We start from the raw sequence: 57,671 nt of genomic DNA on the forward strand, positions 1-57,671 counted from the left end.
GGCTCTGAACCCAATCCCAAATCCAAATCCCCAAAGTCCAAACCATCTGATTTGGTTTCAGTAGCAGGAGTAGAAACAGGAGCTTGTGGTTCAAGATTAAAATCTAAATCACTACCCAAATCTAGGCTTGGTGCTGGTTCTTGAACAATGGGTTTAGGCTCTGAACCCAATCCCAAATCCAAATCCCCAAAGTCCAAACCATCTGATTTGGTTTCAGTAGCAGGAGTAGAAACAGGAGCTTGTGGTTCAAGATTAAAATCTAAATCACTACCCAAATCTAGGCTTGGTGCTGGTTCTGCTACTGGGGTTGGAGCGGGTGTGCTTAGTCCCAGATCTAAGTCGCCAAAATCTAAACCATCATTTGACTTAGTTTCAACCACAGGAGTAATGGTGGGTTTTGCCACTGGTGCTGGCTCTGAACCCAATCCCAAATCCAAATCCCCAAAGTCCAAACCATCTGATTTGGTTTCAGTAGCAGGAGTAGAAACAGGAGCTTGTGGTTCAAGATTAAAATCTAAATCACTACCCAAATCTAGGCTTGGTGCTGGTTCTGTTGCCGCAATTAGAGTATTATCTTTTGGTTCATCGAACGACAAATCATCAAAATCCAGTGATGGTGCTGATGCAGGCGCTGCTGAGGGTGTACTTGGATTAAAGTTCAAATCGTTTAAATCAAGCATAGGCTCTGCTGGCACTGATGTCTTAGCTGCTGGCTCTGGTACATCAAGCGTTTCTAGATCAAATTCAAGTGATGACTCTGGAGTGGCATTAAGATTGGGCTCCAATCCAGCATCTGTTTGGGTTGGTGCCGCAGGATTTGGTGTTTGATTATTGGTTTGTGTTTTTGCAATCTCTTCAGCAAGCAATGACTTGCAAAAATCTGCCTCGCGAATGGTTTCGCTATCGGCAATTTCATGAATTTTTTGATGCAGTTGATTAAATGCAGAAAACTGCTTGGTAATACCATAAACTTGCAATAGTTTAAGCATCGCACCGTGATGATGTGGATTGGTCATCAAGATGCGTTTTAGTTCGGTAATTGCTTCATTATAATTTTGATTCTGAACATATGCCTCAGCTTTGGCCAGCTCGTTGGTACTGACAGGTGTAGGCATGGGTGTTGGTGCTTGTAAGGGATTGACCTGTGGCGTTGTTGGCAATCCTGTTTTTTGGGCTTGTAATTTTTGAAAAACAAAAAACGCCACAATACCAAATATAACAATAACACCGATGGCAAGAAGAATGGTACTCATAGTAACTCCTACGTATTAGATTTGTCTAATATGCAAATCTAACAGCATTTAGCTTTTTAATTATGTGCATAAAGCAAATTGTGGATCATGTCAAATAATACTCAGCGAAGCGGTTAGGGATGTCTATCCTAACCATCAAAATTATGCAAGTATTATTTTTGCTCCCTTAGGCTTTTGAGGCGATTTTCAAGTTCGGCAAGTTTTTGGTTTTGTAGCTGAACTTTTTTAGCAGCCGAAGACAGCTCTTGATTGAGTTCATTAACACGTTTGGCATGACCAGCGGTTTGCTGACGTGTATTTTGTAGAGTGCCAGCTAGGTTATTGTTACCGCCTGTTACCGCATTTGGCGTGGATTTATTGCTAGTGCCTGTTGCCTTGCCTTGCTGAGTTGGTGTTACTAAGGTCATTTGAGCCTTCGGTAGAGCTTTCTGAGCAGGTTTTGCAGTAACTTGACTGCTACGTTTTGGCGTATTGGTTTTTGCTACTTGCTTATTGGTAGATTGTTTGGTTGTGGCTTTGGCAGTTGTTGTTTTATTGTTGCTCTTAGCGTTCTCTTGTTTGGCATGGATTGCCTCAGCGATGGCTTTTTGAGACAAAACGACCTGATAGTTTGGTAGGTTTAGGCTAGCATTGGTTTTGAGTTGGTTGATGTTGCCCTTGTTAAAAGCATCTGGATTGGCTTGATGAATGGCGGTCATAACCTCGCCTACTTTCATGTCATTAGCCTTGGCGATAGCATTAGCGATGCTCCATAAGCTGTCTCCGTGCTGAACCACGTACACTGCTTCGCCAGTTGGGGTCTCACTAGAGGTACTTGGGGTGGTAGGCGTGGCATTTTGAGCAATGACAGGTTCTTCATGTAATGGTGGTAGCGATGGCTCAATGGGTTGTCCAGCAGAATACGTACGACGGACGATTTCTTCGGTTAGCACGTTAATTTGTTTATTTGCACCCTCTGGAGTTAGTTGAGCCAGTACTTTTTCTTCTTTGGAGATGATATTGCCTTCGGCATTGGCACTACCCACAGCAGTCGGCACAGGTTCTAATACGGGTACGTTTTGATTGATGATTTGTACATTGATTTGTTCATCACTTTCTTTGGCATCTGAGACATCTGGGGCGTGATGACTGTCAGGTAGTGGACTGACCTCAGGTAGATTTGGTTTGGTAGGGGCGGTCAGCACCTGTGTGGATTTATCATCAGGTAGGGTAAAAGCGGTGCCAGCTGGTAGTGGCATGAGTAACGTCTGCGGCTCAATGATTTGTTCGCCATTGTTATTTAGGTTGAGGACAACGTCTGCAAATGGTGTACTGATTGGCTTGCTAGATGTCAAGACAATTTGACCAGCGTTATTTGAGGTTGGAGTAAAATTAACCGAAATTTGAGCATCAGGACTTAATCCCATTTGACGATAGATGTCAGTACTGGCGATGGAGGCATGGAAATTGGCTGCATCAATATTGGTAACATTGATGGTGGCAGACAAAGGCTCGTGTTGTGCCGATTTGATATTGGCCTGACCTAGATTCATGGCGGAGGCATTTAGGCTTACCATGCCAACTAACGAGACAAGCACTGCTTGATAAATAGAAGTAGTGCGATGAGTTTTATGCCAAGACATAGCTATCCTTCTGGGAGGGTTGAAATATGATTAAAAACAAGCCGTCAAATAAAATAACGGCATTATGCGACATTTATAACAAAATATTGCAAAAAATGCTAGTTGATTTTGATAATCTGCGAGTATTATGGTATTGAAATGCACGCAAACGACTAAATTTTGGTAAAAATTTACAAAAATTAACGATTAAGACATTTTATAAAAACTTAATTTGCCAACACCCATGCCAAGACGAGTGTTGGCAAGGAATGATTTAAATCCGTCCTTGAATGATGGCAAGCATACGGCGAAGTGGCTCAGCAGCTCCCCATAGAAGTTGGTCGCCCACCGTAAAGGCGGTCAGATATTCGCCACCCATATTCATTTTGCGAAGACGACCCACAGCTACATTAAGCGTGCCAGTTACCGCAACAGGTGTGAGGCGTGCCATGCTTTCTGGTTTGTCGTTGGGCACAACATCAAGCCAAGCGTGATTGGTGTCTTTTAGGGCTTGTTCAATCTCAGCAAGGGGAATGTCTTTTTTGAGTTTGATGGTCAAGGCTTGGCTGTGGCAACGCATTGCCCCGATACGCACGCAAATGCCGTCAATGTTGATAAGTTCGCTGTCAGCTTTGCCCAAAATTTTGTTGGTTTCGGCTTGACCTTTCCACTCTTCACGAGATTGACCATTTTCAAGTTGGCTGTCGATGTAGGGAATCAAACTACCTGCCAACACCGCCCCAAAATGCTGTTTTGGGAAAGTGTCTGAACGCTGAGTGTCAGCGATGGTACGGTCAATTTCTAAGATGGCAGACGCAGGGTCGGCAAGTTTGTCCGCTACACTATCACGCAATACACCCATGCCTGTGATAAGCTCACGCATGTTGTTGGCACCTGCACCAGAGGCAGCTTGGTAAGTCATGGCAGAAACCCACTCTACCCAATCACGGCGGAATAGCTCGCCGATTGCCATTAGCATAAGGCTGACGGTGCAGTTACCACCAATGAAGTCTTTTTTGCCATTTGCCAAAGCATTGTCAATCACATCACGGTTGACAGGGTCTAGGATAATGATGGCGTCATCGTCCATGCGAAGTGAGCTGGCTGCATCAATCCAGTAGCCATTCCAACCGCTCTCACGCAGGGCAGGGTGGACGGCTTTGGTGTAGTCGCCCCCTTGACAAGTAATGATGGCATCGCACTTGGCAAGCTCGGCGATGTCGCTTGCGTCTTTTAGTGTACCAGCGTTGGTAACCACGCCACCAAAATCAGGGGCGTTGCCACCTGCGTTACTCGTTGAGAAAAAAACAGGCGTAAAGTGGGCAAAATCGCCTTCTTCAATCATGCGGTTCATCAGTACCGAACCGACCATACCACGCCAGCCTACCAAGCCTACGGTTAATTTTTCAGCCATATTTTGCCCCTTTGTGTGAATGAATGTAAGATGTGATGAGGTTGTAAATCATCAAATAGCTAAACCTTATAAATATGCACTTTTATTGGAAAAAAATCAAGCATTTTTTGTATTTTTTGTAAAAATTTTTAAAAAAGCTGGCTTTGTCGGTTTTGACTGACAAAGATTTGGGACTTTTGCCAATGGCGAACGGCTGTATAAATCAATAAAATGCATGACAAGGAGATTAAAACAACACATCAAGAATGATGTTTTTCTTACCCAAAGCCCAGTTGAGACAGCTGGGCATTTTTTATGACATTGCTAAGCGCCTATCTTGATGATGGGCGGGCTGACTGTCATGATGTTTTGATGCATACTAAGTTGTCTTTTTTGTCTTTTTCCACCAATTTACAATCAGGGATAAGTGATTGATATACCGCTAATGTCTCAGCCGTCATTTGGTCGATGGTGTATTCGTGAGTCATGGCAGGGCGAGTTTTGTTTTGGAGGTGGAATTTGATGTTTTTGCACAGGGCGATGGCGGTTTCTTCTTTTACCAGTCCTTGTGGGTAGGTAATGGATAAAATATCGGCAAATGCCCCCCTTGCCCAACCAACCACAGGTGTGCCTAAATGTATTGCTTGAATGGCGGTAATGCCAATGCTTTCAGGGTGTTCGGCAAGTGCAAGCACAACGTTGGCGGCGGCAAGCCACTCTCTCATGTCAGGAGGTCGCCTGCCGATGAAGGTTGTTTTGTTTTGTAGGTTTAGGGCGTGCAGACGCTGAACAAATTCCTCATGAGCAACATCTGCATTGTTGGATTGTTCATCGTCCATGATGATGGCGTGAATGTTTGGGAATTTTTCTTGGAGGTTACCCAAAATATCAATGAGCCAATCTTGACCGTATTCATGTCCAATGGGTGTGGGAAATACGAGCCATTTTTTGTGTTCAAGCTCTGGGTATTGTGCAAATACCCCATGCAACCAGTGTACCGATACATGATGGCGATAGGGGTATTTACGCACGTCCACACCACGTCTGACGCACACCACCTTAAAGGGAAATTCATCAATGGCGTATTCCTCTTTTTTAAGAGTGAGTTTTTCTTTAAGATAGCGGTCAATACTGCGAGAGGCACTAATAATCACATCAGCATAAAACAAAGCCTTGTCATAAGATGTCAGGGCATAAAAGCCATACACCATCGCCACAGTTTTTGGGCGTTTGTCTTTGGCGATGGGTCGTAATGCCCAATGTAGCACCCATGCAGGTGTACGAGAATGCACATGAATGATGTCAGGACGATGTTCGTAGATGAGCTGTCGTAATTTTAACACATAGACGAGCGACCACCATGATTTTTTGGTCATTGGCAGGCGGTAATATATAGTGTCATCTCTTAGTAGGCGTAGCACCAACTCATTATCAGGCATGACAGAACCAATCACGACCGATTCATGACCTGCTTTGGCTAGGGCGTGTGTGATGGCATAAATCCCTCGCTCGGCTTCATCGTGTTTGAGCGATGAGGATAGGTGCATGACTTTCATGGCAAATTATAATAAATCAAGCAAGGCTTGGGCGTGGTCTTTGGCTTTGATGTTGCGATAGCTTGCGGTCATTTGTCCGTTTTTATCAAAGACAAAAGTAGAACGCACTACACCCAGATGGGTTTTGCCGTACATCATTTTTTCTTTGATGACATCAAAATGTTGACACAGTCTTTCGTCTGTATCGCTAATTAGCCCAATGCCCAGCTCTTTTTTGCAAATGAAATTTTGGTGGGATTTGACGCCATCACGAGACACGCCAATTATGGTATAGCCTTTTTGGGTAAATTTATCCGTCAATGCCGTAAAATCGGTGGCTTGCACCGTGCAACCTGCCGTACTGTCTTTGGGATAAAAATACAAAATCAAGCCTTGCTCGCCACCAGTAAAATCGGTAAGGCGGATGGATTTTTGGGTAATTTCACTGTCAATTTGGCTTACTAATGAGCATTCAAAATCAGGCAGGGGGATGGTTTCGAAGGAATTTTTCATGGTTATTATAAGTATTACAAGATGTAGTGGATTATTTTACTGAAAATTTTGATAAATTGCTACCCAAATCCATGTCATTAATAAAATATCATCGGCACTCAGGTTGATGGTTTTTTGCAAAATTTATCGTTAAAAATTGTAAAAATAGCAATAATGCGGTAAAATTAGGGGTCTTATTTTGATGTATTTTAAGGCGTTTTATGTCTTTGCTTTCTTTTTTTAATATTGCTGAGCGTGGTTCAACCGTGCGTCAAGAAGTCATCGCAGGTTTAACCACCTTTTTGGCGATGGTCTATTCGGTGATTGTTGTACCGGGTATGCTAGCAGACGCAGGTTTTCCTGCCGAATCGGTGTATATTGCCACTTGTTTGGTGGCGGGGCTTGGCTCGATTTTGATTGGGGTATTTGCCAATATGCCAATGGCGATTGGCTGTGCCATCAGTTTGACGGCTTTTACCGCTTTTAGTTTGGTTATCGGTCAAAAAATCGCCATTCCTGTTGCTCTGGGGGCGATTTTTTTAATGGGGGCGGTGTTTACGCTCATCTCCATCACAGGTGTACGAGCGTGGATTTTAAAAAACTTACCAAGCTCGATTGCACACGGAGCGGGGATTGGCATTGGACTGTTTTTGCTACTCATCGCCACCAATGGCGTGGGCTTGGTTGTGAAAAATGACGCAGGCTTACCTGTTAAAATGGGTGAGTTCATGTCTTTTGGTGTCATCATGTCGCTGATTGGTTTGGCAAGCATCATCGGACTTGAAAAAAGAGGGGTTAAAGGCAGTATCTTGTGGGTTATCATTGCCATTACCATTTTGGGACTGATTTTTGACCCCAATGTTAAATTTGGCGGTTCGATTTTTAAATTGCCAAGCGTGTCTGGCGAATCCCTATTTTTTAACCTAGACATCATGGGGGCGTTAAATGCCACCGTGTTGCCTGTGGTATTTGCCCTTGTGATGACGGCGGTGTTTGATGCCACAGGGACGATTCGTGCGGTGGCAGGGCAGGCAGGTCTCATTGATAAAGACGGTCAAATCATAAACGGTGGCAAGGCACTCACGGCAGACTCGGTCTCATCGCTCATGTCTGGCGTGTTTGGGACTGCTCCTGCGGCGGTGTATATCGAATCGGCAGCAGGTACGGCAGTTGGCGGTAAAACAGGTCTGACGGCAGTGGTCGTGGGTGGACTCTTTTTGCTTATGCTGTTTTTTCAGCCATTGGCGTTTTTGGTGCCAAGCTATGCCACCGCTCCTGCTCTTATGTATGTGGGGCTACTCATGCTCTCCAACGTCTCAAAGCTTGATTTTGATGACTTTGTGGGGGCGATGAGTGGGCTAATTTGTGCGGTGTTTATCGTCTTGACTGCCAACATTGTTACAGGGATTATGCTTGGTTTTGGCTCACTCGTGCTAGGTCGCATCATCTCTGGCGAATTTAACAAGCTCAATGTTGGTACAGTCATCATCGCAGTGGTGCTGGTGGCGTTTTATGCACTGGGGTATGCGATTTAAATTGGGCTGATGATAAAAACCACTTATCGCTGATAAGTGGTTTTTTGAACCAATTTTGTGGCAATTTTGCAGTTCTTTGACTATACCAACTGAACGATAAATTTGATACGGTTTTAAAGTAGGGGCAAATCACATTTGCCTAACCAATAAAGGTTTTAAACAAAAGGGTGAATATCATTCGCCCCTACCATTCAATGGTGAATTTTATACCAGTTTTTAAATTTGGTTGGTATATTAATTGAGTAGCGTGCCAAAATTAGGGCAACTGGATAATTTTTGATTGACAACCACAATATCACGCCCAATTTTATCTTTAAAGACAAATTCAAAATTTACCCCATCTATTTGCAAAACTTGGGTAAATAATTTGGTGTTACTTTCACCAACTGCTTTTGACGCTATTTGATCAAGTTCTGGAATTTGGCGACACACTTCTTCGGTCATTTGTTTGTCAAATCCTTTGAGGCTATCTTTTGGAATTTCCTCTTTTAAAATTTCATTAAATTGAAAACTAAAAGTAATTTTGGGGTATTGGTTGTTGATGACTACTTTGCCACCCATAGGACCACTAATTTTGTTGAGGGTATCATCGTCCTTGTCATAATCATGCGATTTTAGACTTTGGCGGATTTTTTCCATTTTCTTTTCTGGACTGCTACATGCGGTTAAGGCAAACATCGGAGCAACAGCAAGGCAGGTGATGACAATAAATTTTTTCATTCATGCCCTCAATCAGTGAAGTTGACAATAAAAACAGCTATCGTTACAGTATTTTACACAAAAATTACATAATTGCAAGGTTTAAATGGCTACTCTCCAAAGTCTTTTTTAATATTTATCATCATTCTAATAAAATCTGCGTCAGGTGCGTATCACGCACCAAAAGGACTGATACTCCAAATGGTGCGTTGTACGCACCTTACAGATTACGGTGTTTTGAGATTGATTTATGATATGGTGATTTAACTTCAAAAACCACCAAAACCGTTCGCCCTGAGCTAGGTCGAAGGGTGAAACGGTTTTCCGTCATGGTTGGATAAGCTTACCACGAACAGAAAACTTAATGTGGTGTATTTTGAGTTTAATTTACCATAACATCTTGGGAGAATTGGCGTTGTGATATCTCATCAATCAGCCCAAGCAAATAATCCCTCATGACAGGCAAATCATCTGCCTTTGCCCCACCAAGCCACGCTCCGTCCACCGCATGACGTACAACGGTCAGGCGAATGTCGCTGTCGGTGCTGGCGTGGGTGGTGAGTTTGTGGTTAAGCCAGTTTGTCCATAGGGCGTGCATTTGGCTGTCTGCCGTCATCGCTCGTATCAGTCCTGACCAATTGCTTGTCAGTCCAATATCAGTATTATCAAAAAAGACCTTGACGTACGCTCGTGTGAATGCCCCAAATTCATCATCAATCTGACTCATGATGGCGGTATTGACCTGTGCGATAAACAGCTCAAACACGCTTGCCACCAATTCATCTTTATTTTTAAAATGATGGAAAAGTCCCCCTTTGCTTGTACCTGCCTTGTCGGCGACTTTTTGGAGGGATAAGTTGGCGATGCCTTCGTCAAGCATGATGTCTTTGGCGCAAATAATCAGGGCATGACGTAACAGTTCTGGGTTGTTTTTGCGTTTTTGTTTGGGAGCTGGGGTTATGGTATTCATAATAAAACCGACTGGTTGGTATGTATTTGGTTTGATGGAATGATTACTGGTAACGAGTGGGGTCAGGCATGCCTGCTTCGCTAAACCCTTGTTTGCGTAACGCACAACTATCGCACACGCCACAAGCTCGCCCATCATCGTCAGCTTGATAGCAAGACACGGTTTGAGCATAATCCACGCCAAGCGATGTGCCTAGTTTTAGGGTTTCGGCTTTGGAGAGGTGTTGTAATGGGGCGACGATGGATAGGCGGTTGCCTTGTCTGCCTGCCACCGTTGCCAGATTTGCCATGACCTCAAAGGCGTGGATAAAATCCGCTCGGCAGTCAGGATAGCCTGAAAAATCCACCGAGCTTACCCCAATGACAATATGACTTGCCCCTGTAACTTCTGCCACTGCAAGGGCGTAGGATAAAAAAATGGTGTTGCGAGCAGGCACATAGGTAACAGGCACGCTGTCTGTATCGCCTTGATAATCTGGTACATTAATGTTGGTATCTGTCAGGGCTGAACCACCAAGTTGGGCGATGTCAATATCAATGATGCGGTGCGACACGCCAAGCGATTTGGCGATACGCTCGGCAAATTTAAGCTCGCTACTATGACGCTGACCATAGCGAAAACTGATGGCGGTTACCGAAGCAAAATTTGCCCTCGCCCAGTATAGACAAGTGGTGGAATCTAGCCCCCCAGAAAATAAGACAACAGCCTTTTGGTGTTTTGTATTGGACATAATATTCGTGATTGCCATCATTAAAAACGCTAAATTTTATCACAAAATATGGCGGATTGAGTATGGATTTTTGTAATGATGATTTCGATGGCAAAGTACTATGCATTGACGAGGTTAAACTCTTTTTATCTAAAAATTTTTCAGAAATCATGTTAAAATACCAAACCCAAAAAATCATCGAAGACACATCATGGATACTGAACTTGTTAAAATCATTTTGGCGTTTGTGGTACTCATTAACCCCTTTGGGGCTTTGGGGTTATTTTTGAATTTAACAAAGGGTTATAGTGCCAAAGACCGTCAAAGGGTGGCACAGATTTCTTGTTTGACAGTATTTATTGGTATTGCATTTTTTACCATTTTGGGCGAGAGCTTGCTTAATATTTTGGGGATTTCTGTTCGCTCGTTTCAGGTGGCAGGTGGGATTTTGGTGTTTTTGATTGCCATTAATATGATGAATGGTGGGGGCAATCCCGTTAAGCCCAGTGAAGATGAGGTGGAAGTGCATTCATCATTGACTGCTTCGGCGGTAGTGCCTCTTGCCATACCCATGATGATAGGTCCAGGCGGTATCTCAACCGTGATTATTTATAGCAGTCAAGTCAAAGGAGCATTTCAGGTGGGGACGATTTTGGCGGCTGGGCTGTGTATTAGCTTGATTTGTTATGCTTCTTTGATGACGGCAGGTAAAATCAGTCGTTTTTTGGGCGATACAGGGCTAAATATCCTAAGTCGTATCATGGGCATGCTTCTTGCGGCGGTGGCGGTTGAGATTTTGGTCAATGGGCTTCGAGGGTTATTTCCGCAGTTGTTGGCGTGATAAATTTTTGAGAATTTTATCAAAATGTTGTATCATTAACCATTTATCTTTTAAGATGTGATGTATTATGGAAAAGATGCGTAATTTTATGCAGAGTTGGGCGGGTAAAGCGGTACTGATTATCACGCTTATCCCAATGGCGTTTTTGGGCGTGCAGTCATTTAGCGGCGGTAGTCATATCGCCCCTGACGAAATTGTCAAGGTGGGGGATACCGCCATCGATGTTAGAACCTTTCAATCAGAGGTAAACAGCTATCGCAATCGCTTAATAGAGCAGGTGGATGCAAGCCTAATTGACGAAAAAGCACTAAATGATGAGATTTTGGAGGGTTTGATTGATAGGGCGTTACTTGAACATCAAACGCAATTTTTTGGCATGACAGTATCAGATAACGCTATTACTCGTATACTCCAAACCGACCCAGCTTTTTTGGATTCTGATGGTAAATTTTCCAATGACCTTTTTGCCCAGTATCTACAAGGTCGTGGCATGACCAAAGACATGCTTTTTGCGACGTTTCGCAATCAGCTGTCGCTTCGACTGTTTATGGGGGGCTTTTTGGGGACGGCAATTTATCCAGATAACCAGATTAGTCGTCTGATTGACCTACAAACCCAAAGCCGTGAAGCGTGGGTGCTTCGTTATGATTGGCAGGATTTTGCGGATAAAGTTAGCGTTAGTGATGCTGAAATACAGACTTATTATAACAACCATAAGTCTAGCATGAATCAGTCGCCTAGCGTGGATTTGTTGTATGTGGCACTTACCGATGCTGACCTAAAAATAGACAGCCCAACCGAAGATGAGATTTTGGCAGAGTACAAGGCAAGCAATGCAGGCTCGGCAAAACAGCTGGCTCATATTTTATTAACGGGTGATGATGCCAAAGCTCGTGCCACCGACATTAAGGCGAAGCTTGATGCTGGCGAGTCTTTCGAGACCTTAGCAAAGGCTCATTCAGAAGACCCCACAGGGGCAAATGGTGGCGACATCGGTACATTTAATCCTGCATTTTTTGGGGATAGTAGTGAGGTAGTAGAGAGTGTCATTGATAAGCTAGATGTTGGCAAGGTCAGCGACCCTGTGCAGACTCAATTTGGCTATCACCTCTTTAAGGTTACCAAAGCAGGCGATGCCCCAAGCTTGGCGAGTATGCGTGATGAACTTATCAAACAAGTCAATGAACGCAAAAAACTAAGTGCCTTAAATGACATGATTGCCAAAATTAATGGCATGGCGACCGATGGCATGGGAATTGCTGACATTGCTCAGGAGGCAGGCTTAACTGCTCGCACCATCAAAGGCTACACCAAAGAAAAAAACAACAGCGAGCTTTCTGCTCCGTCGGTTATTTTGGCGGCGTTTGATGAGTTTGCCATTACTGAGCAGTCGGTCAGTCCCAATGTTACCCTGTCTGATAAGACGGTTTGGGTGCAACCCACCAACTACCAAGACAGCAAGGTAAAATCATTAGCAGAGGCAAGTGCGGATATTAAGGCGATTTTGGTTAAACAAAAAGCCACCGAACTTGCCCTAAAAACCGCCCAAGATAAAAGCGGTGAAAGTGCCGACACGCTTGCTAAGTCCGCAACATCACTTGGCGTGGTAACTCGCCAAAGCCCCAATCTACTCCCCGCCGAACAAGCAAGTTTGTTCGAACATCGTGCAGACGGCATGAGTGTGTGGTCGGTGCAAACTGAGCAAGGAGCGAGCGTCATGGTGGCGGGGCCTGTACAAAACATCGCCACCGCCCAAATCTCTAAGGAGGAGCGTGCATCAGCGGCAAAAATCATTCGCGATAATGTCGGACAAGATCAGCTTCAAGATTATTTGCGTTACTTGCGTGACACTAAGGACATTCAAATTAACGAGCGTGCAATGGGTCAATAACATAAAAGCCCACACATGGTTGTGGGTTTTTTATTTGCTGAGAGTGTTTAAAATCATGAAAAATCACACCTCAACTCAATTTAAAGTTTTTATTATCATTTAGTATTTTATGAAAATTCATACACCCATACGACAATCTGCTTATACCACCAAATTTCACACCCAAGATAGCTGTGATAAAGCTTTTTGGCTATCTTGCTATGTCAAAACCCACTCCGATGTCTTGATGATGGTGGTTACCAACGACCAAAGCGAGCTAAACCAACTAGAAACCGAGCTTGCGTTTTTTGGTATCGATGCACATGTATTCTCTGATTATGAAACGCTTGTTTATGATCAGCTTTTGGTTCATCAAGACATCATTTCAGACAGAATCGGTCTTTTGACAGACATGCCAACATCAGGAGTGCTACTTGTCAGCATGCAGACGCTCATGCAACGCATCGTACCTCCGCAGTTTTTGTTGGGTCGTCATTTTGATTTGAGTGTGGGGGCGACATTTGATTTGGCTGATGAACGGACAAGACTTACTAAAGCAGGCTATCGGGCGGTGGATAATGTTTTTGAGCCAGGGGAATTTGCGGTACGTGGTAGTGTCGTAGATATTTTTGCGATGGGTCAGGCTTTGCCATTTCGTTTAGATCTATTTGATGATGAGATAGAGAGCATTCGATTTTTTAACCCCGAGACACAAAGAACACTATCTGATGAGGGCTTGGCACAGCTCAAAAAAGACGCACATACTGGAATAGGCATGCTTGCTGTGCATAAATTGCCAGAGCTTGCAAAAGTTGATAGATTTAGTATTTTGCCAGCACGTGAGTTTGACTTACAAGAGAGCCGTGAACTGTTTCGCCAAAACTTCGCCAGCATGTTTGCCGATGTGTCGGCACGAAAATTTGAGCTGTATAATGATGTCATGGAGGGGGTTGTTCCTGCTGGTATAGAGTATTACATGCCATTGTTTTTTGATTTAAAAAAATGGCAAGAGGAGGGAACATTATTTTCATATTTACCACAAAACACTTTGGTGGTAACTAGTGATGAGCTTGATGGACGTTATGATGAATTTTTTAGGCAAGTCAAGCAACGTTATGAGGCAAGACGGCACGATAAAGATAAGCCAATTTTAGCCCCAGCTGAGTTGTATTTATCCAAAGAGGCGTTGTTTGGTTACCTAAAAAAATACCCAAAAATCATGTTTGGCGTAGGTTTGGACGGCACTTCTGGTTTTGTGGACGTGCTTAGTTTGTCGCCACCGTCATTAGCTGTTAATCATCAGCTTGCCGAACCACTTCAACTGTTGTTAGACTTTATTTACGATGAGGCAGAGACCAAATCAATATTGCTTGTGGCGGAGAGTGCAGGGCGACGTGAGATTTTGTTGGAATTATTAAAGGGCAAAATTAACGTCGAGCTTGTGGCGGATTTTGAGGAATTTTATGAACGATTTTATAAAACCACCCAAAATAAACAGCTCCCCACAGTTGCCCTGACGGTTGCTTCCATTGAGCGTGGGCTGTGGCTTGGTTCTAATGAGCGACATTTATGCGTGATTAGCGAGACACAGATTTTTGGTAGACAAGTGCTACAAACACGCCGTCGCCGTCAATCTAGCATCTCCCAAGCGTTCTTGGTAAAGTCGGTAACAGAACTGAATGAAGGTAGTTTGGTGGTGCATATCGAACACGGCATTGGTCGCTATCAAGGGTTGATGGTGCTTGATGTGGGTGAGGGCGAGCAGGAATTTATTCACCTAAAATATGCCGATGACGCCAGCGTCTATGTGCCGATTGCCAATCTTGCCTTGATTGGGCGGTACAGTGGCACAGATTCTGAGGCGGTGGCACTCTCCAAGCTGGGTTCGGGCAAATGGAATAAGGCCAAAGAAAAAGCCTTGACGCAGATTTATGATGTGGCGGCAGAGCTTTTGAATGTACAGGCTCGCCGTGCTGCCAAGTTGGGCATTAGCTTTCCTATTAATATGGCAGAATATGAACTGTTTGCCAGTGGTTTTGCTTTTGAGGAAACTTTTGATCAAGCCCTAGCGATTGAAAGCGTGCTAGCTGACATGAAACAAACCAAGCCTATGGATAGGCTTATTTGTGGTGATGTCGGTTTTGGTAAGACAGAAGTTGCCATGCGTGCAGCGTTTGTGGCGGTGTCCGCAGGCTATCAGGTCGCCGTGCTTGTGCCGACTACTTTGCTTGCAGGTCAGCATGAGGATAGTTTTAGAAGTCGTTTTGCTGATTGGGCGGTAAGAATTGAGAGTCTGTCTCGTTTTTCGACCAAAAAAGCCCAAGATAAAGTGCTTGCAGAGCTGGCTGATGGTCAAGTGGACATTGTGATTGGTACGCATAAATTGCTGCAAGATGACGTGAAATTTAAAAATTTAGGTCTGATGATTGTCGATGAGGAGCATCGTTTTGGGGTGCGACATAAAGAAAAAATCAAAGCCATGCAATCAGATGTGGACAGCTTATCCATGACTGCCACGCCCATTCCTCGTACGCTTAATATGGCACTCTCTGGCATGCAGGATATTTCTATCATTGCCACGCCGCCTGCCCGCCGTCTTGCCATCAAAACATTTGTCATGCCTAAGTCCAATGAGACCATTACAGATGCGATACTACGTGAGATATTGCGAGGTGGTCAGGTGTACTTTTTGCACAATGACGTGGCAAGCATTGAGACGATGGCAGAGACATTGCGTGAGCTGGTGGCGGAGGCACGTGTGGGCGTGGCACATGGGCAGATGAATGAAAAAGAGCTGTCAGCGGTCATGAGTGATTTTTATCACAAAAAATTTAACGTATTAGTGGCAAGCACCATCATTGAGACTGGCATTGATGTGCCAAATGCCAATACCATCATCATCAATCGTGCTGATAAATTTGGTTTGGCTCAATTACACCAGCTGCGGGGTAGGGTAGGGCGAAGTCATCATCAGGCGTATTGTTATTTGCTTGTGCCGTCCATTAAGGGGCTAACCGCCGATGCTAAAAAACGCCTTGACGCCATCACAAAGGCGAATACGCTTGGGGCTGGATTTATGCTTGCTAGCGAGGACTTGGAGATTCGTGGGGCAGGCGAGATTTTGGGTAAGGAGCAATCAGGCAACATGCAGACCATTGGGTTTGGTCTGTACATGGATATGTTGGAGAGAGCCACTCGTGCCATCAAAGCAGGCAAAACGCCAAGCCTTGCCACGCCATTAGATATTGTGAGTGATATTAATATTCATGCCTCTGCTCTTATTCCTGATGATTATTTGGGTGATGTGCATGAGCGTTTGATGTTTTATAAACGTATTTCATCAGCTGCGGACATCACTGAACTAAACGACCTACGTGTTGAGATGATAGACCGTTTTGGGGCATTACCCACACAAGGTCAAAATCTATTTGCGGTACATCGTCTGCGTATCAAGGCAGAACCGCTTGGGATCATACGTATGGACATCTCTGCAAGTGCCATGACCTTTGAGTTTCGCTCTGATACAGTGGTGGATGCGATGGCGATTATCAGATTGATACAGTCAGAGCATAAAGAAGGTGTGTACCGCATGAATGGGGCGACAGGACTCAAATTTACTGCCTATGAAGAGATGGAGTTGTCGGTCAGGCTGGATAGAACATTGGAGTTACTTAGTTATTTTGCCAAAAATGTATCATCACAGGTGGAACATTAACCGATGAACATCATTACCCTAGCCGCCCTGTCCTTTGGTATGTCTATGGATGCTTTTGCCGCATCTGTGGTGCGAGGGGCGAGTGCGGATTTGTCGGGTAATGCACACAATCGCTTACTCCAAGCCTTTAAAATCGGCATTGTCTTTGGTATTGTGGAAGCAATTACGCCTGTGATTGGCTATTATTTGGGCGTGTTGGCACAAGATTTGGTGCAGGGCTTTGACCATTGGGTCAGCTTTATTTTGCTGGGTGGGCTTGGCGTGCATTTGATTTATGAGGCGATGTTTGGCAAAGACGATGATGGCGAGCCTGTCAAAAACAGCCTTGCCAAAACCATCTTGACCGCCTTTGCCACCAGCATTGATGCGATGATTATTGGCGTAAGCCTTGCTTTTTTGGAAGTCAATATTTGGTTGGCAAGTTTTCTCATCGGCATGGCAACCACCATCATGGCAACTTTTGGTGTCTATTTGGGGGCAAAAATCGGCAAAGAAGTCGGTAATAAAGCCCAAATTATGGGCGGTATTGTTTTGATTGGTATTGGGATATTTATTTTGGTAACGCATTTAATGGCTCATTGATTTTTTGTGATTTAAATAAGTATTAAGCCATTGGTTGTAAGGTGCGTAATATGCACCTACGGTTAAATATCATAATCCAATTCAATATTTGCCATTTTTAGCCTAATTTCTGGGTCGCCTGTTATAAAATCCCAATTTTCGGGCATTGTGCTTTTTAAATTAAGCCCAGCTTTTGTGTCTAGGTAATACATTTCATCTTTGGTGATAAAAGCAATTTGCCAATTTTTCTGCAAGGCGGTTGCTAGAACTTCATCAGAATATTGATTTTCACGAATTAATCTTTCTAATTCCCATATCATATAGGAACAAGGAACAATGTGTTCAGGGTGTGCTGTGGAATTTTGGTCTTGCAATAATTTTTTTGAACACCCCAATAATAAAAAATCTTGTTCTGGGTGTAATAAATGTTGAAATAATCTTGAATGATAACCCTTTCTAATGCCTGTGTCATTTTCGTAAGCGATTAGATTTTTAATGTGTTTAACTACCGATAGACAGGTTTGATAAATCAATTCTTTTTTGTCCATAAAGAACTCCTTGAAAAATGCTTTTTTTGATTATAGAGTATTTGTTTTTTAAATTCAAACCACACTTCTATGAAACACTTCCCTTAATTCAAAACTGGTATGCAGCTGGCTTACGCCTTCAATTTTGCTCAGTCTATGGAGCAAAAATTCTTCATAATGTCGCATATCTCTCACCATTACCTTTAACAAATAATCTTCCGACCGCCCCGTAACAAGGCTACACGCCACCACTTCATCAAACGATTTGATTTGGTTTTCAAATTCGCCAAAGCGTTCGTCCGTGTGCTTGTCCATACTGACCGCCACAAAAACCGACAGCGTGTAGCCCAATTTTTCGGGGCTTGTGTGGGCGTGATAGCCTGTGATTAAGCCCAGTTCTTCAAGGCGTTTGATGCGTCTTGCGGTGGGCGTGGCGGAGAGATTGACAAGCTCGGCAAGCTCGCCAATGCTCAGGCGGGCGTTTTTGGTTAGGTGGTGGAGCAGTTTTTTGTCGGTTTGGTCTAAATTGGCGGTAGCATTTGGTGGTAGGGTTTGCATAATTGTGAATTTGTAGTGAATTTCACTAAATTTTATCATAACTTTGGGGAATTTGTACAAAAATTTGCCAAAATTTTGGTAAAATTGGTTAAAATTATTTAAAAAATTTGCTATTATATAAATCATAAAAAATTGCCTAAAAATTTTATGGTAATGTTAAAAAATGAACCGTAGGGGCGAATTGCAATTCGCCCAACTTAACAGCCAAATCAAAAGAGAGCCAAACGATGAAAATCACCCCCAAAAACCCTGCCTTTGATTTTACCAAATACCGTCCTTTTGAATTTGCTCCGCACATTCCAGACCGTACTTGGTGTGATAAACGCATCGAAAAAGCCCCCATCTGGGCGAGTGTGGATTTGCGAGACGGCAACCAAGCCCTCATCGACCCCATGACGATTGAGCAAAAGTTGAAATTTTTTAAACTTTTGGTGGCGGTGGGCTTTAAAGAGATTGAGATTGGATTTCCGTCTGCTGCCCAAGTGGAATTTGACTTTACTCGTCTGTTGATTGAGGGTGGTCATGTGCCTGATGATGTTACTTTGCAGGTGCTTGTGCAGGCTCGTGAGCATTTGATTGAACGCACTTTTGAGAGTTTGCAAGGGGCAAAAAAAGCCATTGTCCATGTGTACAACAGCACCTCCAAAGTGCAACGAGACAAGGTTTATCAGCTTGACAAAGAGGGCATTAAGGCGATTGCGGTCAATGGAGCGACTTTGCTACGAGACATCGCCAAACGCTATCCTGATACTGAGTGGACGTTCCAATATAGCCCTGAGAGTTTTAGCCAAACCGAGACCGATTTTGCCGTAGAAGTGTGCCAAGCAGTCTGCGATGTGTGGCGACCACAAGATGGGCAAAAGGTGATTTTAAACTTGCCTGCGACCGTTGAGGCGAGTACGCCAAATCTCTATGCCGACCAGATTGAGTATTTTTGCCGTCATTTGCCCAGTCGCAAAGATGTGATTATCGGCCTACACACCCACAATGACCGAGGTTGTGGCGTGGCAGCGAGTGAGCTTGGTGTCATGGCAGGGGCTGACCGTGTGGAGGGGACGCTCTTGGGTAATGGTGAGCGTACGGGCAACATGGACATTTTGACGATGGCGATGAACTTGTACACGCAAGGCGTTGACCCTGAGCTTGACTTGTCGCAAGTGAGCGAGATTGTGCAAGTGGCGACCGAATGCACCAACTTGCCTGTGCATCCCCGCCATGCCTATGTGGGCGAGCTTGTGTTTACTGCATTCTCTGGTTCGCACCAAGATGCGATTAAAAAATCACTCGATTATAACGAAAAACACCCCGAAACCGAAAAACATTGGGACGTGGCATATCTACCCATTGACCCTGTGCATATTGGGCGTAGCTATCAAGATGTGGTGCGTATCAATAGCCAATCAGGTAAGGGTGGGGCGGCTTATATCCTCCAACGCCACTATGGTTTTGATTTGCCTCGTTGGACGCAGATTGACTTTGCCAAAGTGGTGCAAAACGAAGCTGAGACGCTGGCTCGTGAGCTTAAAACCGAAGAGCTTCTTGACATCTTTACTCGTACTTTCTTGACTCAAGAAACCTTTAAGCTTAGTGATTATCACATCAAAAATACAGGGGGTAATGTTTCTTTTGAAGGGCAAGTTGCCACTACTGATGAAGTGCTACAAATCATCGGTCAGGGCAATGGGGCGTTGTCGGCATTTATTGATGGACTCGTAAAAGTAACGGGCAAAGACATTCATGTAACCAATTATTCTGAGCACGCCATCAATACCAAAGCCACGCCAAGCGTGCTAGATGATGAGCTTGGTGACAACCAAACCCATTCGGCGGCGGTGTCTTATGTTCAGCTCAATGTTGGTGGCAAGGTCTATTCGGGTATCGGTGTGTGCAACAGCACGGTATCTTCCATGTTAAAAGCGGTCTTGTCAGCCTTATCGCAGGCGTGGTAATCCCAAAAAAGAGCGGAGAGATTCGCTCTTTTTTATGGTTTAAAATTTATTTAACATAATCCTAAATAAATTGTGAAATTTGGAAAATTTCAAATGGGGTATGATGAGCATCAATATTAAAACTTGAATGTTTTTATTGATTGTAAAAAATAAGGCATTGTTAATTCAAAATACAAACCTCAAACACCCATTCCACTTAGCAAAGAGCAGATTAAGTGAGCATTCTATCATAGTCTGACATTTAGAATAACATTTGGTTTTTCTTTTAAACCTTGCTAAGTAATGTCTGATAATGACTACAACCCTTACACTCATAGCGTTGTCTGCCATTGTTAAAGCCTGCTTTGACAAAATGCTGAGATTGGCACTTAGGGCAATGGGTAAATGTTTGATTCATTGGTAGTTTGTTGGGTTATGGTAGAATGGGTATATTTTAGCTTATGTATTTTTTTGTTTAACAAGACCGAAAATAAAAATAGATTTGTGATGGGGTTGTTGGTTGTCAAAACGGATATTTAATGCGCCCAAATTTTATGCTAAAATATTTTTTTCGCCAAAATCATGATTTGTTTTACCATGCCAGCCATTCAAACCCACCTTGCGGATTTTTTTAATAAAATCTTTTATGACTTATACCAAAGCATTTATGTGTCTTTGGGTGGCTCGCTTGATGATGGCGTGATAAACTGGGCGGAGCGTGGCATTACGTTTTTGGCGATTGTGATTAAATGCGTGATTTTGCTGGTGGTGATTGGCTTTTTTTATTGGTTGGTGGTTTATATTTTAAAACACCTTAAACATAAAGTGCATTTGTCCCAACGCCAAGTATGGATTACACGGGCGGTGTTTCGCTATGCATGGTTGGTGTTAAGCACGCTTGCCGTGATGACTCAAATTGGTGCTGAAACCAAAACCATTACCGCTACTGCAAGGGCGACCACTTGGGCGGGATTTTATTATGTGCTTTGGGCAAATAGCGGACACATTTTGGCAAGTGTGTTAAAGCATTATGAGCTAAATGCATCCATTGAGCAGTTGTTAAAAAACATGGTTTCGGTGGTCATCATGGTGCTGGCGTTGGCGACCATTTTGGCACAGTTTGGCTTCGACATCGTCTCGCTGGTGGCGGGTCTTGGTATTGTGGGTTTGGCGGTGGGTTTTGCCGCCCAAAGCACGCTTGCCAACTTCATCGCTGGGATTACCATTTTGGTGGAGCAATCTTTTCAGGTGGGCGACTGGATTCGTATCAACAACCAAGAAGGGCGAATTGTCAAAATCAGCCTACGAGCCACCCAAATCCTTGACCGTGATAACATCATCATCATCATTCCCAACGCCACCATGTCATCATCGGACGTGGTGAATTTAACTTCCAAAAAAATGATACGTTTTGACGTGCCAACTCGCATTGAGCTTAGTGCCAGCATTGAAGACGCACGCCAAGCGATTTTGGAGGCTCTTGCCAAAGAAGAAGTTGTGTTGCGTCAGCCTTCCCCAATGGTAACAATGAGCGAGATTGGCGATTATGCCATTCATTTGATTGTGCGGTTTTGGGTGGCTCCCTTGTCAGTGGCACGCATTCCCATCATCAAAGAACAAATGCAAGAAAAAATCAAAAATAGCCTAGAAGGGGCAGGCATGACCATTCCCAAAGTGGCGTTGTCGGTGGAATTGCCAAAAAGTCAGGTGAAAATTGATACTGATGTAGTGGAATTGCCAAAAAGTGATTAGAGGATATTTGGCGATTGAGTTGCTACCATGCACCAAATGGGCTGACATGGCGTTTGTACAACATCACATTGAATTGGTGTTAAAATAGCCAACATTTAATAATTATGCTATAATTATCCGTTTATCAACACAGAAAAAACCGCCATGATTTCACCATTCGCCCAGTTTGACCCCAACGCCTTTGATGTTGTGATTACGTGTGCAGAAGGGCTAGAAAATGCCCTATTGACCGAGCTTGCTTTGTTTGGACTGACAGGGCAACTCATGCGGACGGGGCGAGTGCGAGTGCGTGTGTCTTTGACTCACTTTTATAAAATCTGCCTATACAGCCGAGTGGCGAGCCGTGTATTACTGCCGATTGGTGAGTATTATTTTTGCCAAAAAACCCAAACCGTCAACCAAGTGCGTGAAACAAGTGGACAAAAAACCACCCGTACCGTAGAAACCAAAGTCATTGATGAGGACGTGCCGTCTGCTTTGTATGAGTTTGCCAGTCGCTATGATTGGACAAGCATTTTTGGGGTGGATAATACCTTTGTTATCCGCCTATCCACCGACAAACGCCTAAACGTCAACCAACAATTTGCCACCTTGCGTATCAAAGATGCGGTGGTGGACTGCTTTAATCGCAAATTGGGTGAGCGTCCGAGCGTGGACAAATCCCCTGATTTTCACATCTATGCCCATGCCACCAGCGAGCTTTGTGAATTGTATTTGGATTTGTCTGGTACAAGTTTACACCGTCGTGGCTATCGTGTGGCGAACACGGACGCACCCCTAAAAGAAAACTTGGCGTCTGCCTTGCTTTATGAATGCGGTTGGTACAAGGGCGAGCACACCGCCTTGATTGACCCCATGTGTGGCTCTGGTACATTCATCACCGAAGCCCTGCTCATGCGGACAAACTACCCTGTCGGCATTGACAAAAAGGCAAGCGAGTTTGGCTTTTATCATTGGGAGCACCACGATAATGAGCTGTGGCAAAGTTTGGCAAATGAGGCGTTGAACCAATTTCACGACAATTTAGCACAACTTGAACAAGATTTCATCGCTGGCAAATTCACCGTCATCGCATCTGACGCCAACGCACAGGCGGTCAAAGCCTGCCACAAAAACCTACTGGCGTCTGCCCTTGCCCCCATTGCCGAGCGGATTGGGCTTGCTCAGCGACCGCTTGCCCAGCTCAAATCTGCCCTAGCCACGCTCGATACTGAGTATACACTTGTTATCACTAACCCCCCTTATGGCGAACGCTTGGGCGAGAGCGATTTGATCAAACCTTTGTATCACGGTTTGGGGCTGATTGTAGCGGACGGCTTGCGTGGGCGGTGCAAACGAGCGGATTTGGCGGTGCTGGCAAGTCATGTTGAGCATGCTGATACCTTGCCAATTGTCAGCCCAAATACGTTAAAATGTCATAACGGTGTACTGACGGTGTATTTTCGTCATGGGCAAATTGATGTTGAAAAAACCAATCACGCCAACACCGATTTGATTGCCAATTTTATTAAAAAAGACATTGACAATCCTGACAGCCAAGAATTTATCAACCGCTTACAAAAAAACATCGCCAATCTTAAAAAGTATGCCATTAAGTATAATATCAGCAACATGCGAATTTATGACGCGGATTTACCCAATTATAACGTGGCGATTGATGTATATGGCGATAAAATCCACGTCCAAGAATACGCCCCACCCAAACAAATCCCTGTTGAAGTTGCCAAAGCTCGTTTTAATTTGGTGTTATCGGCAATTCGTGATATTTTCCATGTACATCGTGAAAGTATTTTTATTAAAACTCGCATGCGTCAATCAGGCAATGACCAATACACCAAAACCGAAAGCAAAAACAAAAAAATGTACATTGCTCATGAGCATGATGCGTATTTGTATGTCAATTTTACCGATTATTTGGATACAGGGCTTTTTATCGACCACCGCAATATGCGTGAAATCATCAAACACGAAAGTCGGGGCAAACACGTCCTAAATCTGTTTGCTTATACGTGTACCGCCAGCGTGCATTCGGCAATGGGTGGGGCAAAGTCAGTAACCAGCGTGGATTTGTCCGCCAATTATTTAAATTGGGGCAAGCAAAATTTTGCCTTAAATGGACTGGATTTGACCGCCAGCACATTAGATGAAAAGCCCAAATATGAATTTATTGCGACCGATGTCTTTGAATGGCTCAAAAACAATACCGAGCAATTTGATTTGATATTCATTGACCCACCCACTTTCTCAAACTCCAAAAAATTCAAAGGTACTTTTGATGTGCAAAGAGACCATGTTGCACTCATCAGCCGTGCCATGAATAGATTGACATCAAATGGCGTATTGTATTTTAGTAATAACTTTACCAAATTTGAATTATCCAAGGAAGTTAAAAATCGTTATGAAGTGATTGAGCTGACCGATAAAACCGTCGGTGTGGATTTTAATCTTAAAAAACCCATTCATCAAAGTTTTAAAATCACGCACAAAAACCAAACCATGAGAACCTATGACGTACAAAGTGATTTTGATGCGGTGGTAGATGATTGGGTAAATGAGGATTGTCAAGATCATCAAACCGACAAAAACCCCCATTCAAAATTTGATAAAAAATCAGACTTTAAAAGAAAAGACCACACCAAAGGCAAATTTAGTAAATTGGATAAAAAATCTGACTTTAAAAAGCGTGATTTTAATAAGTTCAACGATAAAAAGTCTGATGATAAAAATACCAAAGGCGGTATTAAAAATGCCAAAGCTCATTTTAGAGCCAATTTTGATAAAAATGTCTCAGAATTGATAGAAATGCAAACTACTGCCCCTACCAAACCCAAAATGCGTTATGAAAAAGTGGACGGTAAATTGGTGGCAATGCCTGTGATTGACAATCAATCCCAAAACCCAATTACTGAGAATGCTCCCAAAAAATACAAAGTCAAATCCAAAAACTAATTTGAGAAACAAACATGACACAATCAAATTTAGACCAAAATTTAAATAATGATGATTTAGAAATCATTCAAGCCCTCTCCCAATCGTCCGAAACATTTGATGAGCATGATGATGGCGATGATAATGAAGTACATGATTTTGATGATGGCATTAAATCAGCTCGCTTTAAAAAATTGCAAAAAAAGTTGAGAAAAGAAGTGTCTTGGGCGATTCGTGATTTTAATATGATTGAAAATGGCGATGTGGTGATGGTTTGTATTTCTGGCGGAAAAGACAGTTTTACTCTGCTGGATATTTTGCTATTTTTAAAACGCATTGCCCCGATTAATTTTGAAGTGGTTGCGGTAAATCTTGACCAAAAACAGCCCAATTTTCCAGAGCATATTTTGCCAGAATATCTCTCCAAACAAGGCATTCCTTATTATATCTTAGAAAAAGACACTTATAGCATTGTCAAATCCGTTGTGCCAGAAGGCAAAACTTATTGCTCAGCGTGTTCAAGACTTCGCCGTGGCTCATTATATGGTTTTGCCAAACAAATTGGGGCAACCAAAGTGGCATTAGGACACCATAGAGATGATATTTTGGCGACTTTCTTTTTGAATTTATTTCACGGCGGAAGTTTAAAGGCAATGCCCCCAAAACTGTTATCGGACGATAAACAAAATATCCTAATTCGCCCGCTTGCCTATGTTGCCGAAAAGGATATTATTAAATACGCTAATTATAAAAAATTTCCAATCATTCCGTGTAATTTGTGTGGCTCGCAGGAGAATTTACAACGAGCGATGATAAATGACATGCTCCGTGAATGGGATAAGGCACACCCAAAACGTTTGGCAAGTATGTTTAAAGCACTCCAAAATGTCGCCCCCAGTCAGTTGGTGGATAGAGAATTGTTTGATTTTGAAAGTTTAAAACTGGCAAGAGACGATAATGAGCGTCTTTTTGAAGGCGATAACATTCAAGTGGGTGTGGTGGAAAAACTTGCCGATATGGGTTTACCTGTTAATCCACAAGTACAATCGTTTAATCCGAAATTTAATCAGGATAAGTCTGAAAAGGGAAATAAAATTCCTGTAATAAATCCTGTGATTTGATAAATACAAATTTAATGTTTGGTTTGTAAGGGCGAATTTCAATTCGCCCCTAAGGATAATTACTTTGTATCATTTTTAAGGGTTGGTTGGTATATATTACACGCCTTTGCATTGGGTTAAATAACTGTTAAACCAATGCGATAAGTTTGGTTTGTTTATCAAGTGATAACATATTCATCCAAACACAATCAAACAATAAATTCACTGCTGTGAGAGAGTTAATGTTGAAAAAATTTTTATTGTTGGCAGCATTGTTTGTTTTAGCCATTTCTCAAGGAACATTAATTTATTTGATTGGTGGGCATAATCCCAACTATGATTTTATAGGTATGTTTGATGATGTTGAATTTTTTGGTATCCCTACCCATATTACTTGGGTAATAAAATTATGTCAAACTGGGGTGATATTGATATTGCCAGCATTACAATTTTTAATAGGATTTTTCTTAATTTTTTTAGAAAAACATTCATGGGCGATTTTAAATATTAAGATTGCTGCTGTTATTGTGCTGTTTTTGACCTATACTATTCATTCTCCCACCATATTATTTAATGCGGTATTTATTAGTGGTCATTGAGCTTTTTATAAAATATTTTAGTTATGTAAAAATGATTTTACCAATGCAATGAGTTCATCTTGTTCATCAAGCAATAGTCTGTCAATTAAAACATAATTTAAATACACCATTTTACCCTGTCTTAAATAGCCAAAGCGATTGTCATTGTCATCAATCTTTAATTTTTTGATAAAAATTTCGTCATCTTGGACAATGCCAATCATTGTGTGGTTTAAAAATACACCATAACCGCCAAACATTCGTTTATAAGAAATATCGCCCAGCGGAGCAAGCTGTTCGCATAGATAATTAATCATCAAAGTATTAGCCAAATAGGAAGTTTTAATCATGATATGGGCTAATTGTTAAAAATCAATGGCTATCGGTGTGATTAAATATTTTTATTCAATTAATATTTTGTGCTATAATAGCAAATCAACCAAATATCTTTTAATTCTTATTGATAAATGTGTCCAAAATAGGTAATTTTATGACCTCACCAACCCTAAACGTCATGATTAGTAGCGATGAAATCGCCCAAATGGTAAAGCGACTTGGTAAAGAAATCAACGATCATTATGCAAACAGTGAAAAAGACCTTGTTTTGATTGGACTGTTGCGTGGTTCGGTGATTTTTATGGCGGATTTGTGTCGAGCCATTGACAAACCGCACGAAATTGACTTTATGACCGCATCAAGCTATGCCACAGGGACGACTTCAAGCGGTGATGTCAAAATTTTAAAGGATTTGGATGGCGACATTCGTGGCAAAGATGTGCTGATTGTTGAGGATATTATTGATTCTGGTCGTACTCTTTCTAAGGTGGTGGAAATTTTAAAAACTCGTGAACCAAACTCCATTGAACTTTGTACGCTTGTGAGTAAACCCTCTCGCCGTGTGGTGGAAATGGACGTGAAGTTTTTGGGTTGTGAGGTAGAGGATAGGTTTATTGTGGGGTATGGGTTGGACTACGAACAAAAATACCGTCATTTGCCATTTATTGGGGAAATTGGGCTTTGATGTTTAAGTGATGTTGGTGTGAATCTTAATTTGTGTAAGCCAAGTCTTGTCATGGTAGGGCATGAGACTTGGTTACAAAATAAGAAAGAGTGTCTCGTGCCAAAAATCCATCTGTGTTCCCATGGGTGAAGCAATTAATAAAAAAATCTTTGTTAATCATCGCAGGATTGGTATGCAAACTCAAAGCTTGGTAAGTGGCGGTTAATATATTGCTGGGTTTGGGTTTGTGATATGGGTGGATTGCTTGATATTTCTTATTAAGGAGTCTTTCAATGGGTTGGACAGCATGAATATCACATTACATCCAATGGATAATCAATTTTGTGACACTTGATAGCATTGATGGGTTGCACAGAAAAAGCCACAGCGTAATTTTGGATTATTGTTGGCTGATACATCAAGCAAATCTTAGGTTTTGTATGTATTTTCTTTTATGGTGCCATAAAAGAATTTTGGTTTCTTGTAGATTGATCATTGGATCTAGATGCATGTAAAAAATAAGCCATCAATCATTTGATGGCTTATTTGATGATCTTACAACTTAGCAAGCACCGCATCGCCCATCTCGGTACAACTCACAAGCTGTGTGCCATCTTCATAAATATCCGCTGTACGCAGTCCGTCCGCCAGCACCGCTTGCACGGCATTTTCCACTTGTTTGGCACGAGCTTCGTCATTTAGGCTATAACGCAGGAGCATTGCCAACGACAAAATGGTCGCCAAAGGGTTTGCTTTATTCTGTCCTGCAATGTCAGGGGCAGAGCCGTGCGATGGCTCATACAAGCCCTTACCATTTTCATCAAGGCTTGCAGACGGGAGCATTCCGATAGAGCCTGTCAACATAGACGCTTGGTCAGAGAGAATATCGCCAAAGATATTGCCTGTCGCCACCACATCAAATTGCTTTGGGGCTTTAACCAGTTGCATCGCACAATTATCCACATACATATGGCTAAGCTCGACATCTGGATAATCTTTTGCCACTTCATTAAAAATTTCTTTCCAAAGTTCGGTGGTTTCTAAGACATTGGCTTTATCCACCGAACATAATTTTTTATTTCGTTTTTGGGCAGATTCAAATGATACTTTGGCAATACGGCGAATTTCACTCTCACTATATCGCATCGTATTAAAGCCCTCACGCTCGCCTTTGTCATTGGTAATAATACCACGAGGTTCGCCAAAATAAATATCGCCTGTGAGTTCTCGCACAATCAAAATATCAAGCCCTGATACCACCTCTGGTTTTAAAGTAGAGGCATTGGCAAGTTCCTTATAAAGAATGGCAGGGCGTAAATTGGCAAATAAATTTAAATCTTTGCGAATTGCCAAAAGCCCTCGTTCTGGGCGTAATGGACGCTCTAAATTGTCGTATTGCGGAGAACCTACCGCCCCCAATAATACCGCATCGGCTTTTCGCACAATCTCTTGGGTCTGGGTAGGATATGGCGAGCCGTATTCATCATAAGCCTCTCCGCCCAATTTGGCGTATTCATAACTTACCTGTAAGCCATTTTGGATAAGTTTATCCAATACTTTAACCGCTTGGGCGACAATTTCAGGTCCGATACCGTCGCCATTTAGGATTGCAATGTGTTTCATAAGGGTTTCCTTTTAAAAATCTAAAAAAAAATTATTCAAAACGCCCCGTTAGCCAATAATGACCAAAAATAATATTTCCTACTTTTGGCACATCATCAAACATATCTAGCGGAAATACAGCCTCATATTCACCGCCATAAGTGCTAACACGACACCAATAAAATTCATTATTGCTTAATGTATTCAAACGTTTTTCGGCTTCAAGTACAGTTAATCCTGCCAAGACAATAGAAGTTGGTTCACTTTGTTCATCATCGGTAAACATACCACTTGGTCCAAAAAATTCTGAACTAAAACTAAGCTCTCCCTCTCCACCATCTTGTTTTTGCCATTTATCAAAATCATTTCTGTCATCAAAAATATCAACATTTTCAGCAAATAAAGTTAGATACGAAATACGAATCTTATTATCATCTTGATAATCCAAATAATTCGGTACATCAACAATTACTGGATAATAACCATCTAGCCAACCATCTTTTTGGTCATAATTCGTAGCATTTAACCAACCGTGAATTGTACCATCGCCATATTCTCCGTTTTCAATGGGAGTAACAGCATTGATACCCACTTTTTGTGTGGTTTTTGATGTAAAACAAGGGGTAGCACAAACAATTTCTTTTTTATCATTATTGGTACAAAGCCAAATTTCTGCACCGCTTGGGTCAGTATAACGCAAATAAGTTAAATTTTCGTGCGTAGAATATTCAGTCGCAACTTGCAATACTTGCTCTATCAATGAATTATAATCATCAACAGTTTCAACATTAAAACCAATTGCAGAAAAATGGCTCATCTGTTCCTCTCTTATTTAATCAAGCCGTTAATTCTCTAAATACCCAAGGTCTCTTTGCACGGGCTTTTTGTTCAAAGGCTTTAATATCATCGCTATTTTGCAACGTCAAACCAATATCATCCAAACCATTTAATAAACAATGCTTACGAAATGCGTCCACTTCAAAAGGATATTCTTTGCCACTTGGCGAAATCACCTTTTGATTTTGTAAATCTACGGTTAATTGATAGCCGACATTATCAAAACATTCTTTAAATAATTCATCAACTTCACTTTCAGAAAGGATGACAGGAAGCATTCCGTTTTTAAAGCAGTTATTAAAGAAAATGTCCGCAAAACTTGGAGCAATCACGGTGCGAAAGCCATATTCATTTAATGCCCAAGGGGCGTGTTCACGGCTAGAACCACAACCAAAATTGGTACGAGCAAGTAGAATAGTCGCCCCTTGATAGCGTTCTTGATTTAACACAAAATCAGGGTTTTTTGGGCGTTTGGCAATGTCTTGCCCTAGAAAGCCCTCGTCCAAATAACGCAATTCATCAAATAAATTATCGCCAAAACCTGTGCGTTTAATGGATTTTAAAAACTGCTTAGGGATAATCAAGTCCGTATCCACATTGGCACGGTCTAGGGGGGCAACGATGCCGATTTCGGTGGTGTATTGCTTCATAATTTTTGCCTTTTAATTAAAATCTTACCAGTGATAATAAGCCGTCAAACTGGCACTTGCCAATACCTTACCATTTAAATTAAATCCTAGCACGGCAGGGCTAATGCTATTTGGTAAATCCAGCACTTCATTTAACGCATATAGGGTAAAAATATAACGATGCGGTTTATCGCCTTGTGGAGGAAATGCCCCAATAAAGCCTGTTAAACCTGCGTCATTTTGCAATTCCAAAATGCCATTACCAAAATTATTTGAACCATTTTTAGGTAATTTACTCCAATCAGCAGGAATATTAAACGCATTCCAATGCCAAAAACCACAGCCCGTTGGTGCGTCTGGGTCGTACATTGTCAGTACAAAACTTTTGGTATCAGCAGGTGCGTTTGCCCATTGTAATTCTGGGCTGATGTTATTGCCTGTAAATCCCCAAATATTTGCCACATAATCATTGGATAAGGTGCTATTAGGGGCAATATCGGCACATTTTAACACCATTTCGCCTTGTGGCTGGGCGGGCTGGCGAACTTCTAAATAAGGGTTTTGAGCTAGGTCATTCATAAAATTTTCCTTTTACATTAAACAATATTTTTGACAAATTCTCGTTTATATAAACGATGACTTTCGATATTGGCTTTGGCATCTTTAATATCCCAAATCTGTAATTCCCAAGGGTAATAAAAATTACTGGAATTTTTAAAATAAATATGAATACCAATATAGCCGTCCACATCTCGCAAATACCAATTTTTAAGTTGATATTCGGCTTTAAATTTATCCAAATTCTCTAAAATTTGACTGATATATTCGGACGGCAAAATCATTCTTACTCCAAAAATATCATTTAAAATATTATTAACTGGATATTGATTTTCTCTTGCCAAATAGCGATTGATTTTATCATGAATACTTTCAGCAGTTTTGACACGATAATAAAAATGAATGTCTTTAATATCGGCAAAAAACAAATAATCATTAATCGCTTCGTGTAAATTCAAACGATAAGATAAAATATGCTCAGTTGACACATGAGCAAGCGTGCGTGATAAATTTACCTTTGCGACTTTGCCTGTTTCAAAATAATCATTGGAATATTGAGCGTGAATTTGATTAATTTCACGGATTAGGCGTTCGGTTTGTGCCAAATAATCATTCATTACTATACACCAAATTCATCATCAATACACTTTAACACATAATTTCGACACTCATCAAGCGTTTGAAAATATTTAACATCATCGCCATACAATCCCAAGCCATCAAAACGAAAACTGTCATCAATAAAAAATGTTTCGCTGGCAATATGTTCTGCTAGGCTCGTAAAAGTTGGGGCGATATTATAGCTGTCCAATCGCCAAAGGGTAGCAAAATAGCCTTTTTGATTTTTAAAAATTTCTATTTTAAATACCCATAATTCATCGGAGACTTCTATGGGGTCGGTAATTATAGTTTTGATAAGTTTGGAATAATTCATTTACCAAACACACTTCTTATAAAAATCGCTAATTTTATTATCTTTGCTGATTAAAATATTATCATCAAGCATTGTATTAGCAACAATTAAACGGTCAAATGGGTCTCGTGTGAATTTCAATTGGTTGGCAACATTAACCACATCTAACCAAGATTTTTGACAAATATTTAAGTCCAAAACTTGGTTAATGTGATTAAATATTTGCTTGGTATTTGCATTTATTCTACCAATTTCATATAAAAATTCTAATTCCAAAATAACCATTGGCGAAATTAAGAAACAATTATCCATATTTTCCAAAATATCAACCACTTTTTTGGATAATTGGTTTGTTTTGGATTGATAAAGCCATACCAAAATATGCGTATCCAAATAAATGTTATTTTGGTAAGTCATTATACCATTCCTTTTCCCAATCAACATTTATCACATCATCATAGTTACCATTAATTGTATTGGGGTGAGCAACCAATTTAGATAAATCTCGTTTTTTAATTTTTGGGGTAGTGGTATCATTTTTAATCATAATATCTTGCCCAAAACCTGCAATCATTTTCATAAATACAGGCACAAGTTCATCTTTGATTTGTACATTAAAATTTTGCATACCATTTCCCCATTTAACAACACAACAATCATAACTAAATTTTGGTTAACATAAAAAAATCTCTATCCAACCACTATTCTGCAATCACTGGAATATTAAACTTATCAAAAGCATCAATCAACTTTTTAATTTTATTTTCATCATTATGAATCAGCAAAAAATAAGCATTTTCTTGTAAACCCAATTCCACCAAACGCAAATTATGCGGTGCTAATTTCTTATCGAAATAGCCAATAATATATTGGCGATGCAAATCACAATAGTCATAAAAATCCATTTCATCACACTCATCTTCATCACCAACAGCTTCTTCATAATCATCAAACATATCGCTGGTATCAATTACCAATTGACGATTTTTGATAATAAAGAACTTCTCAAAATCTATACAGGGTTCTTTCCATTCCATATATTCCATAAATTGACCGTCAGCAAAACTCGCATAACCATTATCCAAATCCCAACCCAAAAGCGGAAATAACACATCATAAAGTAATGATTCATCATTGCCATCATATTGGATTTTATCCAACAAAATATCTGGTACTTCTGCACATTCTGCTAAGGTTGTTTTTAAAAAATCCAAATTTGTCATCTTATTCTCCACAATAATATTTGGATTGAGGATATTCAATAAATACCCCCAATTTTTACTGCTACGCCACCGCTCGCACATCCACAAAATGCCCATAAATTGCCGCCGCCGCCGCCATTGCAGGACTCACAAGGTGCGTACGACCGCCATTGCCTTGACGACCTTCAAAGTTACGGTTAGACGTACTGGCACAATGTTCACCTGATTGCAATTTATCCGCATTCATCGCAAGACACATAGAACAGCCCGGCTCACGCCATTCAAATCCCGCATCAATAAAGATTTTATCCAAACCTTCACTTTCTGCTTGTTTTTTAACCTGACCTGAACCTGCTACAACCATTGCTTGCTTGATGGTTGGGGCGACTTTTTTACCTTCTACGATTTTGGCGACTTCTCGCAAATCTTCAATACGAGAATTGGTACACGAGCCAATGAACACACGGTCAAGGGTAATGTCTGACAATGATTGACCTGCTGTTAAGCCCATATATTGATAAGCTCGTGTCCAGTCATTTTTTTGCACATCGTCTTTTGCCATATCTAAGGTTGGTACATTGGCGGAGACTGGAATGACCATTTCAGGCGAAGTTCCCCACGAAATTTGTGGTTCAATCTCATCGCCATTTAACACCACCACCGCATCAAAATGAGCATCATCGTCCGATTTTAGGGTATTCCAATAGGCAACGGCTTTGTCCCAATTCTCGCCAGTTGGGGCATAGGGGCGACCTTTGACATAATCTATCGTCTTATCGTCCACCGCCACAAGTCCAACCCTTGCACCGCCCTCAATCGCCATATTACACACCGTCATACGCCCTTCAATCGACATATCACGGAACACCTGTCCACCAAATTCAATGGCATAGCCCGTTCCGCCTGCTGTGCCAATTTTGCCAATGATTGCCAAAATGACATCTTTTGGGGTAACTCCTTTGCCCAGTTTGCCGTCCACTCGTACCAGCATATTTTTCATTTTCTTTTGTACAAGGCACTGAGTAGCTAAAACATGCTCAACCTCACTAGTACCAATACCATGTGCCAAACAGCCCAAAGCACCGTGCGTTGCGGTATGACTGTCGCCACACACCACCGTCATTCCCGGCAAGGTCAAGCCCTGCTCTGGTCCTACCACGTGGACGATGCCTTGACGGTCATCGTTAATGCCAAATTGCACCACATTAAAGGTTTTGCAGTTGTCATCAAGGGTTTTGACTTGAATGCGAGAAGTATCGTCTTCAATGCCCGAAATGCCCTGCGAGCGTTCTTTGGTGGAAGTCGGGACATTGTGGTCGGGTGTGGCAATGTTTGCCGACAGTCGCCAAGGGGTACGCCCTGCGAGCTGTAAGCCTTCAAATGCTTGTGGACTGGTGACTTCATGTAATAATTGACGGTCAATATAAATCAAAGACGAGCCATCATCTCGTTGTTTGACCAAATGGTCGTCCCAAAGTTTGTCATATAAGGTCTTGCCTGCCATTTCTCATCTCCGAATGGTTGGTAATTTTGTTTATTTTAAGCGATTATAGCACAACAAAGCAATAAATCTAATTTATTATTTTTATAAATTTAATAACCATCTAGAATAAATATCAATACTTTGCCTTAGCATGGGCAGAAATGATGGGGTGGGGTAGTATCATCGCACTGTCAGTCAATGATTTGTTGGTTGAAATGTGCTAAAATTGCAAAAAATTAATCTGACACATCATTAAATGCATTCATCTGTACCACCGCATTTGCACCCTTTTTTGGATTCGCATGGTTCTTTGACAGCTCTACTGGAAAAAAGGGCAGGGCGACCGTTGCGTGTGCAGATTATCAGCGAGGGTTATCAGCCTCTTGACTGCCACACCAAAAAGATATTGGGTCTGCCTGTGCATCGCCCAGCGTTGGCATGGGTGCGTGAGGTGTTGTTACTGGGTAGTCAGGATAGGGCATGGGTCAAAGCAAGAAGTATTTTTCCTTTACCTACTCTATTTGGTCAAGCCAAGCGTTTGCGACATCTTAGGGGTACGCCCATCGGTTATGTTATTTTTAAAAAAAATCGTCGATTACCGCATGTACGCACTTTTTTTTATGATGAACATTGGGGGAGACGCACGGTGTATCAGTGGCGTGAGCATTTGATTTTAATTGAGGAGCGATTTTTATCTGATTTTTGCGATTTTATCACGCCGCCCTAAAATCCTCAGCAAATTTTGTGAAATTATGGTAAACTAAATGAATTTATCCCCTTTTTTCTTTCTAGGAAAATCTTATGTTCAAAGACATCTCAATCTACGCCTACGACCCAGAACTTGCCCAAGCGATTGATGCTGAGGGTAAACGCCAAGAGGAACATATTGAGCTTATCGCCTCCGAAAACTACTGCTCGCCCGCGGTCATGCAAGCTCAAGGTTCAAATCTAACCAATAAATACGCCGAAGGCTATCCTGCCAAACGCTATTATGGCGGCTGTGAACATGTAGACGTGGTTGAACAAATCGCCATTGACCGTGCCAAAGCCCTGTTTGGTGCAGACTACGCCAACGTTCAGCCTCATTCAGGTTCAAATGCTAACGGTGCAGTTTATCTTGCCTTGCTAGAGGCAGGTGATACTGTGCTTGGTATGAGTCTTGCTCACGGTGGACATTTGACACACGGTTCAAACGTATCTTTTTCTGGTAAAACCTACAACGCCGTGCATTATGGTGTTGATGACAATGGCTTGATTGATTATGATGAAGTGGCTCGCTTGGCTCGTGAGCATAAGCCAAAGATGATTATCGCAGGGTTTTCAGCTTACTCGCAAGTCATGGATTGGCAAAAATTCCGCGAGATTGCCGATGAAGTGGGTGCATACTTAATGGTAGATATGGCACACGTGGCAGGGCTTGTGGCAGCAGGTCTTTATCCAAACCCTGTGCCGTTTGCCGATGTTGTTACCACCACTACTCATAAAACCTTACGAGGACCTCGCTCTGGTCTCATTTTGGCAAGAGCCAACCCAGAGATTGAGAAGAAACTCAACTCAGCTGTATTTCCTGGCTCGCAAGGTGGTCCACTCATGCACGCCATCGCCGGCAAGGCGGTTTGCTTCAAAGAAGCGATGAGCGATGATTTTAAAGCCTACCAACAACAGGTTGTCAAAAACGCCAAAGTCATGGCAGAAGTTATCATGTCTCGTGGTTATGATGTGGTGTCAGGCGGCACAGAAAACCACCTCATGCTAGTTAGTCTCATTAAGCAAGACATCACAGGCAAAGATGCTGACAAATGGCTTGGCGATGCTCATATTACCGTAAATAAAAACTCCGTGCCAAACGACCCTAAATCGCCTTTTGTAACCTCTGGTATTCGTGTGGGTACACCTGCGATTACCACTCGTGGTTTCAAAGAAGATGATGTGCGTGAGTTGGCAGGGTGGGTCTGCGATGTGCTAGACTCGCGTGGCGATGAAAAAGTGATTGGCGAAGTGCGTGAAAAAGTCGCCGAAATTTGTACTCGCTTACCTGTATATCAAAAATCCAAAACTAAAGAGATGTTTGCCAAAATCAGCGACATGATTGATGAGCAAGCTGATAATGAGTTTGTCCACACCGCCAAAGATAAATTCAATGAATTTTATGAAAAGGCGATGGCAAAAATCAATAAATAATTGATTTGCAAAATCCGTCATCATATGGCGGATTTTTCTTGTGCCAATAAAAGCCCTGTCATTGACAAGGCTTTTATTATTACCACTTAGATTACACGATGAGCTCGCCCACGTCTGCCACACTCAAAAACAGCTCTCGCACTTGTTTTAAGAGGGCAAGGCGGTTATTTTTAAGTGCCACATCATCGCTATTTACCATCACATTATCAAAAAATTCGGTGAGTGGCGTGTCCAAACTTACCAAAGTTTTTAGAATGCCTTGATAATCGGCTTTTTCAAGCAAGGGTTTGCAGGCATTTTGAGCATTGACAAGGGCGGTAAATAGGGATTTTTCAGCCGTTTCGGTGAGCAATTTCTCATCAATAGTGGCGTTAATCTCGCCTTCGGCTTTGGTAAGAATGTTACTCACCCGTTTGTTGTTTTGAGCCAGTGTTTTGGCAGACGGCTCAGCACGGAACGCCTGTACCGCCCAAATACGGTCATCAAAATCAAGGGGCATATGCGGATTGATGGCTTGTACCGCCAAAATCGTATCCACCGCCACACCTTTGTCTTCGTACATTGGGCGATAGCGAGCGTGGATAAATTCCATCACATCGGTAAAGGTTTTGGCAAGGTTGGGCAATTTGTTGCCATAATTTAAAATCGCTTGCTCAATGAGCGAAACCAAATTAAGTTGTAATTTTTTCTCAATCAAAATCCGCAAAACACCAATGCTGGCACGGCGAAGGCTAAACGGGTCTTTTGAACCTGTCGGAATCTCGCCAATGCCAAAAATCCCAACCAGCGTATCCAAACGGTCAGCCAGAGCAAGGCACACGCCAATGTCGGTTTTTGGCAAGTCATCGCCTGCAAATCTGGGCAGGTACTGCTCGGCAATGGCATTCGCAACATCGGCAGGCTCGCCATTTAGATGGGCGTAATAAGTCCCCGCCACGCCTTGCAGTTCTGGAAACTCGCCAACCAGCGTACTTGCCAAGTCGCATTTTGCCAAAATCCCTGCACGCGTGGCGTTATCCACATTCGCCCCAATTTGCGTGGCGATAAAGGCAGAAAGCTTGGCAATGCGTTCGGATTTTTCCCAAATCGTGCCAAGTTTTTCTTGGAACACACGGTTTTTTAGGCTTTCGGACAGGGCGAACAGGGGCTGTTTTTGGTCTTGTAAAAAGAAAAACTCTGCGTCCGCCAGACGGGGTCGCACCACTTTTTCATTGCCCAAAATGACCGCTTGCTTATCGGTGCTGTCAATGTTGCTGATGAAGATAAAATAAGGCTGTAATTTGCCGTCTTTGGTTAAGCAAAAATACTTTTGGTCAGCTTGCATTGTGCTAATCAAGGCTTCTTGTGGCACCGCCAAGAACCGCTCTGGGAAAGTTGCTCTTAGGGCAACAGGATAATCCACAAGGGCAGTTACTTCGTCCAAAAGCTCGCTAGGGACAATGGCGGTCGCTCCAACTTCATCGGAAAGGCGAGCGACTTGTTCGCTAATGAGTGTTTGGCGTTTGGCAAAATCGGCAATGACATAGGCATTTTCAAGCACGCTTTCGTAATCGTTGGCATTAGAAATCGTTACAAAATCAGGGGCGTGGAAACGGTGTCCACAGGTCTGGTTGCTCGCTTGGTGTCCTTGAATGGTCGCAGAAATGACCGCACCATCACGCATTAACACCACCCATTTGACAGGGCGGACAAATTCGTGTTTGTCGGCACCTGACCGCATTCTTTTGGCGATTGGTAGCTCGTCTAGGGCTTTTTGCATAAGGCGGGGCAATAGCTCGTCCACGCTTTCGCCTTTGACGGTCAGCTCATAGCCAATGTATTCGCCTTTTTTGTCAGAAAGTGTGATTAAATCGGCTTTGGTTAGGTTTAAGCCTCCCGCATTTAAGCCTTGTAAAAAGCCTTGACCTGCTTTGGTAAGTTCGCCTGCATCATCAAAGGCGGATTTGACCGCAGGGCCTTTTTTGGTTTCTACTTTGTCAGGCGTAACGCTGGCAACATTAAAAATCTGCACCGCCAAACGGCGTGGGCTGGCATAGCTTTTAATGCTGTCAAAGGCAATTTGACCGTCCACAAGCGATTTTTCAAGGCTTGTTTTTAGGGCGGTTTCTAGGGTTTTTAGGGATTTGGGTGGCAGTTCTTCACAGCCAAGTTCAAATAAGATGGTACTCATTGTTTAACCTTTTTCGATTATATATGACAAATTAAGTTTCTTGCGATTTGCTTGCCAAGCGTTTTTGTAAAATTTTTAACATTTCATCAACGCTAGGCTATTCTTGTTTGGGTGGCATGGGTCTTGGCTTGGTATTTTACAAATCATATAAAAACTACTCAATCACTCAAATATTCCACGCCACTTCTGTTTGTGGCGTACAATAAAACCCTTCAAAATCAGCAAATTGGCGAATTTTCTCAATCATTTGTTTTGATGAACAAATAAACACACTCGACACACCGTAAACCGTACCAATGAGCAACTGATAATCTGGCGTAAATATCGTTCCTACCCCAACATCTTGCTCACCCACAATCAAATCATCAATAAAATGCAATTTTCGTTCTGTGACAAATTCATCACCCACCCACACCCAGTCATAGCCTAATTTTTTAATAACATTAAAAATATCATTCTCAAAATAAGGGGCAATTTCATTGGTTTCGGGTGCAAAAATATTGCATTCATTCTCCATAACAAGGAGCTGATATTTAATATCCATCCTTTGCAAATGTTCATAAAGGCGATTTTCACGGCTTTGAATGCCTGTTTCAAGGTCTTGATACTCGCCAATGTTTAGTTTTTGCATAACTTCTTGCCAAGAAATAGCTTTGGCATAACGAATAAACTCTTGCTTAGAAACATCAATGTTTCGATTTAAAACCCACTGATGCTCTTTTCGATTTTGCAAAAGGGTTGCATAACCACAAACACCGCTTCAAATGCCCCTGCAAAATATGCCAAAATTTTTCCATCATAAGGAAAACTGGCAAATTTATCAGGTGGCGGTGCTTTTCGGGTCATTCATCATTCTCTTTCGGCAACCACTTCTCCAACGCTTCTTTTTTATGGGCTTCATCTGCCAAAGGAAAACCCAATTTGGCACGAGCAATGGTATAGCTCTCCGCCACTTTACGAGCCAAAGTCCGCACTCGCAAAATAAATCTTTGGCGTTCGGTAACACTAATCGCCCCACGAGCGTCCAGTAGGTTAAAGCTATGGCTTGCCTTTAACACCATTTCATAGGCGGGCAAGGGCAGATTTGCCAATACAAGGCGGTCGGCTTCTTTTTCATAAAAGTCAAAAAATTCAAACAACTTGTCCACATCGGCATATTCAAAATTATAGGTGGACTGCTCCACTTCGTTTTGGTGGAACACATCGCCATAAGTCACCCGCCCAAACTCGCCATCCGCCCACACAAGGTCATAAACGCTGTCCACGCCTTGAATGTACATCGCCAGACGCTCCAAACCATAAGTAATCTCGCCTGTAACAGGGAAACACTCAATACCCCCCACCTGCTGAAAATAGGTAAACTGCGTCACTTCCATACCATTTAGCCACACTTCCCAGCCCAAGCCCCACGCCCCCAAGGTTGGCGACTCCCAGTTGTCTTCCACAAATCGCACATCGTGGGTGAGCGTGTCAATGCCCAGTGCTTGTAAGGATCCCAAATACAACTCTTGAATGTTGGCAGGGTTTGGCTTTAATACCACTTGGAATTGATAATAATGCTGTAAACGGTTGGGGTTTTCGCCATAGCGTCCATCGGTTGGACGGCGAGACGGCTGGACATAGGCAGCGTTCCATTTTTCGGGGGTTAAGGCACGCAAAAAAGTCGCCGTATGAAAAGTCCCTGCCCCCATTTCCATGTCATAAGGTTGCAAAACCACACAGCCACGCTCTGCCCAGTAGTTTTGTAGGGTTAAAATGATTTCTTGAAAGGTTAAGGTCTTTTTCATGGTTGTTCACTTTTGGTTTGATAAATAACCTATTTTAACACAATTAAATGGGATAAAAAATGGTTAATGATGGCATGTTGTTGGTATTTTGATAAAAAAGGGTGTGGTATGCTACAAGGTGGTGTCAAGCTTGGCATTGGGATTAAAAACAAAACCGCCAATGATTGACGGTTTTGTTGGTAAACTAGGGTTTAGGTTTAGGGCTTGTCCACACGTTCAATACTGACGTTGCCCAAGCCTTTTTGGGTAAGACCAATGGCTTTGGCGGCACCATAGGATAAGTCTAAGACACGACTACTATCAAATGGTCGGTCATTTACCTTAACCACGACAGATTTGCCATTGTCTTTATTGGTAACTTTAATGTAGCAGTTTAGTGGCAACGAAGCGTGAGCAGCGGTCATGGCATTCATGTCAAAAACCTCACCACTGGCGGTTGGCTTCCCATGAAACTGACGACCATACCATGATGCCACGCCTGACTGCTTAAACTTACCAACAGTATTGGAGGCGACGGCTGATAACTGTCCTAGCATGTCTGTGCTTTTTTGGGTTTCGACCGAAGGCGAACCAACCAACGAGCTAGATAGAGCCAACGAAGAGCCACTACGAGACGACTTGACTAAGCTGGACGCATTATTGTGCTGGCGACTAAGTTCGCCGAGTACTTTGTCGATGTTGATTGAGGATTCTGCCGCATGAGCGTTGGTTCCAGCAATGCTTGCCAACAGAATCATACCAGTTTTTAGATGTTTCATGTGATAACCCAAAATATTATATGGATAAATGCAAGGCACAAATCCAAATGCTGCAAATTTTATGCCAAAATCATATCCAAGATTTGTACCATAAAACTACTACGTTCCTATCTTAGCATGTTTTTGCATGATAATGTGTATGATTTTATGATGTAAGGGGTTAAAAATATGATAAGTGGTATTGCATACCATTTATTTGGTGTGAGTATGAACACATGTTAATAACCCAAACCCTGCCATCAGGGTAATAATGGCGGTACCGCCATAGCTGATAAAGGGCAAAGGTACGCCAACCACAGGCAAAATACCGCTGACCATGCCCATGTTTACAAAAATATATACAAAAAACGACATGGTTAATGCCCCAGCGAGCAGGCGACAATAAGTATCAGGATTGACAATGGCAATATAAAAAGAGCGAAACAACAAACATAGGTAGAAGAACATTAATAGTATCACGCCTACCAATCCAAATTCTTCGCTAAATGCTGCAATGATGAAGTCGGTATGTCCCTCAGGTAAAAAGTGCAAGTGAGACTGTGTGCCTTCAAGGTAGCCCTTACCTGTCAGCCCACCTGAACCAATGGCGGTTTTTGATTGAATGATGTTCCAGCCTGCCCCCAATGCGTCAGCTTCAGGGTCTAAGAGGGTCATGACACGAGTTCTTTGATAGTCATGCATCAAAAAATTCCACATTATCCACACAAAAGGGATAAACAATGCCACCGCACTGCCAATCATCCACCAAGGCAGACCTGACAAAAATAGCACAAATATACCGCTGGCTGCCACTAATATTGATGTTCCCAGATCGGGTTCTTTGGCGATAAGCAGAACTGGTACAAGGATAATGCCAAGCGTGCTTAGTACAGTAGGGATATTGGGTGGCAACTCTTTGCGTGACAAATACCACGCACACATCATGGGCATGCCAAGCTTCATAAATTCGGAGGGTTGCACGCTACCAAAACCAGGAATGCGTATCCATCGCTGGGCTCCCATGCGTACCTCGCCGATAAGTTCCACCAACACAAGTAAAATTAAGCCCATTACATAAAAAATAGGGCTAAGTGTACGATAGATGGTGGGTGGTATCTGAGCCATGATAATCATAACTACAAACGCAATCGTATAGCTTACCATTTGCCGATTTACCATCGCTGTGTCTTGCGTGGACGCACTGTATAACACAGTTAGACCGATAAAGCAGATGCTAAATAAAATCAGCGTAAGCCATGGGTCTATGTGGAGGCGTTGCCATACATTTGGTTCTAAATCTCGCCCCACAAAATGATGACTTTGACGAGAAAATCGGTACTGTTGTTCTTTCATGATTAAGTGGTATTTTTTAGAGCATTCATCAAAAATTGCTGATTTACAAATGATTTTATGCTAAATTAATAGAGTTTAGAGTAGGGTGTAAGATTGAATGATCGGACGGCATAGCCTAAACTTGCTATTTTAATTCATCTTGGCATTTTTTAATAGTAAAATTTTGTATTAATGGCAAAATTTGGTTGATGGAGCAATAAAATGATGACAGCTATCGTGTTAATCATGCTGATTGTGATTTGTGGATTTTTTGTGACGGTGTACAATTCGCTCATTCGCCTAAAAAATCAAGTGGCAAACGGGCTGGCTCAGATTGATGTGCAGTTAAAACGCCGTCATGACTTAATCCCTAATTTGGTTGAGGTTGCCAAACGTTATATGGCACATGAGGAGAGGGTGCTTACTGCTGTAACTGAGGCAAGAAATCTTGCTCAAAGCATGCAAAAACACGGCAGTATTGCCAATGGAGATGAGCTTGCCAAACTTGCCCATGCTGAAAGTGGGCTATCTCAGGCGTTAGCATCGTTTTATGCGGTGGTAGAGAATTATCCAGAGCTAAAAGCAGACACCGCCCTAAAAGAACTTTCCGATGAAATCAAAAACACCGAAAATCGCATTGGTTTTGCCCGTCAATTTTATAATGACAGTGTGATGTTTTATAATAACCAACGTGAAAGTTTCCCCAATAACATTGTGGCAAATATGTTTAATTTTACCTTCGTTGGTCAGTTGGAGTTTGAGGATAAATCTGGTATTGACAATGCTCCAAAAGTTACATTGGGATAGATTTTATTTGGGCGATTGGTAGGCATGTTCTGATTTTTTGTGCAAAAACATGAATAAAAACTTTTTTGAATTACAGCGTTATTATAAAAGAAATAGCCAGATATTGTATGTGTTATTTGTCATGGCGATGATGTTGCATGTGCTTTTGGCTTTGGTTGTTTTTATGATAATATGGTGGCTGTTATTTAAAAATTTAGATGAGTTTGCTTGGTTTTGGGTTATTGTACTGGTGCCAAGTTATTTTTTAATAAGTGTGTTGTATCATTATAATAAGCTCATTCATCATCATGATTTATTGTTAAAAGACATCAATGCAAAACGTCTTTTTTTAAATATTTCTGATGTCAATATTAATGAGGTGTCTTATGAGTCCGATGAGGATAATCATCATACAATTTATGTCAACGACGTTAAAGATTTTTTGCCAAAATATCAAAGGTATTATGAGTTTGCTGAGCAGTTAGCCATCGCTTGCTGTATACCTTTGCCTAAGTTGTATGTCATGGACGATGAGGGAATAAATGCATTTGTGGCAGGATTTCATGATAAAGATATGATGCTTGTATTGAGTGAGGGGGCATTAAAACTAGATAACGAGAGTCTATACGGATTGATAGGTCATGAGTATGGTCATATCATACATGGCGATGCTAGGCTTAATATGAAAATGTATGTTTTAATGTCTGGTTTGTCATGGCTATATGATGTGGCGGACGGCTTAGAATGGCTGTCTCAGTGGCGACAAAAAGCCAAAGTAAATCGTGTTCATTATTATGATAATAAAGGCAATCAACAAGAATATGTGATTGTCGATGGTATTGGTCGTTTGTCCATAGAATTTATTTCTTTGCTAGTGCGTTTGGTTGGATTTTTGGGCATGGCAAGTAGTGAATACATTAAAAATCACTTTAATCAGCAAAGGGAATTTCTGGCGGATGCAACTTCAATCCAGCTAACTCGTAGTAATGGCGTATTAAAATTATTAAGTACTATTAAGCAAGCACCATATCTTGCTCGCACAAATAGACAATACACCACGCATTTAAGTTATTTTTTCTTTTTAAGTCCTGTAAGTAATCATCAAAAGACAAAATGGCATAAGCAAGCAGGCAATGCAGGAAGTACCCACCCTCATAATGATGAACGCATTCTGGCTTTAAAAGAGGGGCTGTATGATGATTTTGCAAAAATAGCAGTGCAAAATTTAGACGGTCAACTCCTCAAAAGAGTGCATGATGATGTGATGATGAGACATTATCATGATGATCATATTGTACATTATACAAAAACAGAGGGTGAAAATTATATCAGCTCTACAAGTCATCAAGCCTTAAAGAACATTCCGGTTTACCATCAAGATGTTGAAATATCTCAAGATATTGTGATTAATGGAAGATTTATCAGAGATGCTAGTTGGGATAAAGTAATAGATGATATGATTTTCCCAGCCAATGCTAAAGCAGATTATGAGCTAAAAGGGGTAAAATATGTTAGCATTGAGCATATTAAAAACATGCATTTACCACTCATAGTTGCAAAATTTTTAAGAAATGACAATGCAAATAGAAGTCAATCAAAATTATTTGAGCTGTTTTACGCCATTATGCTGTGTCATGATAGTAAGTCTATAAATTTAAAAGATGACATTTATTTATCAAATTTACTAAAAATTGATGGCGATATCTATAAATTATCCATTGATATTGATTTATTAAAAGCTGTTTCTAAGATGGATAGACGTATCGATAATGCCTTGCTTGCCGTAATTTATCAACGCATTGCCAGAGATTTAAATCATGACACAAAAAAATTATTATTAGATAAAGATGGTGCTGTACTGATGGATTTATTGAGTCATCACGATGCCGTTATGAATGATAAATCTGATATATTGTGGTCAGGGGTACATTTTTATCGATTGTCATCATTGTGCCGTGATAATTTTGAGATAAAACATTATGATATGATGAGTTGGATTTATAAAAACTATAACATTGGCATCAATGATTCTATTGCAATAACTCTCATTATTTATGCAATTATGTTTCATGATTTAAAAGACAAAACCACTTCAACTGTTCAACGTTTGATACGTTTGCTTGGTTTTGATATTGATGATAAAGATATCAATCTATTGATTGATAATATTTCTTTATTTGGTGTGGCTGATATTGTTTTATTTCTTTTAAATTATCATGAAAAAAATATTTTATTGAGCAAAAGACGTCTTGAAACATTTTATACGGCTCTATTGAGTGATGGCGTGCTTCATGAACGTGAATATGAGATATTATTTACGCTTCATAATAAATGGTGTTATGGATTAGATCTGAAAATTGATTAAAATAAACAATAGAGGCAATATGAAAAAATTCACATATCCATCTTTAAAAAGTATTCAAAATAGACAAATTCTCAATCTGATGGGGGTGTCTTTATGGATAAATAAACACGCTAAAAATAATACAATAAATATATCGTCTGATAAAAATAATGTTGGTAATGATAGAATTCGTCATTTATTACATAACAACAAACAAAATAGCATACATTCCGATGTTGATGTCAATCATAAAAATAAGATGAAAGATTTGGATGTCAAAGATAGCTCTCATGAGACAATCATTGACATAAGTCGTTTGGTAGCTAAAAAAGACAATCATGGGAATGACAAAATTTTACCCAGTATTCAACCTAAGGTTTTGACGCATACACCCAAGGTAAGTTTTTATTTGCAGGGCTTGCGTTATAATAATTGGGTGTTGGTGGTGAATATCCTAACAATGAATGATGACGAGAGGGCATTATGGCAATCTTTAAAGAATGCACTTATGCGGGAGTTGCACAAAAAATCAGAATCTTTAACAGAAAACATTATTTATCGTGAGATTCATTATCCATTGGTTGATGATGAATTTTATGCGAGTATGGGATTAAATCCTGCTCAATATACATTTGATGGTTTTGTTATTGGTCTTAGTGCATTAAATGGTTATATTGCTAAAATGGTGTTTTTGAATGACATGCCAAATGAAATCGCCGTACCACCATCACAAAAGTTGCCCACCATTAATGACATGATAATAAATCCTCATTTAAAAAAGGATTTTTGGCAAAAAGTGGTGGGTTAGTGTAAAAAATTGCCATTATTTATTAAAAAATCTGTTACAATAGTGTCGTTTTATCATTCACTCACTCAAATAAGGAAAAGCCATGAATCGCCTTGCTAATTTTTGTGCTGGCCCTGCCAGTATGCCTACTGAAGTCTTACTAAAAGCCCAAGCCGAGTTGCTTGACTGGCGTGGCAAAGGCGTATCTGTGATGGAAATTAGCCATCGCAGTGCGGATTATATTGAGATTGCCACCAAAGCCGAGCAAGATTTACGCAAACTCATGGGGATTTCGGAGGATTATGCGGTGCTGTTTTTGCAAGGCGGTGCGTCTTTGCAATTCTCCGCCATTCCCTTTAACCTGCTAAATGGCGGAACGGCGGATTATCTCGGCACAGGCACATGGTCAGAAAAAGCCTACAAAGAAGCCAAACGTTATGAGGCGTTAGGGCTTGGTAAAATCAACCTTGTGGCACAAGGCGATGGCAAAGATGTCCCAAATGCTGACACTTGGCAGTTATCTGACAATGCGTCTTATTTTCATTATTGTCCCAATGAAACCATTCACGGTTTGCAGATTTTTGACACACCCAAAGTCAATGCCCCTATCGTGGCGGACATGTCGTCTTGCATTTTGTCCGAGCCTGTCAATGTGAGTGAGTTTGGGCTCATTTATGCAGGGGCTCAAAAGAACATCGGGCCTGCGGGTTTGACGCTGGTTATCGTGCGTAAGGACTTGATGGAGCAAGCAAGTGCGTGGTGTCCGAACATTTTAAACTACAAAAACCAAGCCGATAACGACAGTATGCTAAACACGCCATCGACCTTTGCGTGGTATCTGTCAGGGCTAGTGTTTGAGTGGTTACTTGAAAACGGTGGCGTAGAAGCGATTGCCAAAACTAACCGTGCCAAAGCCGAGCTACTGTACCAAACCATCGATGAATCTAGCTTTTATCATAATGCCGTCAACCCAAAACACCGCTCTATCATGAATGTACCGTTTACGCTGGCAGATAGCGAGCTTGATAAAGTCTTTTTGGAAAAATCCAAAGAAGCAGGGCTTTTAAATCTTAAAGGTCATCGCATTGTGGGTGGCATGAGAGCGAGCATTTATAACGCTGTTACGCTTGAGCAAGTTCAGGCACTCGTTGATTTTATGAAAGATTTTGAAAAATCACACGCTTGATGGCTTGATGGTTGATAAATGGATTGGTTGGTTTTATGAATTAGCCAATCCATTATTTATGAATTGGGTAAATAAATATGTCTGATGTGAAAATTATTCCTATAAAAATTTTAGATGATAATTATGTGTGGCTTATCATTAAAAATAATCAAGCCATTGCCATTGATGTGGGCGATGAAAAACCTGTATTGGATTATTTAAAAAGTCATGAATTGGAATTGGTGGCTATTATTATCACACATCATCATCATGATCATATTGGCGGTGTGGCAAATCTTAAATCACATTACCCTAATGCCGAAATTTATGCTCATCAAAATCATCTTGATGACATTAATGTCGTGTCTAGTGTGAATTGTGATGAAGGTGATTTATTTGAATTATTGGGTATTGATTTTAAAGTGTGGCGGACGGCAGGGCATACCGATACACATTTGAGTTATCTTTGTGATATTGATGGACGAACCCATGTTTTTTGTGGCGATACACTATTTAGTGGCGGTTGTGGGCGAGTATTTACAGGGACGATTGAACAATTATTTAATAGCATGGAGAGATTTAATGCTTTACCAGAAAATGCGTTATTTTATCCCACGCACGAATATACATTGAGCAATTTAAAATTTGGTTTATTATTATGTGCTGATGAATATCAACCAATCATCAGCGATTATAAAAATCAAATTGAAAACCAGCTAAAAAATAATATCCCATCATTGCCTACCGATTTAAAAACGGAGCGGCTGATTAATGTGTTTTTACAAACTGATGATGAGCAAATGATAAATAATATTCAAAAATTTTATGCACTGCAGAATGAGGATGAATTGTCTGTATTTTCGGCATTGCGTGAATTGAAAAATCAGGGATTATAGCCGTATAAACAATTACTACTTTACACTTTTGGCGGTTTGTTAAAAGTTGTTGAAGTCAGTTGCTATTTATCACTTGCGTGCAGATAAGAGATTTTAGCCAATCTCTTATCTGTTTTTTGTTTTATTTTGGTGGCTAGATACTCTCGCCACGCCACAAATCATCTAAGGTTTCACGAACCCTAATCAGACGATATAAGCCGTTATCGCACATCACTTCGGCGGGTCTAGGTCTGCTATTGTAGTTGCTCGCCATGACAAAACCATATGCTCCTGCACCTGTAAGGGCTAATACATCGCCTAAGGCTGGGGCAAGCTGGCGGTCTTTACCCAAAAAATCTGACGATTCGCACACCGAGCCGACCACGTCCCATGATTGTGGTTCGGCGGTGTTGGGGCTGATGTCGCTTGGAATGATTGCCATGTTTGATTCGTAGAGGGCAGGTCGCAACATCTCAGACATAGAAGCATCTACGATGGCAAAGTTTTTGTGTTCGGTGGGTTTTAGCACATCGACACGTGTGAGTAGCACGCCTGCGTTGGCACTGATGTTGCGACCAGGTTCTAGGTGTAGTCCTAGATTATATTTTTCTTGCAAATGTAGTAATTTTGGCAACAAGGCTTTGGCAAATTCGTCAACACTGGCAGGATTTTCGTCCAAATAACGTACGCCCAGTCCGCCACCCAAATCAATGTGGGATAGCAAAATACCTTGTTCGTGCAGGCTATCAATGAGTTCAGTAAGTTTGTCAAGTGCGTCCACAAAGGGCTTAATATCGGTCAGCTGTGAGCCGATATGACAATCAATGCCAATAACATTAAGATGAGGCAGGGTGTGGGCGAGCTGATACGCTACCAATGCTTCATCATGACTGATGCCAAATTTATTGTCTTTCATGCCTGTTGAGATGTAGGGGTGGGTATTGGCATCGACATCAGGGTTAATACGTAGAGCGATGGGAGCTACCACACCAAGCTCGCCTGCCACTTGATTGATAAGTTCAATCTCGCTGATGGCTTCTACATTAAAACAGCCGATTTGTGCTTGTAGTGCAGTTTTGATGTCGCTTGCGGTTTTGCCTACGCCTGAATACACCACTTTGCTGGCATCGCCACCTGCCTTTAAGACTCGTGCAAGCTCGCCTACTGAGACAATGTCAAATCCAGCACCTGCTTTTGCTAACGTAGATAGCACGGCTAGGTTGGAGTTGGATTTGACAGCAAAGCAAATGTGTACGTCATTTAGGGGGGAAAATCCATCGACATAGGCTTGATAATTGGCAATGAGGGCGTTCTTGCTGTACACGTACAATGGTGTGCCATACTGTTTGGTTAGCGTCTGGGTGCTAACGCCATCGATGTGTAAGATATTGTTTTGATAGTCGATAAATGGCAGGGCATTTGTTAGGGTTACAGGGTTGACGGCAAGACCGTTATCGGTTTGGCTACAAGCAGGAGTAAAATTTGTCATGATATTAGATAATGATGGGTTGGAGGGGCTTATTTTAATCAAAATCCCTTGTTTTTGGCAATGATTTTTTTGGGCAAATGGATAAAATTTTTGTAAATTGCTAAAAATGTCAATTGGGCGTTATTTTTGCGTATTTGGTAATTGGGTTTTTGTGTTAAAATATTTGGACAAAACTCTAAAACTGATATCATGACATCGCTTTATTTGAAAAACACTTCCTTTAAAGACAAACTCATCGCATGGCTAGAATTGACACGTTTTGATAAACCTGTGGGGACAGAGTTACTCTTGTATCCAACCTTGTGGGCTCTGCTTCTTGCAAGTTATGGTGTGGACGGTGCACTGCCCAGTCTTAGGCTCTGGGCGGTGTTTACGCTTGGGGCGGTGTTCATGCGAGCAGCAGGCTGTGCCATTAATGATTTTGCTGACCGCAAGGTAGATGGGCTGGTAAAACGCACCAAAAGCCGACCGCTGGCAGATGGCAGATTATCAAGCAAAACAGCAGTTATTACCTTTGTGGGGTTGTCGTTGTTGTCGGCTTGTTTGTTGTTTTTTTTGCCAATTTCGGTGTTTTATTGGTCTTTGATTGCGGTGGTTTTGGCATTCATCTACCCATTTATGAAGCGTTATACGCACCTGCCACAAGTGGTTTTGGCGATGGCGTTTGGGTGGTCTGTGCCGATGGCATATGTGGCGGTATTGTCTGAGGCAGGCGTGTCAAGCAGTCCTGATGTGTGGGGCTGGCTTGTTTTTGTGGCATATATGTGCTGGACGGTGGCTTATGATACCGAGTATGCCATGTGCGACCGTGATGATGATGTGAATATCGGTGTCAAGTCTACTGCTATTTTATTTGGCAAATATGACGTGTTTATCATCATGGTGTTGCAGGCGTGTTTTGTGGGGTTGATGGCTGTTATTTATGGTCATTATTTTCATGATGAAGCAAGGTATCTTGCGTGGTTGGGGTTATTGCCAGTAGTCATGATGGTTTTTTGGCAATATCGCCTTATTAGGCACAAAGAGAGACTGGATTGTTTTAAGGCATTTCGCCAAAATGCATGGATAGGGCGTTGGTTGTTTTTGTGGACGCTAGGTTGTGTTGTGATGAGTGGATATTTTTAAAAACCAGAACCCCAAATCATGACCAGCTCATCTTTTGGGGTTTTTATTTTGGGTTTGGGTTGTACAAGTTGTGTGGTTGTAAAATTTGTTAGTGTAGAATTTATACAATAAAAAAACCCTAAGTCAGGGGAGACTTAGGGGGATAAACTGGAATAACCAGTTAAAAATGGCGCAGCGGACGGGACTCGAACCCGCGACCCCCGGCGTGACAGGCCGGTATTCTAACCAACTGAACTACCGCTGCTAAGGTCGCTATCTTTTTTAAACCATAAAAAAAGATTAAAATGGTGGGCGGTAACGGATTCGAACCGCTGACCCTCTGCTTGTAAGGCAGACGCTCTACCAACTGAGCTAACCGCCCGAACTTACAATGTTTATTTAAATGTATCGTTCGTTGTGGTGCGTATTATATAGATTTTTTACGCAGTGTCAAACACTTTTTTTCATAAAATTTATAAAAAATTCACAACTTGTTGAAAATAATGAATATTTTTATTTTATTTAGGCTGACAATGCCTTATCAATGTCTGCTTGTAAATCCAGCGGTTTGGTGGTGGGGGCGTAGCGGTCTAGCACCGTGCCGTCTTTGCCTACCAAAAATTTGGTAAAATTCCACTTAATGCCGTCTGTAAAAATGCCCCCTTTGGACGCTTTTAAAAAGGTGAAAATGGGGTGAGCGTTGTCGCCATTGACATCGACTTTACTCATCATCAAAAAGTCCACGCCATAATTCATTTGGCAAAAATTGGCAATGCCGTTGTCATCGTCTGGGTCTTGTCCACCAAACTGATTGCAAGGAAAACCGATGATGACTAAACCTTTGTCATGATATTTTGCGTGTAATTCTTGCAATCCTGCAAATTGTGGGGTAAATCCACAGCGACTGGCGGTGTTGACGATGAGCAGGACTTTGTCTTTAAAATCTGCAAAATCCACCGTATTGCCACGAATGTCGGTGGCACAAAAATCATAAATACTGGTCATGGGTATTCCTTATTTTTGTAAATCAATGGCGATAGAATTGATACAATACCTAAGCCCTGTGTCGGTGATGCCGTCATCAAACACATGACCCAAATGCCCGCCACAGTTGGTGCAAGTTACTTCAATGCGTCTCATGCCATGTGATAAATCCAGCGTTTCGGTCAGGGCGGTGTCGCTAATCTTGCGGTCAAAACTTGGCCAGCCACAGCCTGAGTGAAATTTGCTACTACTGTCAAACAGTTTGGCATGACAGCCCTTGCAATGATACACGCCTGCCTCAAATACGTCCGTATAAATGCCCGTAAAAGGACGCTCTGTCCCTTTTTGGCGTAGGACGTAGTATTCATCAGGGCTTAGGCGGTTTTGCCAATCATGCTCGCTCATGTGGGCGATGTCGCTGGCGGTAAGAGTATTGCTCATGATTTAACCTGTGCTTATCAAATGATGGTGTTGCCGATATAGATGATGGATAAACATCAAAATACAAGAGATAAAGATGGTGTATATTTAAAATTATTAATATTATTTACAGATTAGATACAATATAGAAATATGATAAGTTTTTATGTAAAAATAACATGACAAGGATTTGCAATATTGAGTTTTTTAAAATATTACGATTTGTTTTTTTTTTGGAAAATGTGTTTCTTGGTATAATAAACTCTCAGTATTTTGTTTATGGGGTTTTTATGAAAAAATTTACATCTAAGAGTTCGATACTCGGTTTGGTGTTGTGCGGATTGGTTGCTTGCTCTAACTCAAATGAGGTCGATAAGCCAAATACCACTCATGAAAAACCTGACGCCACAACAAGCCATCAAGTTGTAGAAGCTTACACTGAGCGTTATGTGGTGGGTGTTGACACCAGTTATCCGCCGTTTACTTTTCGTGATAGTGTTGGTACACCAGCAGGGTTTGAGATTGAAATTTTGCAAGCCATCGCCAAAGACCAAAAATTTGGTCTTGATTTGGTGTCTGCTGAGAGAAATAGCCTGTACCCCAGCTTGGAAGAAGGTCATTATCAAATCTTAGCGGCATCATTAAAATCAAGTCCTGAACGTTTGCAAAAATCTGAATTTACTGATGGATTTGCTCAAAGCCATCATGCGATTTTAAGTCGCAAAGATAAAGTGGCAAAATCAGGAAAAGAGCTTGCAGGTTTGGGAGTAACGGCGGTGCAAGAGGCAACCAATAGCCAAAAGCGGTTGGAGGAATTGGGTGCAGAAATGTCGCTTCACCCTTCGGTGTTTGCAGCATTTAAGGCATTTATGGCAGGCGAGGCAGACCATGTTACAGGCGATTCTGTGGCGTTGGGGTATCATCTAAAAGAGCATGCAGGTAGCCAAATTACTGATTATGTGATGAGTCCTTTTGATGATGCAGGCAATAAAGAAATTGCTTTTGCGGTACAAAAGGGCAATAGTGAGCTGTTAGGTAAAATGAATGCAGGTTTGGCGAACATTAAGGCAAATGGCACATACGACCAAATTTATAACAAATATTTTAGCGACCAAAACGCCAGCGTTAATCAAAAATAACCTACCAATCACACCACTTGATGAGATAGACTTAAAAAAAGAACCGCAAGTCTTTGTGGTTCTTTTTCTTTTGTTTAAAAATACTTGCAAAATTGTCCGATTAGGCGTATGATAATTGCAATTTTTACTTGCAATATCAATCATGACGACCGATACTCACCCACCAAACCCACCCACCACGCAGGGCGAACGCCTAAAAAAGTTGCGTAAATCATTGGGGTTGTCCGCCCAAGCCCTAGCCGATTTGTTAAATGCACACGGTGCGTCTGTCAGTCGTGGGGCGATTGCCAACTGGGAATGCGACAAAAACGGCATTACCAGCAGTAAATTACCCATTGTCGCCAAAGTGCTCAAAACCACCGAAAGTTATCTCTTAACAGGTCAAGAAACCACCCAAGTGATTGATTTACCACATCATTTAACTACAACTCATTCAACCAATCAGGTAAACCCCATGAAATCCTTAAAAAAATCCACCAAACTTGCCAACGTCTGCTATGACATTCGTGGCGAATTACTACAAACCGCCAACCGCATGGAAGCCGAAGGGCAACGCATTATTAAATTAAACATTGGCAATCCTGAACCTTTTGGACTACTGCCTCCTGATGAGATTGTCCAAGATGTCGCCATGAACTTGCATAATGCGTCTGGTTATTCGGATTCTAAGGGGATTTTTTCAGCTCGCAAGGCGATTTTGCAATATTATCAAGCCAAAGGGCTACTCTCTGCCACCGATGTCAATGATGTCTATATCGGTAATGGCGTAAGTGAGCTGATTGTGATGGTGCTCCAAGCCTTGCTTGATGACGGTGATGAGGTGCTGATTCCCATGCCTGATTATCCGCTGTGGACAGCATCAGCCAATCTGGCAGGGGGTAAGGCGGTGCATTATCGCTGTGTGGAGGAGGATAACTGGCAACCTGATTTGGCGGACATCGAAAGTAAAATCAATGATAAAACCAAAGCCATTGTCATCATCAACCCCAATAACCCCACAGGGGCTTTATACAGCGACCGAATGCTCAAAAGTATCGCTGATTTGGCAGTCAAATACGGTTTGGTGATTTTGGCAGATGAGATTTATGACCGCATTTTATATGATGATGTGGTGCATACGCCCATGTGCACGATTACCGATAAGACGCTGGTTTTGACCTTTAATGGTTTGTCCAAATCACACCGTATCGCAGGCTATCGCTCGGGCTGGGTCATGCTGTCGGGCAAAAAAGACCACGCCAGCGATTTTATCGAGGGCTTGACCATGCTTGCCAGCATGCGACTGTGTGCCAACGTGCCTGCCCAATATGCCATACAGACGGCAATGGGTGGTTATCAATCCATGCAAGCGTTGACCGCACCGACTGGGCGACTGTACAAACAACGTGAAATGGCGGTGAATCGCCTAAATGCTATTAAGGGCATCAGTTGCACCAAGCCACAAGGGGCGTTTTATTGCTTTGCCAAAATTGATAGAGAAGTTTACCCCATTGACAACGACATGCACTTTATGATGGAGCTGTTAAAGGAAGAAAAAGTGCTGATGGTACAAGGCACGGGCTTTAACTGGGATAAACCAGACCATTTTAGGGTGGTGTTTTTGCCAAATCTGATTGATTTGGAGGACGCGATGGATAGGATTGAGCGGTTTTTTGCCAAAAAGCGTAAGGAGTTTGGGACGGACTGACACGCCCAAATCCCTTTGTCAATCAATAACCCCAAGCGATATTTGGGGTTATATTGGACTGGATAAATTTATTCATCAAACCATTTTTTGCTCAAGCTCTCTAAGGTGCCGTCACTTTTTACAGCTGCGATGCCTTTATTTACCTTATCTAGCAGTTCCTTATTACCCTTATTGACAGCAAAAACCAGCTGTTTTTCTTTGCCATCTAAGGCAATTTTTCTGGTTTTAATGTCAGCATGCCCCTCTTGCTTATCAAAATAAGTTAGTGTGCGACTATCTGCGATAACCGCATCGGCTTGCTTGGTGTACAGGGCTTTTAGAGCAAGAGAAAATGACTCAACTTGCATGACCTGCCCGACATCGCCAACGATTTTTTTGGCGGTATTAAATGAGCGGTCGGTAGAGATTTTTTTACCGATGAGATCCTCAGGTTTTTGTAGATTGGTGTTGTCTGGGGTATCTAGTATGTAAAGCTGGCGTGTATAATCTAAATACGGCTCACTAAAATCAACTTTTTGAGCTCTATCTGGTGTAACGGACAACGCCCCAGCAAACAGCTCCACTGTATTGCCATTTAATTCATCAGTAAAACGCTCTCGGTCGCTAGGCACGATGTCTATATTGAACCCACCTGCCCTAGCAACAGCATGCAATAAATCAACTTCAAAACCTGTGGGCTTGCCAAGCTCATCTTTAAATCCAAAAGGAGGAAAAAGCAACTCCATGCCCACTATGACCGCCTCTTGGCTGGGGTTTTTGGTGTCAGGTAATGTGGTGGCGACAGGCTGGTTTTGGGTTGCATTATCGGAAGAGGAGGGGGGATTGTCATTACCACAGGCTGCCAGCAAGCAGGCAATCACAAAAAAACTAAGATATTTCATAAGGATACACCATAACATAATCAATAAAGACATAAAATATGTCAAACAAAATAAAAATCGCCACGGCGATTAAGTAATGATTCATATCATCGTGGCGACCGTGGCATTTTAAATGATTTTGGTCTTTAAGTCCATAATTTTGATAGATTTTAATGGGTCAAACATAAATTTACACTTATTTTTTATTTCTTCAAAATCATGCTATAATATTTGGGTGTTCTAGTGCCTTATAACACTATTTAATTAAATACAGAATTAATTTACCCTACATAAAGTTACGATGCATCAAATTTAAAATTTTGCACATTTTTAAAAATAACCATCAAACCATGTAGGCGTACCTTATTTGGATAAAATCTATGTTAAAAATCGGTCAAGGCATTGATGTTCATGCTTTTTGTGAGGGGGATTTTGTAACGCTGGGCGGTATTCGTATTTCACATACGCACGGCATTAAGGCTCATTCAGATGGCGATGTGCTACTTCACGCCTTGATGGATGCAATGCTTGGGGCGTTGGCACTTGGCGATATTGGTATGCATTTTCCTGATACTGATGAAAAATGGCGTGGGGCGGACAGTAAAGAAATGCTAAAAGTGGTCAATGCCCTAATTCAAGCAAAAGGTTACCGCCTAATGAATGCTGATATGACCGTGATTTGCGAATTTCCCAAATTAAGTCCGCACAATACCGCCATGCGAGCGTGTATTGCAGATATTTTGGAGGTTGAGATGGATTGTGTGAGTATCAAAGCTACCACCAACGAAAAAATGGGCTGGATAGGGCGAGGCGAGGGTATTTACGCCAGTGCAGTAGTACTTTTGAAAAATAACGCATTTTTGAGGTCTGATGGGGCTGATTAAATTTAGTTAAAAAATCTCTTGTAAATGTCAAAATTTACCCCCATAATAGCACAAATTTTATTTGGAGTTAGCCATGACCGACATCAACCCTCAGGTTAAAGAATTAATCGAAAACCAAATTAAAGACCATGCTGTCCTGCTTTATATGAAAGGCACGCCTCAGTTTCCTCA

At 41.7% G+C, this 57,671-nt stretch carries 53 protein-coding genes, 2 tRNA genes and 2 pseudogenes (1 of these 57 cut by a window edge); 23 read left to right on the forward strand and 34 right to left on the reverse strand.

Going from position 1 to position 57,671, the window contains the following annotated elements:
• From Q4B79_RS00265 to Q4B79_RS00285, 5 genes are all read right to left on the reverse strand, one after another.
• Positions 1 to 1,253, reverse strand: a 1,253-nt coding sequence (locus Q4B79_RS00265) for a hypothetical protein (protein WP_303084417.1), incomplete at its 3' end; no start/stop codon positions are given.
• Between the two features lie 152 nt (positions 1,254 to 1,405).
• Complete coding sequence (locus Q4B79_RS00270; protein ID WP_303084418.1) at positions 1,406 to 2,875, reverse strand: FimV family protein; 1,470 nt, start codon at positions 2,873 to 2,875, stop codon at positions 1,406 to 1,408.
• Positions 2,876 to 3,128: 253 nt separating this feature from the next.
• Complete coding sequence (gene asd / locus Q4B79_RS00275) at positions 3,129 to 4,268, reverse strand: aspartate-semialdehyde dehydrogenase (RefSeq protein WP_303084419.1); 1,140 nt, start codon at positions 4,266 to 4,268, stop codon at positions 3,129 to 3,131.
• Between the two features lie 338 nt (positions 4,269 to 4,606).
• Entirely contained in the window at positions 4,607 to 5,803 is a 1,197-nt protein-coding gene (locus tag Q4B79_RS00280) for a glycosyltransferase (protein ID WP_303084420.1), read from the reverse strand.
• Positions 5,804 to 5,809: 6 nt separating this feature from the next.
• Positions 5,810 to 6,295 carry a peroxiredoxin gene (locus tag Q4B79_RS00285; RefSeq protein WP_303084421.1) on the reverse strand — a complete coding sequence of 162 codons (486 nt, stop codon included), beginning with the start codon at positions 6,293 to 6,295 and terminating at the stop codon, positions 5,810 to 5,812.
• A 200-nt stretch (positions 6,296 to 6,495) separates the two neighbouring features.
• Between Q4B79_RS00285 and Q4B79_RS00290 the strand changes: the two genes are divergently transcribed.
• Positions 6,496 to 7,809: an NCS2 family permease gene (locus tag Q4B79_RS00290; protein ID WP_303084422.1), complete on the forward strand. Its 1,314-nt coding sequence runs from the start codon at positions 6,496 to 6,498 to the stop codon at positions 7,807 to 7,809.
• A gap of 234 nt (positions 7,810 to 8,043) precedes the next feature.
• On the opposite strand, the gene Q4B79_RS00295 is transcribed toward Q4B79_RS00290, so the two are convergent.
• The 3 genes from Q4B79_RS00295 to queC form a co-directional block, all read right to left on the reverse strand.
• Positions 8,044 to 8,529 carry a hypothetical protein gene (locus Q4B79_RS00295; protein ID WP_303084423.1) on the reverse strand — a complete coding sequence of 162 codons (486 nt, stop codon included), beginning with the start codon at positions 8,527 to 8,529 and terminating at the stop codon, positions 8,044 to 8,046.
• Positions 8,530 to 8,890: 361 nt separating this feature from the next.
• Positions 8,891 to 9,478 carry a TetR/AcrR family transcriptional regulator gene (locus tag Q4B79_RS00300; RefSeq protein ID WP_303084424.1) on the reverse strand — a complete coding sequence of 196 codons (588 nt, stop codon included), beginning with the start codon at positions 9,476 to 9,478 and terminating at the stop codon, positions 8,891 to 8,893.
• Between the two features lie 43 nt (positions 9,479 to 9,521).
• The gene (gene queC / locus Q4B79_RS00305) at positions 9,522 to 10,229 is read right to left on the reverse strand and encodes a 7-cyano-7-deazaguanine synthase QueC (protein ID WP_303084425.1); all 708 of its coding nucleotides are present in this window, start codon (positions 10,227 to 10,229) and stop codon (positions 9,522 to 9,524) included.
• A gap of 169 nt (positions 10,230 to 10,398) precedes the next feature.
• Here queC and Q4B79_RS00310 point away from each other — a divergent pair, with 169 nt between their 5' ends.
• From Q4B79_RS00310 to Q4B79_RS00325, 4 genes are all read left to right on the forward strand, one after another.
• Positions 10,399 to 11,028 carry a MarC family protein gene (locus Q4B79_RS00310; protein WP_303084426.1) on the forward strand — a complete coding sequence of 210 codons (630 nt, stop codon included), beginning with the start codon at positions 10,399 to 10,401 and terminating at the stop codon, positions 11,026 to 11,028.
• A 76-nt stretch (positions 11,029 to 11,104) separates the two neighbouring features.
• A complete protein-coding gene (locus tag Q4B79_RS00315; protein ID WP_303084427.1) occupies positions 11,105 to 12,919 on the forward strand; it encodes a SurA N-terminal domain-containing protein in 1,815 nt (604 codons plus the stop codon).
• A gap of 109 nt (positions 12,920 to 13,028) precedes the next feature.
• A complete protein-coding gene (gene mfd, locus Q4B79_RS00320; RefSeq protein ID WP_303084428.1) occupies positions 13,029 to 16,613 on the forward strand; it encodes a transcription-repair coupling factor in 3,585 nt (1,194 codons plus the stop codon).
• A gap of 3 nt (positions 16,614 to 16,616) precedes the next feature.
• A complete protein-coding gene (locus tag Q4B79_RS00325) occupies positions 16,617 to 17,195 on the forward strand; it encodes a manganese efflux pump MntP family protein (protein WP_303084429.1) in 579 nt (192 codons plus the stop codon).
• A gap of 62 nt (positions 17,196 to 17,257) precedes the next feature.
• On the opposite strand, the gene Q4B79_RS00330 is transcribed toward Q4B79_RS00325, so the two are convergent.
• Positions 17,258 to 17,722, reverse strand: coding sequence for a hypothetical protein (locus Q4B79_RS00330; RefSeq protein ID WP_303084430.1), 465 nt, complete (start codon positions 17,720 to 17,722; stop codon positions 17,258 to 17,260).
• A 54-nt stretch (positions 17,723 to 17,776) separates the two neighbouring features.
• On the reverse strand, positions 17,777 to 18,259 hold the full coding sequence (locus Q4B79_RS00335) for an Lrp/AsnC family transcriptional regulator (protein ID WP_303084431.1): 483 nt from the start codon (positions 18,257 to 18,259) through the stop codon (positions 17,777 to 17,779).
• A gap of 227 nt (positions 18,260 to 18,486) precedes the next feature.
• On the opposite strand from Q4B79_RS00335, the gene leuA reads away from it, so the two are divergent.
• A complete protein-coding gene (leuA, locus tag Q4B79_RS00340; protein WP_303084432.1) occupies positions 18,487 to 20,208 on the forward strand; it encodes a 2-isopropylmalate synthase in 1,722 nt (573 codons plus the stop codon).
• A 165-nt stretch (positions 20,209 to 20,373) separates the two neighbouring features.
• Here leuA and Q4B79_RS00345 read toward each other — a convergent pair.
• A pseudogene (locus Q4B79_RS00345) lies at positions 20,374 to 20,502 on the reverse strand (IS1 family transposase); the annotation flags it as partial.
• Between the two features lie 267 nt (positions 20,503 to 20,769).
• Here Q4B79_RS00345 and Q4B79_RS00350 point away from each other — a divergent pair.
• The 4 genes and pseudogenes from Q4B79_RS00350 (at position 20,770) to Q4B79_RS00365 (ending at position 26,566) form a co-directional block, all read left to right on the forward strand.
• Complete coding sequence (locus tag Q4B79_RS00350) at positions 20,770 to 21,939, forward strand: mechanosensitive ion channel family protein (protein WP_303084433.1); 1,170 nt, start codon at positions 20,770 to 20,772, stop codon at positions 21,937 to 21,939.
• A gap of 144 nt (positions 21,940 to 22,083) precedes the next feature.
• Positions 22,084 to 24,546 (forward strand): annotated as a pseudogene (gene rlmKL, locus Q4B79_RS00355) (bifunctional 23S rRNA (guanine(2069)-N(7))-methyltransferase RlmK/23S rRNA (guanine(2445)-N(2))-methyltransferase RlmL); the annotation flags it as partial.
• Between the two features lie 356 nt (positions 24,547 to 24,902).
• Positions 24,903 to 25,988, forward strand: a complete 1,086-nt coding sequence (gene ttcA, locus Q4B79_RS00360; RefSeq protein WP_303084435.1) for a tRNA 2-thiocytidine(32) synthetase TtcA — start codon at positions 24,903 to 24,905, stop codon at positions 25,986 to 25,988.
• A 224-nt stretch (positions 25,989 to 26,212) separates the two neighbouring features.
• On the forward strand, positions 26,213 to 26,566 hold the full coding sequence (locus Q4B79_RS00365; protein WP_303084436.1) for a hypothetical protein: 354 nt from the start codon (positions 26,213 to 26,215) through the stop codon (positions 26,564 to 26,566).
• 17 nt (positions 26,567 to 26,583) lie between these two features.
• Here the strand turns inward: Q4B79_RS00365 and Q4B79_RS00370 are convergent, their stop codons facing one another.
• Positions 26,584 to 26,895 carry a TfoX/Sxy family protein gene (locus Q4B79_RS00370; RefSeq protein ID WP_303084437.1) on the reverse strand — a complete coding sequence of 104 codons (312 nt, stop codon included), beginning with the start codon at positions 26,893 to 26,895 and terminating at the stop codon, positions 26,584 to 26,586.
• 140 nt (positions 26,896 to 27,035) lie between these two features.
• Here Q4B79_RS00370 and hpt point away from each other — a divergent pair, with 140 nt between their 5' ends.
• Entirely contained in the window at positions 27,036 to 27,566 is a 531-nt protein-coding gene (gene hpt, locus Q4B79_RS00375) for a hypoxanthine phosphoribosyltransferase (RefSeq protein WP_368500041.1), read from the forward strand.
• A gap of 534 nt (positions 27,567 to 28,100) precedes the next feature.
• Here hpt and leuB read toward each other — a convergent pair.
• From leuB to leuC, 10 genes are all read right to left on the reverse strand, one after another.
• On the reverse strand, positions 28,101 to 29,168 hold the full coding sequence (leuB, locus tag Q4B79_RS00380; RefSeq protein ID WP_303084438.1) for a 3-isopropylmalate dehydrogenase: 1,068 nt from the start codon (positions 29,166 to 29,168) through the stop codon (positions 28,101 to 28,103).
• A gap of 31 nt (positions 29,169 to 29,199) precedes the next feature.
• Positions 29,200 to 29,964: a hypothetical protein gene (locus Q4B79_RS00385; RefSeq protein WP_303084439.1), complete on the reverse strand. Its 765-nt coding sequence runs from the start codon at positions 29,962 to 29,964 to the stop codon at positions 29,200 to 29,202.
• A 19-nt stretch (positions 29,965 to 29,983) separates the two neighbouring features.
• Positions 29,984 to 30,634 carry a 3-isopropylmalate dehydratase small subunit gene (gene leuD, locus Q4B79_RS00390; protein ID WP_303084440.1) on the reverse strand — a complete coding sequence of 217 codons (651 nt, stop codon included), beginning with the start codon at positions 30,632 to 30,634 and terminating at the stop codon, positions 29,984 to 29,986.
• Between the two features lie 24 nt (positions 30,635 to 30,658).
• On the reverse strand, positions 30,659 to 31,192 hold the full coding sequence (locus tag Q4B79_RS00395) for a YbhB/YbcL family Raf kinase inhibitor-like protein (RefSeq protein WP_303084441.1): 534 nt from the start codon (positions 31,190 to 31,192) through the stop codon (positions 30,659 to 30,661).
• A gap of 17 nt (positions 31,193 to 31,209) precedes the next feature.
• Complete coding sequence (locus Q4B79_RS00400) at positions 31,210 to 31,788, reverse strand: GTP pyrophosphokinase (RefSeq protein WP_303084442.1); 579 nt, start codon at positions 31,786 to 31,788, stop codon at positions 31,210 to 31,212.
• 2 nt (positions 31,789 to 31,790) lie between these two features.
• A complete protein-coding gene (locus tag Q4B79_RS00405) occupies positions 31,791 to 32,105 on the reverse strand; it encodes a hypothetical protein (RefSeq protein WP_303084443.1) in 315 nt (104 codons plus the stop codon).
• A complete protein-coding gene (locus Q4B79_RS00410) occupies positions 32,106 to 32,501 on the reverse strand; it encodes a type II toxin-antitoxin system VapC family toxin (protein WP_303084444.1) in 396 nt (131 codons plus the stop codon).
• Positions 32,485 to 32,712, reverse strand: coding sequence for a hypothetical protein (locus Q4B79_RS00415; protein WP_303084445.1), 228 nt, complete (start codon positions 32,710 to 32,712; stop codon positions 32,485 to 32,487). Before Q4B79_RS00415 ends, Q4B79_RS00410 begins: the two co-directional genes overlap by 17 nt.
• Before the next feature lie 73 nt (positions 32,713 to 32,785).
• Positions 32,786 to 33,307 carry a hypothetical protein gene (locus Q4B79_RS00420; RefSeq protein ID WP_303084446.1) on the reverse strand — a complete coding sequence of 174 codons (522 nt, stop codon included), beginning with the start codon at positions 33,305 to 33,307 and terminating at the stop codon, positions 32,786 to 32,788.
• A gap of 61 nt (positions 33,308 to 33,368) precedes the next feature.
• Entirely contained in the window at positions 33,369 to 34,790 is a 1,422-nt protein-coding gene (gene leuC / locus Q4B79_RS00425; protein WP_303084447.1) for a 3-isopropylmalate dehydratase large subunit, read from the reverse strand.
• Positions 34,791 to 35,025: 235 nt separating this feature from the next.
• Between leuC and Q4B79_RS00430 the strand changes: the two genes are divergently transcribed.
• Both Q4B79_RS00430 and glyA read left to right on the forward strand, forming a co-directional pair.
• On the forward strand, positions 35,026 to 35,496 hold the full coding sequence (locus Q4B79_RS00430) for a chorismate lyase (protein WP_303084448.1): 471 nt from the start codon (positions 35,026 to 35,028) through the stop codon (positions 35,494 to 35,496).
• Positions 35,497 to 35,570: 74 nt separating this feature from the next.
• Positions 35,571 to 36,950, forward strand: a complete 1,380-nt coding sequence (gene glyA / locus Q4B79_RS00435) for a serine hydroxymethyltransferase (protein ID WP_303084449.1) — start codon at positions 35,571 to 35,573, stop codon at positions 36,948 to 36,950.
• 91 nt (positions 36,951 to 37,041) lie between these two features.
• Here the strand turns inward: glyA and glyS are convergent, their stop codons facing one another.
• The 6 genes from glyS to rodA all read right to left on the reverse strand — a co-directional run bounded on the left by glyS (position 37,042) and on the right by rodA (position 42,997).
• Positions 37,042 to 39,120, reverse strand: a complete 2,079-nt coding sequence (gene glyS, locus Q4B79_RS00440) for a glycine--tRNA ligase subunit beta (protein WP_303084450.1) — start codon at positions 39,118 to 39,120, stop codon at positions 37,042 to 37,044.
• 166 nt (positions 39,121 to 39,286) lie between these two features.
• The gene (locus tag Q4B79_RS00445; RefSeq protein ID WP_303084451.1) at positions 39,287 to 39,853 is read right to left on the reverse strand and encodes a DUF2711 family protein; all 567 of its coding nucleotides are present in this window, start codon (positions 39,851 to 39,853) and stop codon (positions 39,287 to 39,289) included.
• A complete protein-coding gene (locus tag Q4B79_RS00450) occupies positions 39,820 to 39,966 on the reverse strand; it encodes a hypothetical protein (RefSeq protein WP_303084452.1) in 147 nt (48 codons plus the stop codon). Before Q4B79_RS00450 ends, Q4B79_RS00445 begins: the two co-directional genes overlap by 34 nt.
• Positions 39,963 to 40,907, reverse strand: a complete 945-nt coding sequence (gene glyQ, locus Q4B79_RS00455; RefSeq protein ID WP_303084453.1) for a glycine--tRNA ligase subunit alpha — start codon at positions 40,905 to 40,907, stop codon at positions 39,963 to 39,965. Before glyQ ends, Q4B79_RS00450 begins: the two co-directional genes overlap by 4 nt.
• 197 nt (positions 40,908 to 41,104) lie before the next feature.
• Complete coding sequence (locus Q4B79_RS00460) at positions 41,105 to 41,665, reverse strand: septal ring lytic transglycosylase RlpA family protein (RefSeq protein ID WP_303084454.1); 561 nt, start codon at positions 41,663 to 41,665, stop codon at positions 41,105 to 41,107.
• A gap of 192 nt (positions 41,666 to 41,857) precedes the next feature.
• Positions 41,858 to 42,997, reverse strand: coding sequence for a rod shape-determining protein RodA (rodA, locus tag Q4B79_RS00465; RefSeq protein WP_303084455.1), 1,140 nt, complete (start codon positions 42,995 to 42,997; stop codon positions 41,858 to 41,860).
• Positions 42,998 to 43,198: 201 nt separating this feature from the next.
• Here rodA and Q4B79_RS00470 point away from each other — a divergent pair, with 201 nt between their 5' ends.
• The 5 genes from Q4B79_RS00470 (at position 43,199) to gloB (ending at position 48,954) form a co-directional block, all read left to right on the forward strand.
• The gene (locus tag Q4B79_RS00470) at positions 43,199 to 43,783 is read left to right on the forward strand and encodes a LemA family protein (protein WP_303084456.1); all 585 of its coding nucleotides are present in this window, start codon (positions 43,199 to 43,201) and stop codon (positions 43,781 to 43,783) included.
• A 49-nt stretch (positions 43,784 to 43,832) separates the two neighbouring features.
• On the forward strand, positions 43,833 to 46,127 hold the full coding sequence (locus Q4B79_RS00475) for a M48 family metalloprotease (protein ID WP_303084457.1): 2,295 nt from the start codon (positions 43,833 to 43,835) through the stop codon (positions 46,125 to 46,127).
• A complete protein-coding gene (locus Q4B79_RS00480; protein WP_303084458.1) occupies positions 46,120 to 46,914 on the forward strand; it encodes a hypothetical protein in 795 nt (264 codons plus the stop codon). The genes Q4B79_RS00475 and Q4B79_RS00480 overlap by 8 nt, the downstream gene beginning before the upstream one ends.
• Before the next feature lie 82 nt (positions 46,915 to 46,996).
• Complete coding sequence (gene serC, locus Q4B79_RS00485) at positions 46,997 to 48,079, forward strand: 3-phosphoserine/phosphohydroxythreonine transaminase (RefSeq protein ID WP_303084459.1); 1,083 nt, start codon at positions 46,997 to 46,999, stop codon at positions 48,077 to 48,079.
• Positions 48,080 to 48,156: 77 nt separating this feature from the next.
• Positions 48,157 to 48,954, forward strand: a complete 798-nt coding sequence (gloB, locus tag Q4B79_RS00490; RefSeq protein WP_303084460.1) for a hydroxyacylglutathione hydrolase — start codon at positions 48,157 to 48,159, stop codon at positions 48,952 to 48,954.
• A gap of 133 nt (positions 48,955 to 49,087) precedes the next feature.
• Here gloB and lysA read toward each other — a convergent pair whose 3' ends face one another.
• Entirely contained in the window at positions 49,088 to 50,422 is a 1,335-nt protein-coding gene (gene lysA / locus Q4B79_RS00495; protein ID WP_303084461.1) for a diaminopimelate decarboxylase, read from the reverse strand.
• 189 nt (positions 50,423 to 50,611) lie between these two features.
• Here lysA and ubiA point away from each other — a divergent pair, with 189 nt between their 5' ends.
• On the forward strand, positions 50,612 to 51,547 hold the full coding sequence (ubiA, locus tag Q4B79_RS00500) for a 4-hydroxybenzoate octaprenyltransferase (protein ID WP_303084462.1): 936 nt from the start codon (positions 50,612 to 50,614) through the stop codon (positions 51,545 to 51,547).
• 167 nt (positions 51,548 to 51,714) lie between these two features.
• Here the strand turns inward: ubiA and Q4B79_RS00505 are convergent.
• The 4 genes from Q4B79_RS00505 to msrB form a co-directional block, all read right to left on the reverse strand.
• A tRNA-Asp gene (locus Q4B79_RS00505) sits at positions 51,715 to 51,791 on the reverse strand.
• Positions 51,792 to 51,832: 41 nt separating this feature from the next.
• Positions 51,833 to 51,908: transfer RNA gene (locus Q4B79_RS00510), tRNA-Val, on the reverse strand.
• A 140-nt stretch (positions 51,909 to 52,048) separates the two neighbouring features.
• Positions 52,049 to 52,531, reverse strand: a complete 483-nt coding sequence (locus Q4B79_RS00515; RefSeq protein ID WP_303084463.1) for a glutathione peroxidase — start codon at positions 52,529 to 52,531, stop codon at positions 52,049 to 52,051.
• A gap of 9 nt (positions 52,532 to 52,540) precedes the next feature.
• On the reverse strand, positions 52,541 to 52,951 hold the full coding sequence (msrB, locus tag Q4B79_RS00520; RefSeq protein ID WP_303084464.1) for a peptide-methionine (R)-S-oxide reductase MsrB: 411 nt from the start codon (positions 52,949 to 52,951) through the stop codon (positions 52,541 to 52,543).
• A 269-nt stretch (positions 52,952 to 53,220) separates the two neighbouring features.
• On the opposite strand from msrB, the gene Q4B79_RS00525 reads away from it, so the two are divergent.
• Positions 53,221 to 54,069, forward strand: a complete 849-nt coding sequence (locus Q4B79_RS00525) for an ABC transporter substrate-binding protein (protein ID WP_303084465.1) — start codon at positions 53,221 to 53,223, stop codon at positions 54,067 to 54,069.
• 142 nt (positions 54,070 to 54,211) lie between these two features.
• The gene (locus tag Q4B79_RS00530) at positions 54,212 to 55,756 is read left to right on the forward strand and encodes an aminotransferase class I/II-fold pyridoxal phosphate-dependent enzyme (protein WP_303084466.1); all 1,545 of its coding nucleotides are present in this window, start codon (positions 54,212 to 54,214) and stop codon (positions 55,754 to 55,756) included.
• A 68-nt stretch (positions 55,757 to 55,824) separates the two neighbouring features.
• On the opposite strand, the gene Q4B79_RS00535 is transcribed toward Q4B79_RS00530, so the two are convergent.
• Positions 55,825 to 56,637, reverse strand: a complete 813-nt coding sequence (locus tag Q4B79_RS00535; RefSeq protein WP_303084467.1) for an ABC transporter substrate-binding protein — start codon at positions 56,635 to 56,637, stop codon at positions 55,825 to 55,827.
• Between the two features lie 350 nt (positions 56,638 to 56,987).
• Between Q4B79_RS00535 and ispF the strand changes: the two genes are divergently transcribed.
• Together ispF and grxD are read left to right on the forward strand one after the other, a co-directional pair.
• A complete protein-coding gene (gene ispF / locus Q4B79_RS00540) occupies positions 56,988 to 57,500 on the forward strand; it encodes a 2-C-methyl-D-erythritol 2,4-cyclodiphosphate synthase (RefSeq protein WP_303084548.1) in 513 nt (170 codons plus the stop codon).
• A gap of 73 nt (positions 57,501 to 57,573) precedes the next feature.
• Positions 57,574 to 57,671, forward strand: partial view of a Grx4 family monothiol glutaredoxin gene (gene grxD, locus Q4B79_RS00545; protein WP_303084468.1) — the start only. 238 nt of this gene lie beyond the right edge of the window; 98 of the gene's 336 nt are visible here — the first part of the coding sequence; it begins with the start codon at positions 57,574 to 57,576; its stop codon lies off the right edge, out of view.

Source organism: Moraxella sp., from assembly GCF_030525845.1.
In the GTDB taxonomy this organism is placed as follows: domain Bacteria; phylum Pseudomonadota; class Gammaproteobacteria; order Pseudomonadales; family Moraxellaceae; genus Moraxella.

Coding starts and splice junctions, on each gene's coding strand:
- Q4B79_RS00270 (WP_303084418.1), bottom strand. CDS start 2,875: ATGTCTTGGCATAAAACTCATCGCACTACTTCTATTTATCAAGCAGTG.
- asd (WP_303084419.1), bottom strand. CDS start 4,268: ATGGCTGAAAAATTAACCGTAGGCTTGGTAGGCTGGCGTGGTATGGTC.
- Q4B79_RS00280 (WP_303084420.1), bottom strand. CDS start 5,803: ATGAAAGTCATGCACCTATCCTCATCGCTCAAACACGATGAAGCCGAG.
- Q4B79_RS00285 (WP_303084421.1), bottom strand. CDS start 6,295: ATGAAAAATTCCTTCGAAACCATCCCCCTGCCTGATTTTGAATGCTCA.
- Q4B79_RS00290 (WP_303084422.1), top strand. CDS start 6,496: ATGTCTTTGCTTTCTTTTTTTAATATTGCTGAGCGTGGTTCAACCGTG.
- Q4B79_RS00295 (WP_303084423.1), bottom strand. CDS start 8,529: ATGAAAAAATTTATTGTCATCACCTGCCTTGCTGTTGCTCCGATGTTT.
- Q4B79_RS00300 (WP_303084424.1), bottom strand. CDS start 9,478: ATGAATACCATAACCCCAGCTCCCAAACAAAAACGCAAAAACAACCCA.
- queC (WP_303084425.1), bottom strand. CDS start 10,229: ATGATGGCAATCACGAATATTATGTCCAATACAAAACACCAAAAGGCT.
- Q4B79_RS00310 (WP_303084426.1), top strand. CDS start 10,399: ATGGATACTGAACTTGTTAAAATCATTTTGGCGTTTGTGGTACTCATT.
- Q4B79_RS00315 (WP_303084427.1), top strand. CDS start 11,105: ATGCGTAATTTTATGCAGAGTTGGGCGGGTAAAGCGGTACTGATTATC.
- mfd (WP_303084428.1), top strand. CDS start 13,029: ATGAAAATTCATACACCCATACGACAATCTGCTTATACCACCAAATTT.
- Q4B79_RS00325 (WP_303084429.1), top strand. CDS start 16,617: ATGAACATCATTACCCTAGCCGCCCTGTCCTTTGGTATGTCTATGGAT.
- Q4B79_RS00330 (WP_303084430.1), bottom strand. CDS start 17,722: ATGGACAAAAAAGAATTGATTTATCAAACCTGTCTATCGGTAGTTAAA.
- Q4B79_RS00335 (WP_303084431.1), bottom strand. CDS start 18,259: ATGCAAACCCTACCACCAAATGCTACCGCCAATTTAGACCAAACCGAC.
- leuA (WP_303084432.1), top strand. CDS start 18,487: ATGAAAATCACCCCCAAAAACCCTGCCTTTGATTTTACCAAATACCGT.
- Q4B79_RS00350 (WP_303084433.1), top strand. CDS start 20,770: ATGATTTGTTTTACCATGCCAGCCATTCAAACCCACCTTGCGGATTTT.
- ttcA (WP_303084435.1), top strand. CDS start 24,903: ATGACACAATCAAATTTAGACCAAAATTTAAATAATGATGATTTAGAA.
- Q4B79_RS00370 (WP_303084437.1), bottom strand. CDS start 26,895: ATGATTAAAACTTCCTATTTGGCTAATACTTTGATGATTAATTATCTA.
- hpt (WP_368500041.1), top strand. CDS start 27,036: ATGACCTCACCAACCCTAAACGTCATGATTAGTAGCGATGAAATCGCC.
- leuB (WP_303084438.1), bottom strand. CDS start 29,168: ATGAAACACATTGCAATCCTAAATGGCGACGGTATCGGACCTGAAATT.
- Q4B79_RS00385 (WP_303084439.1), bottom strand. CDS start 29,964: ATGAGCCATTTTTCTGCAATTGGTTTTAATGTTGAAACTGTTGATGAT.
- leuD (WP_303084440.1), bottom strand. CDS start 30,634: ATGAAGCAATACACCACCGAAATCGGCATCGTTGCCCCCCTAGACCGT.
- Q4B79_RS00395 (WP_303084441.1), bottom strand. CDS start 31,192: ATGAATGACCTAGCTCAAAACCCTTATTTAGAAGTTCGCCAGCCCGCC.
- Q4B79_RS00400 (WP_303084442.1), bottom strand. CDS start 31,788: ATGAATGATTATTTGGCACAAACCGAACGCCTAATCCGTGAAATTAAT.
- Q4B79_RS00405 (WP_303084443.1), bottom strand. CDS start 32,105: ATGAATTATTCCAAACTTATCAAAACTATAATTACCGACCCCATAGAA.
- Q4B79_RS00410 (WP_303084444.1), bottom strand. CDS start 32,501: ATGACTTACCAAAATAACATTTATTTGGATACGCATATTTTGGTATGG.
- Q4B79_RS00415 (WP_303084445.1), bottom strand. CDS start 32,712: ATGCAAAATTTTAATGTACAAATCAAAGATGAACTTGTGCCTGTATTT.
- Q4B79_RS00420 (WP_303084446.1), bottom strand. CDS start 33,307: ATGACAAATTTGGATTTTTTAAAAACAACCTTAGCAGAATGTGCAGAA.
- leuC (WP_303084447.1), bottom strand. CDS start 34,790: ATGGCAGGCAAGACCTTATATGACAAACTTTGGGACGACCATTTGGTC.
- Q4B79_RS00430 (WP_303084448.1), top strand. CDS start 35,026: ATGCATTCATCTGTACCACCGCATTTGCACCCTTTTTTGGATTCGCAT.
- glyA (WP_303084449.1), top strand. CDS start 35,571: ATGTTCAAAGACATCTCAATCTACGCCTACGACCCAGAACTTGCCCAA.
- glyS (WP_303084450.1), bottom strand. CDS start 39,120: ATGAGTACCATCTTATTTGAACTTGGCTGTGAAGAACTGCCACCCAAA.
- Q4B79_RS00450 (WP_303084452.1), bottom strand. CDS start 39,966: ATGACCCGAAAAGCACCGCCACCTGATAAATTTGCCAGTTTTCCTTAT.
- glyQ (WP_303084453.1), bottom strand. CDS start 40,907: ATGAAAAAGACCTTAACCTTTCAAGAAATCATTTTAACCCTACAAAAC.
- Q4B79_RS00460 (WP_303084454.1), bottom strand. CDS start 41,665: ATGAAACATCTAAAAACTGGTATGATTCTGTTGGCAAGCATTGCTGGA.
- rodA (WP_303084455.1), bottom strand. CDS start 42,997: ATGAAAGAACAACAGTACCGATTTTCTCGTCAAAGTCATCATTTTGTG.
- Q4B79_RS00470 (WP_303084456.1), top strand. CDS start 43,199: ATGATGACAGCTATCGTGTTAATCATGCTGATTGTGATTTGTGGATTT.
- Q4B79_RS00475 (WP_303084457.1), top strand. CDS start 43,833: ATGAATAAAAACTTTTTTGAATTACAGCGTTATTATAAAAGAAATAGC.
- serC (WP_303084459.1), top strand. CDS start 46,997: ATGAATCGCCTTGCTAATTTTTGTGCTGGCCCTGCCAGTATGCCTACT.
- gloB (WP_303084460.1), top strand. CDS start 48,157: ATGTCTGATGTGAAAATTATTCCTATAAAAATTTTAGATGATAATTAT.
- lysA (WP_303084461.1), bottom strand. CDS start 50,422: ATGACAAATTTTACTCCTGCTTGTAGCCAAACCGATAACGGTCTTGCC.
- ubiA (WP_303084462.1), top strand. CDS start 50,612: ATGACATCGCTTTATTTGAAAAACACTTCCTTTAAAGACAAACTCATC.
- Q4B79_RS00515 (WP_303084463.1), bottom strand. CDS start 52,531: ATGACCAGTATTTATGATTTTTGTGCCACCGACATTCGTGGCAATACG.
- msrB (WP_303084464.1), bottom strand. CDS start 52,951: ATGAGCAATACTCTTACCGCCAGCGACATCGCCCACATGAGCGAGCAT.
- Q4B79_RS00525 (WP_303084465.1), top strand. CDS start 53,221: ATGAAAAAATTTACATCTAAGAGTTCGATACTCGGTTTGGTGTTGTGC.
- Q4B79_RS00530 (WP_303084466.1), top strand. CDS start 54,212: ATGACGACCGATACTCACCCACCAAACCCACCCACCACGCAGGGCGAA.
- Q4B79_RS00535 (WP_303084467.1), bottom strand. CDS start 56,637: ATGAAATATCTTAGTTTTTTTGTGATTGCCTGCTTGCTGGCAGCCTGT.